41 protein-coding genes are annotated in these 49460 nt (G+C 51.7%); 13 read left to right on the top strand and 28 right to left on the bottom strand.

What is annotated here, in order from left to right:
- From NP596_RS05465 to NP596_RS05415, 11 genes are all read right to left on the bottom strand, one after another.
- A partial coding sequence (locus NP596_RS05465; RefSeq protein WP_256614265.1) for a glycosyltransferase family 2 protein occupies positions 1 to 389 on the bottom strand: 389 nt, incomplete at its 3' end.
- Between the two features lie 29 nt (positions 390 to 418).
- On the bottom strand, positions 419 to 1093 hold the full coding sequence (locus tag NP596_RS05460) for a pentapeptide repeat-containing protein (protein WP_256614264.1): 675 nt from the start codon (positions 1091 to 1093) through the stop codon (positions 419 to 421).
- Positions 1094 to 1114: 21 nt separating this feature from the next.
- Positions 1115 to 3133 (bottom strand): hypothetical protein, encoded by a 2019-nt coding sequence (locus NP596_RS05455; RefSeq protein ID WP_256614263.1) that lies wholly within the window; start codon positions 3131 to 3133, stop codon positions 1115 to 1117.
- A 272-nt stretch (positions 3134 to 3405) separates the two neighbouring features.
- The gene (locus NP596_RS05450) at positions 3406 to 4545 is read right to left on the bottom strand and encodes a radical SAM/SPASM domain-containing protein (protein WP_256614262.1); all 1140 of its coding nucleotides are present in this window, start codon (positions 4543 to 4545) and stop codon (positions 3406 to 3408) included.
- On the bottom strand, positions 4542 to 4883 hold the full coding sequence (locus tag NP596_RS05445) for a hypothetical protein (protein WP_256614261.1): 342 nt from the start codon (positions 4881 to 4883) through the stop codon (positions 4542 to 4544). Before NP596_RS05445 ends, NP596_RS05450 begins: the two co-directional genes overlap by 4 nt.
- Before the next feature lie 44 nt (positions 4884 to 4927).
- On the bottom strand, positions 4928 to 6085 hold the full coding sequence (locus NP596_RS05440; protein ID WP_256614260.1) for an alpha-ketoacid dehydrogenase subunit beta: 1158 nt from the start codon (positions 6083 to 6085) through the stop codon (positions 4928 to 4930).
- Positions 6009 to 6998: a thiamine pyrophosphate-dependent dehydrogenase E1 component subunit alpha gene (locus NP596_RS05435; RefSeq protein WP_256614259.1), complete on the bottom strand. Its 990-nt coding sequence runs from the start codon at positions 6996 to 6998 to the stop codon at positions 6009 to 6011. Before NP596_RS05435 ends, NP596_RS05440 begins: the two co-directional genes overlap by 77 nt.
- Before the next feature lie 63 nt (positions 6999 to 7061).
- Positions 7062 to 8051, bottom strand: a complete 990-nt coding sequence (locus NP596_RS05430) for an SDR family oxidoreductase (protein WP_256614258.1) — start codon at positions 8049 to 8051, stop codon at positions 7062 to 7064.
- A gap of 14 nt (positions 8052 to 8065) precedes the next feature.
- The gene (locus NP596_RS05425) at positions 8066 to 9163 is read right to left on the bottom strand and encodes a radical SAM protein (protein WP_256614257.1); all 1098 of its coding nucleotides are present in this window, start codon (positions 9161 to 9163) and stop codon (positions 8066 to 8068) included.
- A 20-nt stretch (positions 9164 to 9183) separates the two neighbouring features.
- Complete coding sequence (locus NP596_RS05420) at positions 9184 to 9756, bottom strand: SIS domain-containing protein (protein ID WP_256614256.1); 573 nt, start codon at positions 9754 to 9756, stop codon at positions 9184 to 9186.
- Between the two features lie 920 nt (positions 9757 to 10676).
- Positions 10677 to 11822 carry an alpha/beta hydrolase gene (locus NP596_RS05415; protein WP_256614254.1) on the bottom strand — a complete coding sequence of 382 codons (1146 nt, stop codon included), beginning with the start codon at positions 11820 to 11822 and terminating at the stop codon, positions 10677 to 10679.
- Positions 11823 to 11961: 139 nt separating this feature from the next.
- Here NP596_RS05415 and NP596_RS05410 point away from each other — a divergent pair, with 139 nt between their 5' ends.
- The 5 genes from NP596_RS05410 to NP596_RS05390 all read left to right on the top strand — a co-directional run bounded on the left by NP596_RS05410 (position 11962) and on the right by NP596_RS05390 (position 17973).
- Positions 11962 to 13131 (top strand): EAL domain-containing protein, encoded by a 1170-nt coding sequence (locus NP596_RS05410; RefSeq protein WP_256614253.1) that lies wholly within the window; start codon positions 11962 to 11964, stop codon positions 13129 to 13131.
- A 187-nt stretch (positions 13132 to 13318) separates the two neighbouring features.
- On the top strand, positions 13319 to 13984 hold the full coding sequence (locus tag NP596_RS05405) for a GTP-binding protein (RefSeq protein ID WP_256614252.1): 666 nt from the start codon (positions 13319 to 13321) through the stop codon (positions 13982 to 13984).
- Positions 13984 to 15216 (top strand): sensor histidine kinase, encoded by a 1233-nt coding sequence (locus NP596_RS05400; protein ID WP_256614251.1) that lies wholly within the window; start codon positions 13984 to 13986, stop codon positions 15214 to 15216. The genes NP596_RS05405 and NP596_RS05400 overlap by 1 nt, the downstream gene beginning before the upstream one ends.
- Before the next feature lie 3 nt (positions 15217 to 15219).
- Positions 15220 to 17445: an ATPase, T2SS/T4P/T4SS family gene (locus NP596_RS05395; protein WP_256614250.1), complete on the top strand. Its 2226-nt coding sequence runs from the start codon at positions 15220 to 15222 to the stop codon at positions 17443 to 17445.
- 69 nt (positions 17446 to 17514) lie between these two features.
- Complete coding sequence (locus tag NP596_RS05390) at positions 17515 to 17973, top strand: EVE domain-containing protein (protein ID WP_256614249.1); 459 nt, start codon at positions 17515 to 17517, stop codon at positions 17971 to 17973.
- Positions 17974 to 17978: 5 nt separating this feature from the next.
- On the opposite strand, the gene NP596_RS05385 is transcribed toward NP596_RS05390, so the two are convergent.
- From NP596_RS05385 to ilvA, 5 genes are all read right to left on the bottom strand, one after another.
- Positions 17979 to 21341 (bottom strand): EAL domain-containing protein, encoded by a 3363-nt coding sequence (locus NP596_RS05385; protein WP_256614248.1) that lies wholly within the window; start codon positions 21339 to 21341, stop codon positions 17979 to 17981.
- 84 nt (positions 21342 to 21425) lie between these two features.
- Positions 21426 to 21851, bottom strand: a complete 426-nt coding sequence (locus NP596_RS05380; RefSeq protein ID WP_256614247.1) for a response regulator — start codon at positions 21849 to 21851, stop codon at positions 21426 to 21428.
- A gap of 64 nt (positions 21852 to 21915) precedes the next feature.
- Positions 21916 to 24921: a PAS domain S-box protein gene (locus NP596_RS05375; protein WP_256614246.1), complete on the bottom strand. Its 3006-nt coding sequence runs from the start codon at positions 24919 to 24921 to the stop codon at positions 21916 to 21918.
- Complete coding sequence (locus tag NP596_RS05370; protein ID WP_256614245.1) at positions 24918 to 26609, bottom strand: PAS domain S-box protein; 1692 nt, start codon at positions 26607 to 26609, stop codon at positions 24918 to 24920. Before NP596_RS05370 ends, NP596_RS05375 begins: the two co-directional genes overlap by 4 nt.
- Before the next feature lie 577 nt (positions 26610 to 27186).
- Positions 27187 to 28710 carry a threonine ammonia-lyase, biosynthetic gene (gene ilvA, locus NP596_RS05365; RefSeq protein ID WP_256614244.1) on the bottom strand — a complete coding sequence of 508 codons (1524 nt, stop codon included), beginning with the start codon at positions 28708 to 28710 and terminating at the stop codon, positions 27187 to 27189.
- Between the two features lie 178 nt (positions 28711 to 28888).
- Between ilvA and rpiA the strand changes: the two genes are divergently transcribed.
- Positions 28889 to 29566 (top strand): ribose-5-phosphate isomerase RpiA, encoded by a 678-nt coding sequence (rpiA, locus tag NP596_RS05360; RefSeq protein WP_256614243.1) that lies wholly within the window; start codon positions 28889 to 28891, stop codon positions 29564 to 29566.
- Between the two features lie 170 nt (positions 29567 to 29736).
- Here rpiA and NP596_RS05355 read toward each other — a convergent pair whose 3' ends face one another.
- Positions 29737 to 30030 (bottom strand): hypothetical protein, encoded by a 294-nt coding sequence (locus NP596_RS05355; protein ID WP_256614242.1) that lies wholly within the window; start codon positions 30028 to 30030, stop codon positions 29737 to 29739.
- A 381-nt stretch (positions 30031 to 30411) separates the two neighbouring features.
- On the opposite strand from NP596_RS05355, the gene NP596_RS05350 reads away from it, so the two are divergent.
- The 3 genes from NP596_RS05350 to NP596_RS05340 all read left to right on the top strand — a co-directional run bounded on the left by NP596_RS05350 (position 30412) and on the right by NP596_RS05340 (position 32356).
- A complete protein-coding gene (locus NP596_RS05350; protein WP_256614241.1) occupies positions 30412 to 30846 on the top strand; it encodes a retroviral-like aspartic protease family protein in 435 nt (144 codons plus the stop codon).
- A 236-nt stretch (positions 30847 to 31082) separates the two neighbouring features.
- A complete protein-coding gene (locus NP596_RS05345; RefSeq protein WP_256614240.1) occupies positions 31083 to 31637 on the top strand; it encodes a cyclin-dependent kinase inhibitor 3 family protein in 555 nt (184 codons plus the stop codon).
- Between the two features lie 14 nt (positions 31638 to 31651).
- Complete coding sequence (locus NP596_RS05340) at positions 31652 to 32356, top strand: hypothetical protein (RefSeq protein ID WP_256614239.1); 705 nt, start codon at positions 31652 to 31654, stop codon at positions 32354 to 32356.
- 253 nt (positions 32357 to 32609) lie between these two features.
- Here the strand turns inward: NP596_RS05340 and NP596_RS05335 are convergent, their stop codons facing one another.
- From NP596_RS05335 to NP596_RS05315, 6 genes are all read right to left on the bottom strand, one after another.
- Positions 32610 to 33722, bottom strand: a complete 1113-nt coding sequence (locus NP596_RS05335; RefSeq protein WP_256614238.1) for a PIN domain-containing protein — start codon at positions 33720 to 33722, stop codon at positions 32610 to 32612.
- A 75-nt stretch (positions 33723 to 33797) separates the two neighbouring features.
- On the bottom strand, positions 33798 to 35417 hold the full coding sequence (locus NP596_RS05330; RefSeq protein WP_256614237.1) for a DUF2326 domain-containing protein: 1620 nt from the start codon (positions 35415 to 35417) through the stop codon (positions 33798 to 33800).
- A complete protein-coding gene (locus NP596_RS21980) occupies positions 35410 to 35580 on the bottom strand; it encodes an ABC-three component system middle component 7 (RefSeq protein WP_371927908.1) in 171 nt (56 codons plus the stop codon). The genes NP596_RS05330 and NP596_RS21980 overlap by 8 nt, the downstream gene beginning before the upstream one ends.
- 34 nt (positions 35581 to 35614) lie before the next feature.
- Positions 35615 to 36397, bottom strand: coding sequence for an ABC-three component system protein (locus tag NP596_RS05325; RefSeq protein WP_256614236.1), 783 nt, complete (start codon positions 36395 to 36397; stop codon positions 35615 to 35617).
- A 336-nt stretch (positions 36398 to 36733) separates the two neighbouring features.
- A complete protein-coding gene (locus NP596_RS05320; protein ID WP_256614235.1) occupies positions 36734 to 37696 on the bottom strand; it encodes a FecR family protein in 963 nt (320 codons plus the stop codon).
- Entirely contained in the window at positions 37693 to 38205 is a 513-nt protein-coding gene (locus NP596_RS05315) for an RNA polymerase sigma factor (RefSeq protein WP_256614234.1), read from the bottom strand. Before NP596_RS05315 ends, NP596_RS05320 begins: the two co-directional genes overlap by 4 nt.
- Before the next feature lie 256 nt (positions 38206 to 38461).
- Between NP596_RS05315 and NP596_RS05310 the strand changes: the two genes are divergently transcribed.
- Positions 38462 to 41932 (top strand): PPi-type phosphoenolpyruvate carboxykinase family protein, encoded by a 3471-nt coding sequence (locus NP596_RS05310; protein WP_256614233.1) that lies wholly within the window; start codon positions 38462 to 38464, stop codon positions 41930 to 41932.
- A gap of 286 nt (positions 41933 to 42218) precedes the next feature.
- The gene (locus NP596_RS05305) at positions 42219 to 42623 is read left to right on the top strand and encodes a bacteriohemerythrin (protein WP_256614232.1); all 405 of its coding nucleotides are present in this window, start codon (positions 42219 to 42221) and stop codon (positions 42621 to 42623) included.
- A gap of 5 nt (positions 42624 to 42628) precedes the next feature.
- Here NP596_RS05305 and NP596_RS05300 read toward each other — a convergent pair whose 3' ends face one another.
- Complete coding sequence (locus NP596_RS05300; protein WP_256614231.1) at positions 42629 to 42874, bottom strand: phospholipase D-like domain-containing protein; 246 nt, start codon at positions 42872 to 42874, stop codon at positions 42629 to 42631.
- Positions 42875 to 43008: 134 nt separating this feature from the next.
- On the opposite strand from NP596_RS05300, the gene NP596_RS05295 reads away from it, so the two are divergent.
- A complete protein-coding gene (locus NP596_RS05295; RefSeq protein ID WP_256614230.1) occupies positions 43009 to 43872 on the top strand; it encodes a TOBE domain-containing protein in 864 nt (287 codons plus the stop codon).
- Here NP596_RS05295 and NP596_RS05290 read toward each other — a convergent pair.
- Positions 43852 to 45444 (bottom strand): phospholipase D-like domain-containing protein, encoded by a 1593-nt coding sequence (locus NP596_RS05290; protein ID WP_256614229.1) that lies wholly within the window; start codon positions 45442 to 45444, stop codon positions 43852 to 43854. The two genes, NP596_RS05295 and NP596_RS05290, sit on opposite strands and share 21 nt — an antisense overlap.
- A 252-nt stretch (positions 45445 to 45696) precedes the next feature.
- Here NP596_RS05290 and NP596_RS05285 point away from each other — a divergent pair, with 252 nt between their 5' ends.
- On the top strand, positions 45697 to 45957 hold the full coding sequence (locus NP596_RS05285) for a hypothetical protein (protein WP_256614228.1): 261 nt from the start codon (positions 45697 to 45699) through the stop codon (positions 45955 to 45957).
- A 119-nt stretch (positions 45958 to 46076) separates the two neighbouring features.
- On the opposite strand, the gene NP596_RS05280 is transcribed toward NP596_RS05285, so the two are convergent.
- From NP596_RS05280 to NP596_RS05270, 3 genes are all read right to left on the bottom strand, one after another.
- Positions 46077 to 47546, bottom strand: a complete 1470-nt coding sequence (locus NP596_RS05280; RefSeq protein WP_256614227.1) for an endonuclease/exonuclease/phosphatase family protein — start codon at positions 47544 to 47546, stop codon at positions 46077 to 46079.
- Between the two features lie 3 nt (positions 47547 to 47549).
- On the bottom strand, positions 47550 to 49157 hold the full coding sequence (locus tag NP596_RS05275) for a glycoside hydrolase family 57 protein (RefSeq protein WP_256614226.1): 1608 nt from the start codon (positions 49155 to 49157) through the stop codon (positions 47550 to 47552).
- On the bottom strand, positions 49150 to 49460 hold a 311-nt coding region (locus NP596_RS05270), incomplete at its 5' end, for a hypothetical protein (RefSeq protein WP_256614225.1). The genes NP596_RS05275 and NP596_RS05270, both read right to left, overlap by 8 nt.

Genomic DNA, 49460 nt, shown 5'->3' with positions numbered 1-49460 from the left:
CTTCTTACAGGTATATTTTTTTTTGAAAACACCCTGGAGCCAATAATAAATTTTGAAGGACTTTCCAACAAGGCATCGGCCACTTTCTTTATGTCTGTAGATAAATGCTGCCCATCAGCATCGGCGGTCACAACCCCAACAGATTTTGGAAAATTTACATAACAGTAATTTAACCCCGTTTTTATCGCTCTTCCTTTACCTAGATTTATTGCATGATGAAGAACACAACAGGAAGGAAAACGTTTTAACTCATCAAATATCTCAAGCCCAACCTCGCTACCATCATCAACTACAATTACCGAAAAATTAGCCGCCAACACCTCTTCAACAATATGTAATAACTTTTCATCCGGATTATATGCTGGTATTAGTATATGAACTTGCTTCATTATGAACTCATTTATTTATTAAAATTTAATCATTTGTCAATATTAATGAAATTTGTGCCGCTTCTCGCGGCCTGTAAATTTGTGTTGGTGAATTCTGATTGCTTTATGAAACTGCCACTTAGATCTGCATCTTTAAAGTCCACATCTATGAAATGGGCTTTAACAATAAAAGTCCTTTTCATATTCGTATCATAAAAAAAAGAACCTCTAAAAGTAGAACCCGATAAGTTACTATCCGCAAGAAATGTATTTGTAAAAAATGAATTCTCTACATTCAAGTTCACCAGATCGGAAGAATCCAAATAGGCCCTGGAAAAGGAAATATTTTTACCTGTTACACCATTTAAATTTGCACCATACATCATTGCTCTATAGAAATTTGAGCCTGTAAGCATACAATTTTTAAAGTTTGCAACTTGAAGATAGGATTTAGTAAAATTTGTGTTTTGAAGATCAGAGCCAGTGAAATCGGCAAAAGGCAATTCTGAAAATGAAAAATCCGTATTAGAAAAATCAAAGCCCTTAAAATCTGCCTTATAATATTTTACTCCTACTAAGTTTGGCTTTATACCTGGATTATCCGATCTCCATTGATTCCATGCGACAACACCCTTTTCCAGTATTACCTTATGCTTTTTATCGTACTTATCGCACCCACTTAGCATAATAAGAGTAAATAATAGCACTATTTTAACGCTACCCATTTTACTTACCTAAACCTATAATCATCTAATCTTAATAAAATAATGCTGGTCATCACGCAAAAGCAACGTATACTCTTTATTTTCAATCCGCCTCATAATTAATGCTATAATATCTCCATCAAATTCATAACCATAAGCATTACCTACTTTTATTATGATATGCGTTATGTCGTCACGCTCCAAAATACTATTAAAATAATCATAGGTACCCAATAGTTTTAGAGGAAAATAATATTGCTTAGTCTGAGGGAAAATTCTTATCAACCCATATTGCGATGCAATCTTTCCTTTAATTTCATGCCTTGATACATAATCAACCAAAAACTCATTCAACTGCGGAGCTTCTCCCACCGTCATCAGTAAATTACTTTGTCTTAAAAGTAGTTTATCCGAACTAAACCAAGTAAAGTTCAAAATGATAATAGCGAATAAAACTGAAATAAACATGCCAAGAGCAAGACCAGGATGAACGTTTACTTTTAAAAGTAACCTCATAGGGTTGGCAAATTGATAACTAAAAGCACAACAGCCGACGAAAGGATTTATTTGCTTTAAATACAAACTTGAATATTCTATATCCCAAAAATCCCGGATTTTTTGGCAATTTTCATCCGAATTTACTCTATTCGATAGATCACTTTTTTGCGCAGACTGACTCAACTCTTTAATATTAAAAACCCGAAAAAAACACTTTTCAAAAAGCACATAAACACCAAACGCGGCAGAATATGCAACAAATGGCATAATGGGGGATATCGTTCTTATTTCATAACTATAATAGAAAACCCAAATAAACAAATAAGGGCAAATTATTAACAGAAACACCAAGCGGCTTTTTTCATGAAAGACCCCTAAAGTGCTTAGAAGAAAAATTATCGCACCAATAATTTTCCACGACTTAGCCATTGGAAATATCAAGTTCATCGCCCATAAAAAACGCTGATAATTATCCCTTCCTTCATGAATCCCCTTCGTAAGCCAAGCAGATGATGAGGAAGAACGGCCTTGGAATATCTGATATTCAATATATCCATACCAACTTAAGACCAGTACAGATACAACCACCATTGATAGTAGTAATATTATAAAATTTTCCTTAAACTTATAATTCGTCTTATTTTTACCATCAACAAATAAGAACCATACCAACCAAGCCATTATTACAATCAGTAAAAACAAACCTGCTTGTTTAATAAGCGCGGATACAGACGCAAACAGAATAACCAATATCAATCTCTTGCCATCTATTTTATTTGAGCTACGCGTAAAATAAACATCCAAAATCGCATAGAATGCCAAAAAGCCAATCGATGCAGCAGGAATATCAAGCGTCCCCGCCCCAAACAAATAGCCAGTATATAAAATTAAAATAATCGAATAGAATACCAATCCTAGCAAATATATTAAGCTCTTATTCTTTATCGATAAATCTATAAACAGCAACGAAACCACGAATGGAAATAGCGACAAAGTCATCTTATTAAAAAACTGAATATTTTCATTCTGCATAATAAGATATCCTAAAGACCAATTTGCCGGCATAAGGATAGGATAACTCATGGTATTTGCAGGATCAGGCAATCTATTTAATAGGAATTCCAATGTCCAGGGATTATAAGACCCCATCATGTCGGACTGTAAAAATATAGTTCCTAAGTTTTTATATAAAAGATAGCAAAATAGCAGCAGTGAAATAATGGAAATTAGAATAATACCGAAACCACTTAATGTGTTTTCGCAACTGACTCCCGCAACCAACCGCACATAATATCCGGAATTTTTTCCGCTTTTCCAATCTTTAAAAGAGATGCCACCGATAACAATAAATTCAATTGCTAGCAATAAGAATACCAACCATGAATAATATATATTAAGCGACGCCAAAGGCATCACAACAATATAATTTATCAACAGGCTTAATGTAAAAATATATACTGCGCGCTGTATTAAGCTAATGCCATCAAGCCTTAAAAACCTAATAGCAATATAGCCTGGAATAAAAGTAATTTGTAAGAACGATACTACCCCTAAAATAAACATCAAGTCCTCGAATAAAGTTTTCTTTAGCCCTTATGCTTCCGCACAGCTTCGACATCTCATGGTGCCAACCAGAAATGAATAACGTTCGGTTAATAACAATACTTTCGCTATTCCGCTTGATTTGAAAAATTATTATTATCTTGACATTTTGGCAATGAACCGCTTTACAAACTCACGCCAATTTCGAATGGCAATAATAAAATACACGTAAATATTCTCTCAAGTAGTCGATTAGGCTGGATTACCTAGAGCATAAAGTAGTAACGATATACTTACAAAAAGTTCACATGCAATGGTTTCGGTTCTTTACCAGGCTGAATGCGGCTTATGCCTTTGGCGTGATTGTCTAGCGCGACACTTACATAATGCTGAATAGGTAAAGTACCCATCATGGTCTGAGCATCGAAAGCCGGAGAAGCCAGATAATTCATGGCTCTCCAGTAGCGTTCGGACTTCCAGATATCGATAAAGCGTTCTTCGGTGAAATTTCCAATATGTAATTTTGAATAGCGCGCATTAAAAAACATGCCTGAAGGGGCCACCAGACCGCTGCCACTTATTTGCAGCAAAAACTGCGGGCCGTAAAAGCGCTTATAAGAGGGCTTATCACCATCTTTGATTTTGTCCCACTTTACTATGATTTTTGTCTGCTCGTTACTCATGGACTCAGCTTGAACCAGCAAATCGTGAAGGCTGTCGTATTGGCTGTAGTCAATCCCCAAAGTATGCTGTTCGTCATCCGAACAGTGCTTGATCACGGCGTAATCCACACCCAGATCCAACCCTAGCTGCGCAAACGGGATGATCTCGTCTTTCAAATGCGGCATCAACACCATTTGAATACCCAGCGTTACCGATAACCCATTCCGTCTTTTTAAATCGACCGCATATTGAATATGTTTTATCGCCCGATCAAATACTTCAGTATGCTCCGGACCTTTGTACATGATGCTGGCATAGCTTTCCGGCCGACCGGCCGCAACCGTAAATCGTATCCACGTTATGTGTGGCAATACCTGTTCGATTTTGTCCGGCTCCCATTCCCAAGCGTTGGTTGCATTTCCCACGTCTATGCCTAATTCCGCCGCATGCTGGATGAAGGGAACATAGGCCTTGGATAGTGTACTTTCGCCATCCGATACCAGCGATACGCTACGTATACCGATGGCGGAAAAATCGTCCAGTAAATTGAGCGCATCCACGGTTTTGATGCTGCTTCTGGCCTGCGATTCCTGCATCATCGCGTAGCAAAACGAACACATTGCACCGCAAGCGCGGGTCAAAGACATATCGACGCTAACCGGCGCTATCCGCTCCCCTGCTTCCCATGCCTCCACTCTGTCGGTGTGATACGAGAGCTTATGAGAATCGAGAATCAACGCCCCTTCGCGGGTTTGCACTGCTTCACTCATGATTTCACCTCAATGCCACGCAGATTTCTAAGCGAGTTCCGATCACCAAACGGCTCCAGCCAAACGACCACCCCCGGATCAATCGATTCCTTTAAAAAAAACTCCAGATCAAGCAATAAAGTTCCCCGCTTATCAGCCGAAACCGGTTCGAGCAACCTGATAATCACTTGACCGTCCTGCTTGGCCTCGATCGCTACCAGCACGGTATTTGGAAAAGCCGCATAGGCGGCCATGGTATTATTTACGCATGTAAGTCTCGCTGCATCGGACATTTCGCACCAAGCCTTACCGGGCGTGATTGTTTCCGCGCCGGCATAACAAAGATTACTCGTCATCATTGATTGACCACTATTTAGTTCTGTTTAAATCTTACAGATTAGAATTAGAAAGGACCTGTAAAGCCGGGGTTTGGTGTATCGTGCGGCCCTTCGCGTACCAGCAACCCCGTCAATTTAATATAGGCATCCGAATTTTTATCTATGCCGAGCATATCCGCCACCGCGGCAACAATAGTTTCCGGTCCGGGATAATAATGCTCCGCCATGAATGGCGAGGTAGGCATGGGATGATCAGGCAGGGCAATGCGGGCGGGCGGCAGTTTTAATGCGGAAAAGGCTTGCTCCACGACTTGTGTAATCAATTCGCCCGCGACACTGCCGGTGCGAAAAGCGGTATCCGCGACGATCAATCGGCCGGTTTTGCGAACCGACCTCAGGACACTGGCCACATCCAGCGGACTTACGCTGCGCATGTCCAAAACTTCAATGGCGATCCCCATAACGGACATCAACGCTTTCGCGGCGATGAGCGCTTCGACCGCCATGTGTGAAAATGCAGCGACCGTTACGGTATCACCTTCATGCAGCACTTTGGACTGCCCCAACGGAACGCGATAATACGTTTCCGGCACAGTGTCCTTTATCTGGTGTAACCAGCGGTGTTCAATAAACATAACCGGGTTGTTGTCTTCAATCGCCGAAATCAGCATACCCTTAGCGTCATGGGCGGTAGTCGGCATAATGACTTTCAATCCAGGCACCAGCGAAAACATGGCTTGCAAGCTTTGCGAGTGCTGGGGGCCCTGCCCCCAGCCACGACCGACGATTACCCGCACAACCAATGGCACGCTCGCCTTGCCATCGAACATGTAATGCCATTTGGCGGCATTATTAACCAACTGATCCATCGCCAACAAAGCAAAATCTATTCTCTGATGAATCATAACCGGCCGCATGCCGGACAACGCCGCCCCGATGCAAACACCCGTGACGCCGTTTTCGGAAAGCGGCATATCGAAAACACGCCGGGCACCGTATTTCTCGCGCAACTCAGCCGTTGTGTTAAAAATGGCTTTGGGGTCGGGCACCCCCTCACCGATCACAATGACATTGGCATCTTGCTCCATTGCCTGATCCAGACCTTCACGAATGGCTTGCGCATAGGTAATTTCCCGCATTCCCGATTCAGGCATAAACTCTCTCCCCCGCCTCTTTGCTGGATGGTTTGGCACTGGAAAGAGCAAACTCGAAAGCGTCGGCAATTTCTTCGCTAAACTCAGCCTCGAAGCTATCCATAACCGATTGCGTCAAAATATTGCTTAGCTCCAGCCGAGAAGCGAAATTGGCGATAGGACAATCCTTAAGGCCGCTCTCGATTTCCGACTCGGAACGATAGTTGAGATGGTCGTCGAAATTAGGGCCGCAATGTTCTCGCCAGCGATAAGTACTCAACTCGATGAATTGCGGGCCGCCTCCATTTCGAGCACGATCCATGGCCGCTTCGGCAATACTCAGAACCTCTTCCACATCATTGCCGTCACCATGATACGCTGCCATACCGTGCGCTTCCGCTATACGATAAATCGGCCGGTCAGGCTGTCTTTCCGACATTCGCGTATAAACGGAAAACTCATTATTCTCGCACACAAAAAGAATCGGTAGTTTATGCAAGGCGGCAAAGTTCAATGACTCATGGACAACACCCTCTTCAAAGCAACCATCCCCGAAAAACACTACGCTGACCCGTTTTTCATCCTTTAAAGACGCTGCCCACGCCGAGCCAACCGCTAACGGTACCGTTCCACCCACTATCGGGGTAGCCCCCATGAAACCCACATCCAAATCAATAAGATGCATGGACCCGCCCCGGCCGCCGCAGCAACCGGTAGAGCGTCCATACAACTCAGCAATCAAAGCCCTCACATTGCCACCCTTGGCTATATAATGACCATGCGCGCGATGGTTGCTAAAAACAACATCGTCCCGGGAAAGTACCGCCGATACGCCAACCGCAATGGCTTCCTGTCCGATACACAAATGCGTAGGACAACGCATTTCCTGCTCGGCGTAGCGCTCTGCAATAGCTTCTTCAATACGCCGAATTCGTAGCATTGACCGCAATAACGCAAGACGATCCCACTGCTGTTCGGTCAGTTTCAGCTCATCTTTCGACATAAAATAATCCTGACAAACGGCACTGAATAAAACTCGAAGCATAAATTTTAGAGCGCATTGTTTTCAATCTTTCCCCAAATAACGAAACCAGGTCGTAGTCGCCTTATCGATAGTAGCCGCATCCCAAACCGGCGCATCGTTCCAGTTTTGGATGCTATCCAGCATATTTTGCACTCCTTGTTCAAATGCAACCTTGGGCGCCCAATCGAGCAATTTAGCAATTTTGCCGGTATCGGCAAAAGTACAATCGGGCTCTCCCGGACGTTTAGGAATATGCACAACGGGGCCACCCAGCAATTCGACCAAGCGGTTAACGCTGTAATGGTTTCCGCTACCGACATTAATAGCCTCGCCACTGACATCCGATTGCGCCGCCTTGATAAACGCCGCGGCAACATCGGTAACATAAGTAAAGTCTCTGGTTTGGGTGCCGTCACCGACGACCGTAAAAGGACTGCCTTTCAGCTTCTGGGCCAGAAATACGCCAAAAACCGCGCCATAAGCTCCGGATGTTCGGGACCGGGGGCCGTATACATTAAAAAGTCTCAACGAAACCGCCGGCAATTTATAGGTTTTGGCCCAATGCAACACCAGTTCTTCGCCCATATACTTGGTCAGCGCGTAGGGATATTGAGGGTCAATCGGCGCCGTTTCCGGAGTGGGATAAACATCGGGTATACCGTAACTGGAAGACGATGCCGCATAGACCATACGCTTAACGCCTGAATCCAACGCGCACTGTAAAACATTCAGCGTACCGCTAACGTTGGTCTCAAAGTAGCTGTCGGGCTGTTCGATCGAGGGCACGATGTCCGCCAGGCCGGCCATATGAAACACCCAGTCGACGTTATCGAAGTAAGGCCTGATGGCATTACGATCACAAATGTCCGCTTGATGAAAAACAAGCTTGGGATGCGCTGCAAAGTTTTTAATATTTTCCTTACGTCCGCACGCCAAACTATCAATGATGACAACTTCATGTCCCGAAGCAAGCAACATTTCGGCAAGATGGCTTCCAATAAAGCCGCAACCGCCGGTAACAAGTGTTTTCATAACGAATAAATGATTTAAATAAAATTAACGTGAGGGATATTGTTTTCCGACATGGCATGAAGGTAACGGTTGACTTCATCCATGCGGCAATTGCGGCGACATTCCTTAATATCGAGTTCGTGACGAATAAATTCGAAACTTTGTTGGCGTTTTTCGCCCTCCCAGATGGCCTGAAAAGACTGTTCGTTGATATTGCCGTATTCAAAGCGTTTATCCAGTAAATAAGCGCTACAACCATAGACGGAGCCATCCGCCATGATGTAGCCCCATAAAAAAGGCGTGGCGTGGCATTTCTGATATCTGTCCGACTCAGTGTACTTCTTCATCGTATGTCCGCGAAACACCACGTTAAAGTCCTTGGTATTATACGACTCCATCTGCTTAGCCATCGCCAATTGCGGCGTATAGTCAATATTTTCGTATTGATGGGTTTCACTGAACAAATGTTGCGAATAGGGTTTAATGACCAAATAATCCAAACCGATCTCATCCCTGCATAACTCTGCCAGTTTCCCCATCTCATTTGAATTCTCAGGCAACAACAGAGATTGCGCACCCAAGACACAAGCGAGATTGTTTTCTCTCTTAGCAGCAACCGCCCGCTTTAAATTATCAATGACCTTTTGAAAATCTTTCTCTTTCGTCTGATGAATTTGCGCGTAGGTACCGGCGGTTCCAGCATTTATCGATACCTTGATCCATGAAACCAGCGGCAGGGCTTCATCGACAAATTGTTCGGTGATCACCGTGGCATTGGTTGTGAATGACACATCGATCCCTGCATCCTTGGTAGCCTTGACTATCTCATGAATACGCTTGTGTAACATAGGTTCGCCTTCGCCCGCGTACATTATGCTTTTAACTCCCAAGCGCCCCATTTCCTCTAACCGGCTTTTAAGAATTTCCACATCAAGCATGTTGGTTTTGTAACCGATATAGTCGACGGCACAGAACCGGCAGCGATGATTGCAAGCCCCGACCGGAGATATCTCAAGATAGATTGGGTAAACCGATTTAGCCTTATTCCAGTCGTCGCCCACATCCATTAACTGTGCGACCCGCTTGGGGTGGTAAATGAGTTTATGGCTATCAATTGAATATTTATCTTGCATCGTCGATCCTTATTTAACGTCTATTTGCTTGCGGCAAGGTCTTGATCACACAGCCACTGCATACATATATGGCCAACGATAAGCTGCAGATCTTCCGCGATTTGCATATCGTCAACCTCAAAATGAATTGGAAATTGCGCAATCTCCTTGCAGCGCCCCCCACTAAACCCCAGTATGGCGAAAGTTTTCATGCCTTTTTGATTAGCTACTTCAAGCGCCTTTACCACATTCGCCGAATTACCGCTACCGGAAAGCACTATCAGAATATCATCGGGGTTGCCTTTAATCCTGATCTGTTCAGCATATATGCTGTCGTACCCTAAATCATTACCAAGACAAGTCAAAACCGCGGCATTAGCGCTCAAAGCTTCTGCTCGCAAGCCACCTTCATTGTTTAAACCCGCGCCGTAGATAAAATCATTGGCGAGATGGATCGCGTTACCCGCACTCCCACCATTGCCGCACAAATATATGCAACGACCAGAAACCCAAGCCTCCAACAATGCGCTAGCAAGTACCTGAACATCTTGCATAGCCGCATGGCATAGCGAACGCGACAATTTATCGGTGTAATTTTTTATGTGTTGTTGCATATAAGTTCAATCCAAGGAAAACACTTAACTTCATGAATCGGTTAATCGAAAAGTTTCCGCGCTTTTAGCCCGATCGCTTGTCCCGAATAACGTCAGGATCATTAAGCTAATTATCTCCTGTTATGCCGGGGTTATACCGCATAAATCATAACCGGCACCAATAACCTCGGACGGACATTCGTAAAAACATTGTTATCGAATGCATATAGAATGGAAAAACTATTTGCGATAAACCCCAAAGAAACAACCCGACAACCACTAAAAAACGCACCTAATTTCTTTCCGAATGAAGAACCGGAACCGATGGAAAATGTTCCGATTATTCACTAATTCAGCGCTTGAGGATGCGATAGTTCCTAATGCCACAAATGAAGCCGAACCGCCCTAGACCACGCAGGGGCAGTCAATAAGCGAAGTTACAAAGGCAGATGAAAATCACGCTGGTATACGTAGATATTGAGGCCTGCTTCAGCGAAGAATAATAGCCGCAGCTAACCGGCATACTATTAAGCATGCGGCATTAGCGAAAACCCTCATCATGAAGAAAATAGGAAGCAGCAAGCATTGATACAACCTTGTTGTCATCCATGCAAAGCTCCGCATATCGTTAAAACATCCAAGAAGCAAGACAATCCGCCGGACTGCGCATCACCATAACCCGTGAGGATACAAAACTGCATAAACTAGCCGCAACCTTAATCTTGGCATTATACCCAAAAGCACAAAGGATTTAAACGATGGTTTCGCATTGTTTGCAGCAGTTGTAATCAGACCTGACCGTGATTAATGTTTAAAAAATATTGATCGGGCCTGATTAAAGTTATTTAGCACATACAGGAAAAACTAATAAACGCCCAACGGTCGAATCACGGGGATTTAAATATTTTTCCAACTCAATCGGCGCCTCCCTCCCCAACACACTATTTTTTCAACACCCAAACATTCTCCAAAGTGGCGCTACGCTGCCTCTCCCGGCGGCCGTCGCCCTGCTCCCGGCCATCGATACTGGCCCTGATGTCGGCAGCCACTTTTCCGGCCAGATAGTAACTATGCTCGACGATGCCGTGCACTACCTGCGTGCAATCGATTTGATGCACTTTGTTGTGCAGCAAAGCGGGATGCGCGGCTCCGGCACCTCCCAAGCACTCCGGATTACCCTTGCTATAGTCGGAGATCACCATCGCGGTATCCTGCCGGTTATGGTAAAGCGATACGTTACGGGCGATCTGGTCGATTTTTTCCAGCGGCTGGCCGGGTTCCAAGGCGTTGTCGTCCACATCGGGCGCGCATAAAAAGACGTGTTCGAAAATACGCGGCAAACTGTTGCCCGGGGTAAAGTCGGCGATTCTGGCCAGGGCGCTTTGCAACAGAAAATTCCCCATGGAATGGCACAACAGATGAATATCCTGCCCGCACAGCTGTGTACCGCCCTTTTTGGCCTTGTCGCGTAAATCGGCCAAAAAATCGCGTAACTTCAAAAATCCGCGCCCAACCGCCGCGCCGGAACCCGCGGCCTCGGAGCGATCCGATTTATAAGACACCCACGGCAACGCCAAGCCATCGGAAGGCCAGCTGAACAGCACCACTTGCAGTTTTTGCGAATCGTCCCGGGTTGGAGCATTCTGCAGCATCAATTGCAAAGCCAGGGCCGAGCCCACCGCATCGTTCCAAGTCACATTAAAGCCATGGATATAAATCAGTACATCGCTGCTGTTTTGCATGTCCTGCATCAAGTCGGCAAACATGGCTTTGGAACCCAACTTGGTATTGGCCTGGGCTTGTTCGGCGATGTCCGCTTTGATGGACTCTTCATAGGCGACGATTTTGGCTTTCTCCGCGCATCCCGCCAAGTAAGCGGCCAACTTTTCGCCATCGCCCGCGCCGCAATCCTTCAGCGGAGCATCCAGATATTTTTGCACCGTCTTGTCGTCCGCATTGACCGTTAATACGCCAAAGCGCAGGTTCTCCATGCCGTCGTCGCTAAACTTCTTCCCGTAACCTTCCGGCTGCCAACGCGAACCCTTATGTTTACGGTTTGTCGCATAATAGAGCTTATATTCGGACATAAAGCCTCCTTTTAGTTAATAATGAACCATACTTACGCACATGCGAAAAACGGATCGTTAAAGCGTAGACCGGAAATACGCGTTTCACCCAATTCCAGCGCAATAACCCACATGACAGTAGAGGCCAGTTAAATCTCATATGGAATCCACAATCAACCTATTCCCGCATTTTCAACCCATCGTCAGCGTGGCCAACGGCAAAATCATCGGCTACGAAGCCCTCGCCAGACAACTGGACGCCAACAACAAAATCGTCTCCGCGGGGTCGCTGTTTTCCTCGCCGAACCTGGACGAAAAACAACGCACCGAGCTGGACCGGCAAGTACGCTGGCAGGCCCTGCAAAAATTCGCCGAGCTGGACAGCAACACCTATTTGGCGATCAATATTTCCGCCGCCTGGATCAACAATCTCCGCCATCTGAATGCGCTGCCCACCTTAAAAATGCTGGAAGAACTCAATATCGACCGGCAGCGGATTATTATCGAAATCACCGAAGACCATGCCGACCTGAATAAATTGAAGGAAATCGTCAAACGTTACCGCAAGCAAGGCCTGCGGGTAGCGCTGGACGATTTCGGCGCCGGTTCGTCGCAATTACAACGGGTCATGGCGATACACCCGGACATCATCAAAATCGACATGCGTTTATTCAAACAAGCCACCAAGGGCGGTATCGCCAGCGAAGTGGTACATCTGATGACCCGCCTGGGCAAGCGCACCGGCTGCCAAATCATTTGCGAAGGCGTGGAAACCGACGAGGAGTTTTTGTTCGGGCTCAGCTGCGGCGCGCAGTTTATGCAGGGTTATCTGTTTTCGCCCGCCCAAGCCGAATTCAAACCACCGCAGCTTTACGAACAGCACATTATTTCGCTGCGTAACAAATTCCTGAAAAACACCGTGGCGAAATTACAAGTTAAAGTCGCCGCCATCAACACCACCAAGGATTTGATTTACCGCTTATCGCAGGTGTTACAGGGCGACTTTAACCTGAACGAACTGACCAGCTGGAATTTCGCCCAAAGCAATGTGATTCGTTTTTATCTGTGCGACAACCAAGGCAACCAGCTATCGCCGGATTTCAGTTTTTTGGAAAACCGATGGTTTACCGACCCGCGCAAGATAGGCTTCAATTGGTCCTGGAGGCCTTACTTTTTTCAATTGCTGGCCCTGGAAGCCGCCGGAGACAGCCACCGCATCGTCACCTCGGAGCGCTACCGCGACTTCGGCAGCGACTTTTTATGTAAAACCCTGTCCCTGCGTCTGGATCCGGATCGCATTTTGCTGGTCGACATCGTTGCCAACGAATAGCATGCCAAGCTATTCTAGGCGCGAATGCGCAATGACGCGCCGACCGAATTGCAATACACTGGCGGCCAAGCGCAAGTTCGGCCGCGAACGGCATTAAACCGCAAGCCGTGTTATAGCCAAACAAGCGGACTACTCATGAACGGTATATTATCTTCCCACCCATTCCGGCACGGGCCAATGAAATGTCATGGCGATTTTCGATGAAGAGAATAACCGGTTAAGCATCAAACTGGTGTACTACGGTCCCGCGCAGAGCGGCAAAACCACCAACCTGATGCGTTTGCACGATATTTTGCGCCCCGATCTGAAGGGCGACATCATGCTGATGGAAACCGCCAACGATCGCACCCTGTTCTTCGACTTACTGCCGCTGGGTTTTAAAGCCCCTTCCGGCCTGCTGATCAAGTTCAAGCTATACACGGTACCCGGCCAAGTGGTGCATGACAGCACCCGCAAAGCCGTGCTGTCGCGGGCCGACGGCGTGGTGTTCGTCGCCGACTCGCAGCGCACCCAAAGCACCAATAACGGCGAAGCCTTTGCCAATCTGGAAGACAATGCCGCCCGGGTCGGCATCGATTTCGACCGGCTGCCGTTAGTCGTGCAATTCAATAAGCGCGACTTGAGCGACATTCTGACCGAAGCGGAAGTGCTGCAACGCTGGCAAGCGGCACCCTGGCCGGTGCTGTTCAGCTCGGCCTTGACTGGCGAGGGCGTGGTGGAAACATTCCACGCCTTGTTAAACCGGGTTTACGACGGCCTGGACCGGGAGTTTGAATTTCAAAACCGACACCTCTTATCCCGCGAGGCCTTTGCCGCCCAGGCCAGCGGACAAATTGACCGGCAGGCATACTGATGGATACAGACACCGGCCACGATTTCGAGCGCGACCTGAACCTACAGGACTTGTTGCTAGGCATCGACAAACAACGCTTGGCGACCGCGTTACAAGCGTTGCTCGGCGCGCCGATCGCTATTTTCGACCCGCGCGGCGCATGCCTGCTGGGCGCATCCGAGCCAACGAACGACATACCCGGCCTCCCCCTATACGGCGAATTGGAGCCCATCGGCACCATTGCCGCCGCCGTCCCGCAAGATCGGTTAAAGGCCGCCGCCGACCTGCTCAAGCTATTGCTGCACACCAATGCCCGCTATCTAATGGCTTCGGATTTGCATCTGCAAACCCAACAGGACGATTTCGACGAATTGCAGCGCCGGCATAACGCCCTAGAACAATCCGAACAGCGCTATAAAGCGCTGGCGGAAAACCTGGAGCTGCGCGTCAAGCAACAAGTCCAAACCATCGAACAGACCCAACTCAAACTCTACGAAGCCGAAAAACTTGCATCCGTCGGCCGCCTGGCGGCCGGCATAGCGCACGAAATCAACAACCCCATCGGCTTTATCCGCAGCAATTTAACGACGGCCACATCTTATTTGGCGTCGCTGGACAAAATCGGCGCGCTGTTGCCGACCTGCCAGGACATAGCAGCCTTAAAAACCGCCTGGCAACGGGAAGACATGGATTTTATCCGGCAGGACATGCGGGACATCCTGGCCGAAAGCATCAGCGGCACCGAGCGGATCGCGGCCATCGTCAAAGACCTTAAAGGCTTTTCCCGCGTCGACGAAACCGAATGGGAAGAAGCCGACCTTAATGTGCTGATCCGGCAAGTCTGCAATGTGGCCGCCGCCGAATTGCGCGGCAAGGCCGAATTGCAGTTGGATTTGGGCGCATTGCCGCTGCTGCACTGCCATCCCGGCGAACTGGGACAGGTATTTTTAAGCATTTTGCTGAATGCGGCGGACGCCATGGGCGCTCAGGGCAGCATTCGATGGCGCACCGCCTTTCAAGACAATCGAATCGTTATCGAGGTGCGGGATACCGGCCGCGGCATTGCGGAGGCCGACATGCCGCATATTTTCGACCCGTTTTTTACCACCAAGGAAGTGGGCAAAGGCATGGGGCTGGGGTTGAGCGTGTCGCGCAATATCGTCCAGGCCCATGGCGGCGAACTGACCATCGCAAGCCGGCCCAATACCGGCACGCGAGTAACGATCAGCCTGCCTGTCAAACCCGGCTCATAAATCATGTCGAAATATAGCTCACTGTTTACCGGCGGAAATGCGGATAGCGAAGCAACGGGCAAGCACAATTACCGCCTGCTGTTCGTCGACGACGAACCCAATGTGCTGAGTTCCTTACGGCGGATTTTCCGGCGCGAGAACTACCACATCGACACCGCCATGTCGGGCCAGGAGGCCTTGCAACTGCTCAAGGACAACGACTACCAGCTGATCATCACCGACCACAAAATGCCGCACATGAACGGCGCGGAATTATTAAAGCGCATCAAAGCGCTGCATCCGGACACCATTCGCATCATGCTGACCGGCCACGCCGACACCGGCGCGGTATTGGGCGCCATCAACGAAGGCGCGGTGTATAAATTTATTTTAAAACCCTGGAACGACGACGATTTGCGCATCACGGTCGGTCTGGCGCTGGAACAATACGACCTGATCGCCAAAAACAAAAAACTCAAGATCGAAAACCAGGAAAAAACCAAGGAGATCGGCAAACTTAGAAAGGCGGTCGGCTCCGACGGCGGCCAAATCGCCATTCTACTGAACAAGAAAAACCTGTTGAGCAACGCCCAACTGCAGGAATTATTCAAGCTCAAGCAAAATGCCAACGATTCGGTGCTGAAATTGATTCTGCATCGGCAATGGGTAGACGAGGCCGTGATCCGCGACATCCTGCGCAAGGATTTACTGGTGGAAGAAATTGCCTTAGCCGAATTTCAAGTCGAGCCGGAAGTGCATAATCTGATCCCGCATTCGATTTGCCGGCAACACGCGGTCTTGCCGTTAAAAATCGAAAACGGCCAATTGCTGATTGCGGTGGCCGACCCGGTCAATCTGGATTTACAGGCGGAGCTGAGCTTCATGAGCGGCCTGCCGTTGAAAGTCGTGATGGCCAATGTCGCCGAGATTGAACGCAAAATGGAGGACATTTACGGCGGCACGCAATCGTTTAACGACTTTAATGCCATTATGGCCACCGAAGACCCCTTCGAAAGCATACAAGTCGTCATCGAGGAAGAAGACAGCCAACTATCGCTGGGGCAACTGTTAAAGCAAACCGAAGAGCCGCCGGCCATCCGTTTGGTCAACGCCGTTATCCTGGAAGCCATTCGCCTGGGCGCCAGCGATATACACATTCAACCCCGCGCCAAAAGCATTGCCGTACGCTACCGGATAGACGGCATCCTGGAAGATAAAATCTATATCCCGCATCATTTCCACGGCCCCTTGGTATCGCGCATCAAAGTCATGGCCGAAATGGACATCGCCGAACGCCGGCGCCCGCAAGACGGCCGGGTGACCGTTAAAACCCCCAACCGTATCATAGACCTGCGTATCTCGACGCTGCCGGTGTTAAACGGCGAAAAGGTGGTGATGCGGATTTTGGATCAAAACGCCTCCATCCATCCCATCGACCAATTGGGTTTTTCGAGCGGCGATTTAGTTAAACTGGAGCGCCTGATCGCTAAGCCCCAAGGCATCATTTTGGCCACCGGCCCCACCGGCAGCGGCAAAACCTCGACTCTGTATTCCCTGTTGCAGCACTCCGCCACCCCCACCAAAAATTTCGTCACCCTGGAAGAGCCGGTCGAATACTACCTGGACAGCGCCGGCCAGGTAAACATCAAAGGCAAAATCGACTTGACCTTCCCGGTAGTATTGCGCGCCATTCTCAGGCAAGATCCCGACGTGATTTTATTGGGGGAAATACGCGACCTGGAGACCGCAGAAGTGGCTTTTCAGGCAGCCTTGACCGGGCATATGGTGTTCTCCACCCTGCATACCAACTCGGCCATCGCCACCATCGCCCGCTTGTTCGATCTGGGCCTGAAACCCTACATCCTGGCCAGCAGCCTGGAAGGCATTATCTCCCAAAGGCTGGTACGAAAAATTTGTCCGCATTGCCGCGCACCGGATCAGGTCGATCCCACCTTGCTGGAACAATTGGGGCCGCTATTCCGCAACCTCGACCGGCCGCTCTTCAAGGGCCAAGGCTGCGACCACTGCGCCTCCAGCGGTTATCGCGGCCGGATTTGCCTGATCGAGCTGTTAATTCCCAACGAAGAACTGCGCGACATGATCGCCAGACAGGCCGGCCATCTGGAATTTAAAAACGCCGCCATTAAAAACGGCTATAAAACCATCGTCCAGGACGCGCTCGGCAAGGTGCTGGAAGGCCTGACCACCTGCGAGGAAGTGCTGCGCGTGCTGGGCCCGCAAGAAGTATAGCCCGTCGTGTCGCGCATTTTTGGCCATGCTATGCTATCCGCCCGACACAACCCTGATCTTGGAGCTTTTATGCAGTACTGGCTGATGAAATCCGAACCCGAGGCCTTCGGCATCGACGACCTGGCCGGGCGCCCCGAACAAACCGAACCCTGGGACGGCGTGCGTAATTACCAAGCCCGCAACATGATGCGCGACGAGATGAAAGTCGGCGACCCGGTGTTCTTTTACCATTCCAATTGCGACCTGCCGGGCATCGTCGGCATCGCCGAAGTCGCCCGGGCAAGCTATCCGGACTTCACCGCCTTCGATCCGGACGACAAACACTTCGATCCGAAAAGCAACCCGGACAAACCCACCTGGTTTATGGTCGACGTCAAATTCGTCCGCAAGCTGCAACGCACCATCGGCCTGCAAGAGCTGAAACAACAGCCGGAGCTGGCCGATCTGGCCTTGGTAAGGCGCGGCAACCGCTTGTCCATCATGCCGGTCAGCCGGCAACAGTGGGATTTTATCCTGGGGCTGGAATAAGCCGATTAGCGCGAAAATTTTTCGGCGAGGCGCTGTTCCACGCCTGCAGCGGACTCCGGCCTATGAAACCAATAACCCTGGTAATAATCGCAGCCGTTTTCCCGCAAAAAGGTCAATTGCTGCTCGGTCTCCACGCCCTCCGCCAAGACGTCCAGCTTTAAAATGCGCGACATGGCGATAATGGTAGCGGTAATTTCCCGGTCATTCAGGTCATCGTACAGGCCGCGCACAAAGCTTTGATCGATTTTCAGCTTATCGATCGGAAAACGCTTCAAATAAGCCAACGAGGAATAGCCGGTGCCGAAATCGTCTATCGAAAGCCTGACGCCGAGTTGTTTCAAAGCATTGAGCGTGACAATGGTTTGATTGGCGTCGTCCATCAACATACCTTCGGTCAGCTCCAACTCCAGACGCTCGGCCGGGAAACCGCTGTCCGCCAATGCCCGCCGCACCAATTCCACCACATCGACCGACTGAAACTGCCGCACCGACAAATTCACCGCCATTATCATGAGCGGCAAACCGGCATCGATCCAGGCCTTTCCCTGTTGACAGGCACTGCGCAGCACCCATTCGCCCAGCGGCACGATAAGACCGGTTTCCTCGGCAATGGGGATGAATTTCCCGGGCGCCACCATGGCTTCACCCGGCGGCTGCCAGCGCACCAGCGCTTCGACGCCAATCGCCGCCTCGTTCCGGGCATCGATCAACATTTGATAATGCAGCACAAACTCATTCTCCGCCAGCGCCCGCCGCAAACGGGTTTCCAGATCGAGCCGTTCGCTAGCGGCGCTACTCAGCGCCTGAGTATGAAAGCGATAGGTATTACGCCCCTCCTGTTTGGCCAGATACATGGCCATGTCGGCATGCTGAATCAATTCGGTGACATCGCCGGCATCGTCCGGATACAGGCTGATACCGATGCTGACGCCGAGATAAATCTCTTGTCCGCCGTACAAATGAAACGGCGGCAGCAACAAGTCGATCATGGATTGCGCCACCGTGGCGGCCGCTTCGGGCGTTTCGATGTGCTCCAGCACCAGCAAAAATTCATCGCCGCCCAGGCGGGCCAAGGTGTCCTCGTCGCGCAAGCGCTTGCTCAACCGCCCGGCCAACAACCCTAATAACTCATCCCCGCTCGGATGCCCCAAACTATCGTTGACCGTCTTGAACCTATCCAAGTCCAGATATAGCACCCCTACCCTATGCCCATGCCGTTCGGCATGCTCAAGCGCATGCCGCAGACGCGATTGCACCAGCAGGCGATTGGGCAAATCGGTCAACGGATCGAAATGCGCCAACCGCTCCAGCCGGGCCTCGGACTCCTTGATTTGCGAGATGTCGCTAAACACGCCGACATATTGCCGTGGCGCCCCCTGTTCGTCATAGACGGTATTGATCGTCAACCACTGCGGATAAAACTCGCCGTTTTTACGCCGGTTCCAGATTTCGCCCTGCCAATGTCCCGTGGCGGACAGTCTGTCCCATAACGCCCGGTAAAACGCCTTATCATGGCGGCCCGAGCCGATGAACTTGGGATTTTTACCTAACGACTCGGCTTCGCCATAGCCGGTAATGTCCGTATAGGCCCGGTTGATGGCGACGATGCGCGGTTTCAGATCGGTAATCAAAATACCTTCCCGGGTCGCGTCGAACACCGCCGCCGCCTGGCGTAATGTATCGGCGGCGCGTACCTTTTGCACCGCCAACGCCGTAATCCGGGTAAATTCGTCTATCAGTTCCATCTGGCCGGGGGAAGGCTCGCGTTTGCTATCGTGGTAAATCCCGAACGTGCCCAAGACCCGCCCCGCCTCGTCCTTGAAAGGCACCGACCAACAGGCGCCAAACCCCGCCCGCCGCGCCAACTCCAGGTAGTCTGCCCAATAAGGGTGCTGCTCGATATCGGTAACGATAACCGGTTCGCCCAGTTTGGCGGCCGTTCCGCAAGAACCGCGGCCTATTTCGGGCTCCAACTGTTCCACGGCCCGGTTGTAGAAGTCCGGCAGACTCGGCGCGGCACCCTGGGTCAGCCGGCCGGTGAACGCGTCGATCAGCAAAATAGAAACCCGCATGTCCGGGTAAATGGCCTCGACGCGGCGGGCGATGTCGTCCAAAATCACCGGCAAAGCCTGATTGGCGACAATTCTGTCCAGTGCCGATTGGCGGGCGAACCGAAGGGCCTCCGTGCGCTTTTGCTCGCTGATATCCAGCCAGGCGCCGACAATTTCAAACGGCCGGCCGCCGCTGTCGCGGATCAGCCTCAGTTCGTCTCTAACCCATACCCAATGGCCATCCGCATGGCTAAACCGGTATTCGTGCAGCAAATGATCGTCCGCCATCAGCATGGGTTGGGCGTCCATCACCCGCTGTCTATCCTCGGGATGCACATGCGCCTGCCACCAACCCGGCCGCATGGCTTCTTCAGTGGTATAGCCCAGCTGGCGCAGGATATTGTCGCTGACCCAGGTCGTCAGCCAGTTTTGCTTGGAAAAGCGCAGATTATATAGAATGCTCGGACTGGCCGCTAAAACCCGCGACAAGCGTTTGGCGGTCTGCTTCAGCACCACCCTCTCGCGGTTCAACTCGACTTGATGCGCCACTTTTTCCAGCGTCGCCGGCAATTCGTAAAGATAGCCCTCGTGTTTGGCCAGATAATCGTCCACGCCCAAATGCAAGGCGCGCGCGGCCACATCTTCGCTACCTTGCCCGGACACCAGCACGATGGCCACATCCAAACCGCGCTCCTCGCGCAGGATTTTAGTCAACTCCAGGCCGTCCATGCCCGGCAGGCGGTAATCGGCCAAGATGACGTCGAAATTAAGCCCTGCATCGCCGGTGTCGCCGATCAGTTGCAGCGCCTCCGGGGCAGTCGCCGCCCTAGTCAGGCGAATGTGCGGGGCGTGATGCGACAAATGCCGGCGGGTCAAGTCGGCATCGAAAGCATTATGCTCGACTTGCAAGACCCTGAGTATGCGGAGGTTACGGTCGGCATGCTGCCGAAAACGCGTTTCGGCCAAAGCCAGCGCGGCGGGCAAATTATTTAGATAGCCGTCCCGCTTGACCAGATAGTCGTCGGCGCCGGCCTTAAGGGCCGCAATGGCCGCGTCCTGGTCTCCGGAACCGGTCAGGATGACGACAGCCACGGGCAATTGCCGTTCGCGCACGCACGTCAATGCGTCCAGCCCGCTACCGTCCGGGAGCGTCAAATCGGACAACAGCAAATCGTAATGTTTAGGCCCGGCCAGCTTGCTCAAACCTTCCGCCAAGCTGGCGGCAATGTCCAACTCTATTTCGGGGGCCGTTTTAGCGAGTGTCCGCCGGGTGAGGTCCGCATCAGCGGCGGAATCTTCGATATACAATACTTTCATTCCGGACAATTTCAGATCCTATCGATGCGCGGGTACCGGCGGCGGTTGCGGAGGCATGACATATCATGGAAGCTACCGATACGGTTACAGGCGAGGTTTTTCATTTAACACACACCAATACAGTTCGATCTGTTGGGCGACATCCATGAATTTATCGAACTCTACCGGCTTGACGATGTAGGAATTGGCCCCTAACTCGTACGCTGTTGTAACATCCTTGTCTTCCTTGGAAGTGGTCAATATCACCACAGGGATGCAGCGCAGCAGCGGATGGGCTTTTAATGCGCGCAAAACGCTCAGCCCGTCCACGCGCGGCATTTTCAAATCCAGCAGGATAACGGCCGGCCTCTCCTCGCCGGCTTCCCAGCGCGGCACCCAGGCCAACGCTTCCTCGCCGTCGCGCGCCACCAATACTTCATTGGCCAGTTTACGGCGCTTGAATGCCCTTAAGGTTAAATCGACATCGACGGGGTTATCTTCGACCAGCAGAATAGGCGGATAGGCAGTCATATTGCGGGACCTTGTTAAAAAATGGGATATTTATCGCTTACTGTATCTAACCGAAGTTACGAAATCATTTATCCGGCTTGGCTACCGGCAATTGCACATAAAAGCGGGCTCCCTGCCCCGGCGCGCTTTCCGCCCAGACATCGCCTCCCATCCGTTGCACGGCTTTTTTGACCAAGGCCAGCCCGATACCGGTACCGGGATAATCCTCCAGCCGATGCAGCCTTTGAAAAATCTCGAATATCCGCTCATGGTACAGCATATCGAACCCTATGCCATTGTCGGCAATTCGCACCACCACGCGTTCCTCCTCCAGCCGGAAACCGATGTCAATCCGCGGCCGCTCGGCCTTGGCGCTGAACTTAAGCGCGTTTTCCAGCAAATTGCGCATCACCAGGCTCAAACCGTTGGCATCCGCCCGCACTCGGACGGACGGCAAATCGGTGACGATTTCCGCGCCGCTAGCGGCGATGGCATCGGCTTTTTCCTTTATGGCTTGATCGACCAAAACGGCCAAATCCAGCGTCAGGCTATCCAACTTACGCCGCTCCATCCTGGAATAGGCCAATAGGTCGTCGATCAGCTCGCCCATCCGTTCCACGCCGGTGCGGATATTGGCAATGAAAAAACGGCCGTCGTCGTCCAAGGCTTGACCGTAATCTTCCCTGAGCAACTGGCTGTAACCTTCTATGCCCCGCAACGGCGCTTTCAAATCGTGTGAAACGGAATAGACGAAACTTTCCAGCGACTGGTTGAGCGCTTCAAGCTCGGCGGTCCGCTCGGCCACCCGGACTTCCAAATTCGCATTGATGGCGCGCAAATTCTCTTCCGCTTGGCGCAATAATGTGATGTCACGAGCGATGGCAAGTATACCAATAACCTGCCCATCCGCATCGGAAACCGGCGTTTTCACGGTTTGGAATAAGCCGCGATAACCGTCCCCGGCGAACGTCAGCCATTCCTCATTGATAACCGGCGCGGCGGCTTCGAGCGCGAGACGGTCGTTGCCGCGGAAAAAATCGGCCTGTTCGGTATCGAAAAGATCGTAATCAGTATGGCCGATAATATCGGCCTCTTTCATGCCGACCAACCGTTCCAAGACCGGATTGCATAATAAATAAACGCCGCTCAAATCCTTAAGGCAAATCAAATCCGGAATCGTGCCGATCAAGGCGCGCATGCGGGCTTCGCTGTTGCGCAACGCCTGTTTGGCCGCAAGCCGCGCGGTAATGTCCTCGGAGAATATGACGATACCGCCAACTTCGCCCCCGTCCAGATACCAAGGCCGTACTTCCCAGCGCAGCCATTGCTCCCGGCCGTCTTCCCGGACGAAGCGGTCTTCGTCGGCGCGGACGATTTCGCCCGCCATGCCGCGCCGGTGGATGGCTTTCCAGCTTTCGCCGATGTCGGGGAATACATCGTAATGGCACAGTCCGAATAGTTCGCGGTCGCCCAACCGGTAGTCGTCCAGCCAGCGGCGGCTAAAGGCCAAATACCGCATGCCGCGGTCGAACATCGCCAACGAAGCCGGGGCATAATCGATAAACAGCTTGATCCGCGACTCGCTCTCCTTCAGCGCGGCCAAGGCGGCTTCGGCGCGCAAGCGCGCGGCGTTGGCATCCTGCATCTGGTTAAGAATAGCCAGCCTGGCCCTGGCTTGCTGAAGGTTGGAATGAGCCTGCACCGCCGCCAAAGCCTGTTCCGCCCGTTTGCGTTCGGTCAAATCGATTACAAAGGCAACCCGGTTGAGCGGGCTCTGTTGCGGGTCTCGAAGCACCGAAACATCGATTAACACCGGGAAACGACTGCCGTCCTTGCGGACATGTTCGGTTTCGAATACCACATGCGGTTTTTCGGTTAAGGTTTGCAGCAGGTGCCGAATATCGTCCTGGCGCTCCGGGGGGAAAAGCCGGGCGACAGGCAGGCCTGTCATTTCAGCGCAGCCGTATCCCCGCTGTTGGGCAAAGGCGGGATTGACCGCACTGACGGTATTGTTCCGCGCATCGGAAATGACCAGCCCCACTTGCGCCCGTTCGAACGATTCCGTCCATAATCTAAGCCGCTGTTCGGCCCTGTGGGACTCGGTGATATCCAAAAAGGTAAACAACACGCCGTCGAGCAAGGAAATGCTATAAATCCGCACCAGCCTTTCGGAACCGTCCTTACAGGTAACACGGTACTCTCTACCCTGCGCGTTAACCGCGTTATTGGCCGGCCTTCTCAGCGCGACGCCCCAGTCCGCTTTCACTTGTTCGCGATACGCGGGATCCGGATAAGCCCGAGGCCACCAGTCCGCCAAACTGTTCAGTTCGGCGCGGGAATAACCGAATAAGGATTCGAAACGGGCGTTTTGGGCCGGAATCCCCCCCGCTCTGTCCACTAAAGCCATGGCGACCGGCGCTTCCTGAAATAAACGCCGGAATTGCGCTTCGCTGGCGCCCAGTTCCAGCGAGGTTTCTTCCAGCTGCCGCCTGCGCCCGACCTCCTGCAGACGGGCCAAGTGCATGGCTTCGCCGATTAAACTGACCGTGAGGCCGTTAACGATCAGCAGACACCAATGAAAAACGTTGAACACGCTTCCGATCGCAAAGTAACCCGCCGGCTGCATGTTGTAAGCAGTGACCCCGGCGGCCGCGAAAGTGGCCGTCAAGCCGGGACCCAACCCGCCCAGCAGCGCGGACAGAATCACCGGTAACATAAACAGAACCAGCAGGGGGGCATGGTCGAAGACATCCATGATCCGGACATAGATTATCTGCACCGTGACGATTAATACCAGTGCCAGCGCATACGCCAGCCAACCCGGCAAACGCTGGCCGGCCAGAATATGGGATAAGGAAAAATAGCCGGTTTTTTCCCCGCTAGCGGCAGGCACCCCCTGCAAGACAAAGTAAAACCCTAAACCGCTCACCAGCACAAAAAATACCCCCTTGGCGGAGGACAACCAAACCACGTCGGTCAAATCCATGATGGCGGCCAGCCATTGATCGGAAAGGAATATCCAGGCCAGCGCCAGACAGACATAGGCCAGACAGGCCAGTACGATATAACGCTGACGGCTGTCGAAGCTCACGCGCTTTTCCCGCTCGCGGGCGGCATGGGCGCATCGCCGGCAAAGCTCAGGTCGTAAGGCGGCGGTTGCCCCAATTGAGCGGATAAGGCGTTGATTTGCCGTTTTAAATCGATCATCGCCAACTCCCGCTCGGTGGAGGCTACATTAAAGCACTCCAGCTCCTCGTTGCGTTGCTGCAAAATCAATTCCCCCCGTTTTCGTTCGGTAATATCGACGATCACCATGACCCTGCAGGCTTGATCGGCGTAAATCAAACCGTGGGAATGGGCCACGACATCCATGAATTCTCCATTCCGTTTCCGGTGGTGCCATTCTCCGGCAAGAGCATGATCGTGCCACTCTTCCGCCAAACCCATGATGGCCGCTTTTTCGGATTCCGGGTATAAATCGGGCAGTTCCAGAGACAGCGCTTGCTCCCGGCTATAACCGTAGTGTTCCTGAAAAGCTTGGTTAACCGACAGCAGCCGCAAGCCTGCCCGCGCAAAAATCAACATCGGCGCCGGGTTATGTTCGAATAAATGGCGGTAATAGGCCTCGCTGGCGGCGAGCCGCTCGTTCAGCTGCTTTTGCTCGGTAATATCCAGGCAGGAACCGATATAGCCCAGAAAGTACCCATCGGCATCGTAACGCGGCATGCCGTGATTGAGCAGCCAACGGTATTGGCCGTCCCGGCGGCGCAAGCGCCATTGGACGGCAAACGGCTGGCGCCGGTCGAACGCACCGGCATACGCCGCCCAAAAGCGTTCGACATCGTCGGGGTGGATATTCTCCAACCAGCCGATGCCCCGTTCTTGTTCCATGCCGCGCCCGGTAAAATCCAGCCAGCGCTGATTGAACCATTTGCATTCCTTATCCGGCCGGGATGACCAAAACAACACCGGCGAAGCATTGGCGATGGTCTCCAATTTACGCAGGAGCTGGCGCAATTCCGCCTGATACCGTTGTTGATTGACGGCCAGATTATCCAACGCCGCGCCTATGGCCGCCAACTCGTCGCCGCCCTCCATTTGGGTGCGCAACTCGAAATCGCCCTTGCCCATGGCAATGGCGGTAGCGGTAAGATGCGCCGCGCGGCGAAACCATAAAAAATGCAATAAACCGCCCAGCAGTATCGTCAACACAACAATCACACCGGCTTGGCGAATTAAATACCGGCCTCCCAACACCGACTGCTCGGCCAGGGCGGGCCGCAAATCCAGCCGCGCCAACAACAGCAAATTCGGCCGAACGCCAACCGCGCCCAGCAAGGCTTGTTCGCCTTGGATGGAATAAATGCGTATCTCCGGATGCCACGCCGTTTTTTCAACCTGAAGGGTATTGCGCAAGCCTTCGGATTGTTTAGCCAAGACCGTTGCCATCGATTGCCCAAGCTCGGCCTCCGATAAGGCGGCCACAACGCGCCCGGCTTCGTCGATCAACCAGGCATGCGCGATCCCGCTCAGTAACGGCAAACCCGCCACCAGCCGGCGCACCTGCGCTACATTATTCAGCTCCCATTCCCGCTCCAGCCGGGTCCGTTCGATACCTAAATGCTCCCGCAGGCGTTTTTGCTCGCTAAACCGAATCGCTTCCGCGTATTGTTTGACCTGTAACCGATAGTTGACGCCGATCGCCAGCAACGCCGCGGCGGCAAACAGCATGGGCACTAAAAACCTTGCCGATACTGCAAACAATGCTTTCCAGCTCATGGCTGCTCCAATAGCGGCCGGGCGGCCCGGTTACCCCAAAACGCACACCCAAACGAGGTATCGGCGCCGACGCGCAAGGGCGGCTGGGACCCACTACATCCCGTCGTCAGTACACACCGCAAAATAGGCCGATACCGAACTGCCATACGCAATAGACCGCCATTACTTTAAGTAAAGAGACGCACGCACCGCTAAAACGCGATATGAATAATCCTCGTTAAAATTTTCCGGCCTCCCGTTCGAACAGCCGGTGGAAAAATTTTAAACGGCAGGCCCCATTAAGGAGGCTCCGATTAAGTCCTTCGACAGGCTCGGGACTAACGGCAAGTTGTTGATTCCGTTCGCGCTCGACTGCAAGAATGCTAAGTTAGAGCAACGCAGGCGCGGTTACCGAGAGATTGTCGAACCATGAGCGGAATCGGCTTATTCGGAGCTTGCAAACGTCATCCCCAGCTACGTTCGCAGTTTATCCAGCCGGAACCGGAAAGGCACGTAGAATTTCATTACGTTTATTGGGTTTGCTACCTTCATCGCAAACGCATTGGCGGACGCTTTGCAAAAACGCCCGCCAGCCCATTTATTCGGCGCTACCGCCGGCAAACAAACGATAGGCGGGATTGCCGGTTTCCTGCTGAAACGCCAAGCCCAAGCCATGTAGACATTGTTCGAAAGCCGCGCATTCCGCGGCAGCCATTTGCAAGCCGATCAACACCTTACCGAACGCGGCGCCGTGGTTGCGGTAATGAAACAAACTGATATTCCATTGGCTGCCCAGCGACAGCAAAAATTTCAGCAATGCGCCGGGCCGTTCCGGAAACTCCACGCTATAGACGCTTTCGTTCAACTCGCTGGGGCCATGCCCCCCCACCATATGGCGGATATGGTCCTTGGCCAGTTCGTTGACGGTCATATCCGTTACCAAAAAGCCATCTTCCTCCAGATGCGCGATCAATTGCTCGCGGTCGCCTTCCAGACCGCTACTGCTGATGCCGACAAACACCTGCGCCAGCCGCCGGTCGAAATAACGGTAATTGAATTCGGTAATGCTGCGTTTGCCGATTTTTTTGCAGAATTTCAAAAAACTGCCGGGCTGCTCCGGTATCGCCACCGCCAGCAATATTTCCCGATGTTCGCCCACCAAGGTACGCTCCGCCACATAACGTAAGCGGTCGAAATTGATATTGGCGCCGCTGTCTATCGCTACCAAGGTTTGTTGACGCAAACCGGATTGTTCGACATATTTTTTCAAGCCGGCCACCGCCAGCGCGCCGGCCGGTTCCGCCACCGAGCGAGTATCGTCGAAAATGTCCTTGATGGCGGCGCAAATCTCGTCGGTGCTGACGGTAATCACTGCATCCACATGTTGCCGGGCGATGCGGAAGGGCTCGGCGCCGATTTGTTTTACCGCCACGCCGTCGGCAAACAAGCCGACTTGCGGTAGCACCACCCGCCGGCCGGCTTTCAAGGCTTGATTCAAACAATCGGCATCGTCGGGTTCCACGGCAATAATCTTGATCTCCGGCCGCACGAATTTCACATAGGCGGCAATCCCGGCCACCAGCCCGCCGCCGCCCACCGGCACGAAAATGGCGTGAATATCGCCGTTGTGCTGGCGCAGGATTTCCATCCCCACCGTGCCCTGGCCGGCAATCACCTCCGGGTCGTCGTAAGGGTGAATAAACACCAGCCCCTTCTCGCCAGCCAACTCCTGGGCGTGACTGTAAGCATCGTCGTAAGAATCGCCGTGCAGGACGATTTTGGCGCCGCGGGCCTTGACGGATTTTACTTTGATTTCCGGAGTGGTTTTCGGCATTACGATCAAGGCCTTGATGCCGAGTTTTTTCGCCGCCAATGCCACGCCCTGGGCATGGTTGCCGGCCGATGCGGCGATCACGCCCCGCTCGGCCTGCTCCGGAGTCAGCGCGGCCATTTTGTTATAGGCCCCGCGCAATTTGAAGGAAAATACCGGCTGTAAATCCTCCCGCTTCAAATAAACCCGGTTTTCCAGCCGGTCGGACAAGCCGGAGGCAAAATCCAGCGGCGTTTCCTCCGCCACGTCGTACACCTTGGCGCGTAATATTTTTTCGATATATTGATGCATTCTGATCCTCGGTACCGGCTGCAGCCATTGCCCCGTGTAGCCTGAACGGTATAGCCCCCACATCCCCGCCGGCGTAAAAACTGCTGAGAGATTGGCGTTAATCGGTTATTATCCCACACCCACGCGGCAACATCGCCGCGGCCGATTTTCACACCACCTCTCATCAGGAATAACAACAATGACCCAAGATGAATTAAAAAAACAAGTAGCGGCGGCGGCTCTGCAATACCTGAAAAACGTACCTGTGATCGGCATGGGTACCGGCTCCACCGTCACCCATTTGATCAACCAACTGGCCGACTGCGATTTTAAACACGACATCGAAGCGGCGGTTTCCAGCTCCATCAAAACCACCGAGCATCTGCAATCCATCGGCATCAAGGTTTTGGAATTAAACCAAAGCGGCGATCTGGAAGTGTACGTGGACGGCGCGGACGAAGTCACTCCACACCGAAAAATGCTGAAAGGCGGCGGCGGCGCCTTGACCCGCGAGAAAATCATCGCCGGCGCCAGCAAAAAATTCGTCTGTATCGTCGACGAAAGCAAATGCGTGGACGTAATGGGCAAATTTCCGTTGCCTGTCGAAGTGCTGCCCTTGTCGCGCAGCTTCGTGGCCAGACAATTGGCCAAACTGGGCGGTACCCCCGAATTGCGCATGAATAAGGACACCGGCCAACCGTACATCACCGATAACGGCTGCGAAATTCTGGATGTTTACAATCTGAGCATTGTCGACCCGGTCGGTATGGAACAAGCCATCAATAATATCCCCGGCGTCATCACCAACGGCCTGTTTGCAATGCGCGACGCCGATGTCGTATTGGTGGGCAAAGGTTCGGAAGTGATTACTTACTGATCGGCCACGCGGCCGAACAAAAAACCGCCCAGCTGGGCGGTTTTTTTTGCGTACTGCCTATCGGTGTAGGGCTAATTCAAGCTGACGGTTCGTTTGCCGCCGTATGATTTTACGCAACATCCGGCAAGAGCTGAAAGCCGAATTGTAACGTCCAAAGCGACTACACAATATCAATTCGCGATTTCTGTTGAATGGGATCGTAATTTTCTTGCAGTATCGCGTGACACGGAGCGGAGGGGATGCTGTACATGACCAGCCGAAGCTTTAGCCACACTCGCACCCGTTTCAAAAGCAGAAAAATCCGCACGTTCCAAGGGAAGACTCTTGATTCTTACTAATTCGCAATTGTAAGGAACCTTTGGATAGAAGGCATTGCAGTTGCTGGCGTCCGCAAAAATGCTTGTTGAGAATAAAGCCGTTATCAAAGCAACTAACAAACTTGCAATTTGAGTAGGTTTTTTCATTTTAGTAGTCCCACTATTGATTTAGTTATAAGAAGGTAACCCCACGTACCATTCCCTGTGTCGTATAGGATGATTGATTATATCGATTCGAAATTATGCGAGCAACATTATTTTACTGAATTCTATCGGATCGAAAGTGATCGTGCGCTATTTTGGTGCGCATCAAAACCCATTATGCTCCGATTTGGTGCCAACAAGTCCGGATTAGTTTAGTCTTATGCTATTAACTATCTGTAAATAAAGGAAATCTACTTATGGCATACGATATGCGCTGTAAACAATAAGTGCGAGGTAATTAAATTTCCGAGGTCATTTATGTTTATGCATGCCGTAGCGCTACTATTCGTTAGTTTGTGCTTTTTGGTTCCACCCGCTCAAGCTGTGCAAGTCGTTCAATTCGGTACCACGGTTCCCATGAGCAAGAAAGGGACGGCGACATATTATGTTCCCGTTGAATTTGACGGGGTAGCAAAGAACGAGCTTATGGTTGATACGGGTTCTGACTATGTCACTATCAACGAAGCTACTCTCGAATTGTTGAAGGAGCGCGGAAAGCTTGACTACGTCAAGCAAGTTGGAGGCATGATGGCTGACGGTACGGATGTCATTGTGCCGATTTATCGCATCGCGAACCTAAACATCGGCTGCTGCTGCATCATTCATGACGTGGAAGCCGCCGTATTTAAGGGAACCGAACGCCAGATACTCGGGTTAAGCGCTTTGAAGAAAGTGGCCCCGTTCGCTCTCTCGGTGGATCCAGCTCACTTGATTCTCAGTGATTGTAAAGCGCGTTCGCTAGATCTGGCCAAAAATTAGCCCGCCGGGTTGATCGGTAGCAATAGCCGGAATTAACTCTTTCCTACTTGGTTCATTGCCGCGATTACGCTTCGCTAATCGCGGCTACGCGGGCTTACTGATTGACCGAGCGCCCTAACCCAAAACCGCCCATACGGCGGTTTTTTTGCGCGCTGCTTGCCGCTTGAGCAGATTAGCAGTCGATTGTTCGTGCTAAACTCCCGCGCCGATATTCGGTCTTTGGTAAGGTTGGCAATATGGCAGGGGCGCGGACAAGCCACACACACCCTCTTCAGATCGCGGAAGTACGCGCGAGCCCGTCGCATGGACGGATCGGGATCACTTTCTGCCCCGGCAAACATGATCATTTTGCGCACACGGGCGCCTGGGAGCGCGACCTCGGCATCGATTTGGACGCCATCGCGGCGTGGGGGGCAAAGCGGGTGCTGACTTTGGTCGAACCCGCGGAGCTCAACGCTCTCAAAGTGCCGCAACTTGGGCATGAAATTCGCCGACGCGGCATCGAATGGCATCATCTACCCATTGCCGACTTTTCCGTTCCTACTCAGGCTTTCGAACAGCAGTGGGTCACGCAAGGCCGCGAAATTCGCGAGATGTTGCGCAATGGGGATGATGTGCTGGTGCATTGCAAGGGCGGCCTGGGCCGGGCGGGCATGATCGCGGCGCGGCTATTGGCGGAATTGGGTATGAACCCCGACGAAGCGATCCATGCCGTTCGCCGCGCGCGCAAGGGCGCCATCGAAACGCCCGGGCAACTGGCGCTGGTGCGCCGAACCAAGCCCATTCCCTGAGCCAGCGTACAGCGATGAACGCAAACAGACTTCCGATCGATACCGCCACCATGCGGCGGGTTGGCGAGCAATTGGGCAGCAACCCCGCGGGTATTTTTCAGGACGATGACGGACGGCGCTACTACGTGAAGACGCTGGAATCTCCGGCCCACGCCCGCAATGAGACGATTGCGGCCAAGCTCTACCAACTGGCCGGCGCGCCGACGTTGAGCTATGTAAACACAAAATCGCCCGACCAAATCGCGACCGAATGGGTCTCACTCGACAAGAAGTGTGTTGCCCATCTCAGCGATAGCGAACGCAAACAGGCCCAACGCTGGTTCGGCGTGCATGCCTGGACGGCGAACTGGGACGCCGCCGGCTTCAATGGCGACAACCAGGGCGTCGTCAACGGTAAAGTGCTGACGCTCGATGTGGGCGGAGCGCTGGCATTTCGAGCGCAAGGGGATCCCAAAGGCCGGGCATTCGGCGCCCGCGTGGACGAACTCGATGTACTGCGAACCGACGCGGACAACCCGCACGCAATCAAGCTGTTCGCCGACATGACTGCCGACGACATCCAGCAGGCCATTAGCGTGGTAGTGCGGATTCCCGACGAACGGATTCGCGAAGCCGTTATTGACAACGGCGGCAGCCGGACATTAGCCGAGAAGATGATTGCGCGCAAAGCCGATATGGCTAGACGCTTACTTGTTTATTTTCAAATCGAAATGAATTGACAGTATTAACGCTTGTCAACGAACAAGCGATTTAACTTCTAACAGGCCTAAGGGTCGGTTTCGTCGTTTCACTACTGATAGGGTAGGTTCGGCCACAAGCGGACTGCGGCGCATCTGCTTTAGTGACCGCGTTGGAATGGATAGCTGCCTGATAGCGTTTATGATTGCATGACTAGGGCAGGCCTTTCATAGCCTTGATGCAGCGTTGGCGAAATCGAGGGTATTTGCCTTCGAATTTTCGATTCCATTGAGGCTATTTACTTAGGTCAATGCTCTGAACTTCATCAATAGCGATTGATTCTTGATCAATGCATTCAGAAAATTCATCCATATTTATTTTGTCCCGATCAATAGTGATTGATACCGTTCCGGTTACCATAACTTCAAACTCATCCTCCGCTTCAAAGTAGTGATCATTATGATCCGTTACCGAAGGCCCATCATCCATACAATAGTAATCAGCCTTAAATATGTAATAAGTAGCACTGACCATTATTTTCAAACTAAATGGAAATCCAAACTGACCATTTCCATAATATGCCAGATCAGTAAAGTCAAGCTCTATTTCATCTGCACTATAGTACCCATCAATGGTTGCTTCATTATTATCATCTGGTATAGAAGCATCACTAATCGTCTTGCCTACTATTACTTCGCCCACATCACTGGATATTCTAGTGGAAATCTCACTGTATTCATCTTCATAGGCTTGGAGAGCGAGTTTAATTGTTTCTATATTATCAAGTAAATCAATGTCTTTAAGTTCATTTTGAATTATTTCTGATTCAATGAAATCCGATAAATCTTTATATACGGTAACAGATTTTCTTTCAGAAAAGGCATCTCTTACTTTCTTGTCACCAGCAACTAAATGTATGTCACCATTTTCAAGACATAATTTGTTAATGGCTTGTACGACAAAGCTGTCTGGTATGTCGTCACGAATTTTGGGTGCCTTGAATGGCGGGAAACCATGAAAATATGCTTCAAGAGCAGTATGCGCCTGATATAAGCATAAAGGATACCGGTTTGCATCTATACTTTCAGCCCAGTCCGTAAGCTGTTTCTCGGCGTCTAATAGAATATTTTCCGATTCAGCTTCAAGTTGAGCTTTTAATAAATTTACTATCTCTAGCACTTCTGGCGACAACTGTTTTCTTGATAGACCAGATAGACCGGATTGCGCTTTTTCTAAGTCTTTTGAGTAGATTTCGCGTTGTTGAGTTTGGAACTCGCGCTCAACCACATATGGTATATGCAGTTTTAGCCACCCAGCGTTTGCTAATTTTTCAATAGCCTGGAAATTTAGATTATTCCTGCTCGGATTACTTCTATATATATTGGTATCCAATACTACATGAATCAAAACAATATCTCCAAAGAGCTTAACCTTACCCTTGGCTGGGCCTCATTTGTAAACACCGGCTAAACAGCACGCGCGCTAATTCTTATCACGCCAGTCTTTATTGTAAAGAAGATCGTTGTGACTCAGCTTCAAGACCGTAAATTTCTTGATTAACCCTTCTGTTTGAAGGCCAAATTTCTTTGCCTCATCAAAAGATAAGAAAATTTGCTTTGACTTTGTGGAGGCCATAATTCTGAGTATTTTTTGTATAGCGGCTATTTCAATGTTCTTGTAGACTACCGAGTCATGAATAACGAAAGGTAAGCGGGTTAAAGAGAGCATAGCCCTATCAAAGCCAATCAATCCAGCATAGGACTTTCCTGTTCCTGTATCACCTGGGGAAGTGAAGCTATAAGAACTAGAACTTTTAATCCTTAACTCTGAGCTGTTTCTAGTCGGGCCGTAAACAACCTTGTTAAATCCCTTTAGCTTCAAATTAAGTCTCCCTTCAATATCAAGAAATATTTGAGAAAAAATATCATCCAGTCGACTACCTGAAATTTTTATAGCTTCCTCAATCTGTGCCTTTTTCTCAAAAAATTTATTTTCTTCACTTGCCTTATCGGTGATCTCCTTCAATTCAAATACTCGCTTAAACAAGTCATCGGGCATTCCTTTTGATTTTAATGCTGTTTGGATTTGTTGCTCCAAGGACATAATCTCGTTCGTAAGAATAGATTCTTTCAATTGAGCTGTTGCAAGTTCGTCCCTGAGTTCCTTCTTAACGATACGCCCAATATTCTGATGAAAAGCCTCTACTTGCTCTAGTCTATCTACGTTTACGGAGGGAAAAAACTCAGTTACAAGTTTAATATTTTCTGCAACTCGTGGCGTTATACCGGAAATTTCCCTTTGCAATCTTTTTACTTTGCTCTGAAGCTCGCTTTTAAACTTTGTAAGCTCGTTCTTTTGCTGATTCAAACTTTGTAAGTTTTTATCAAACAGAGCCTCATAAGCATTAAGTGTCCCACTAAAACCCTGTTTGAGTTGCTCAATTTGTACAGCGTTTTCTGCAATAATATTTTTGTTGGCTTTGTACTTGGTTTTGTTTATATTTGGGATAATATTCTCAGTCATTGAGCCAGATATTAACTTCTTACGCTCTCTATATTTATCAATTACCTTCTTCTCAGCTGCAATTTCCCCTCTACGCTCAAAGAGATCAATCAATCGGCTAATTGCAGTTCCAGATGGCTCTTTAAGGGCGGATATGAATGGTTGGTCAGGTTCCAAACATCCTTTCTTCCATATTCGAGCGAAAGGGCTAACAATAGAGCGAAAAGAACTTTCAATTTTTGCTAATCCATAAAGTTCTTTAAGTGTTCTGCAATAATCTTCAACAGATACTTCATCATGCCTAACATAGCTTTCGTCACAGACGTAAACCAAATCTGAGGGATCGGTAGAGCGCGAGAAGTAATACGATTTTCCTGAAAACTCGAAGGAAAAATTATAGTGGTGATGACCAAGTGCATTAATAGCTCCAGCTTCATCTTTAAGGAAGCTACTTCCTCCGTATATGAAGTCTATAACCATCAAAGCCGTAGACTTTCCAATTGAATTCTTTGCATCATCATCACCTAATATTATGTTGAATCCTTGGTGAAAAGTAATGCTGGAATGATTAAAAAAAGGGCAGTGAATCTCTTTAAGCATACTCAACTAAGCCAGTCATATTATTTATATTCAGCAAACCCAGGACATACAAAACATCAAGAGCATGAATAAATTCGGAAACATCGTAAAATGAATCCTTAGTTCTAATATATACATCAAGAACTGTTTCGACTTCATTTTTATCTGCCAGAATGCACTTCATCTTGAAAATAGTAGATTCTTCAAGTCTTGTAAATTTACTCGGTACCAGCATCAAAAACCTCACAATTCTGGACAAAAAAAGAAGTTAATACCTTTGCGGCCAAAATGGGTTTATTGGATTTTGAGCTGATCCATTGAGCAACATAATTGAATACAAAATCTTTGTTTTCTGGGTTTTGCTTATTCATAGCAAGATAGTATGAGTTGATTTGATTCTGAAGAATTCTTACTGATGCTTGGTCTTGCTGTTCTAGTGTACGGATATGATCCCGTATTCGCACATAGAAACTAATTGCATACATCTTGATTTCACTTTTTTGCAGTGGGCTCATACCCGTCCTTAGTTTTTTGTCGACTGTTGAAACATCGAAATTAGTAGAGCTAAGTGACGTTTCATCAAAATCAAACGAGGCAATTGCATCTAATATTTCGTAGACTTCCTCTTGAATTGTATGCTGCGATGCCGTTTGCTTTGCCTTCGCTTCACTCAAATATCCATCCTTAATTTTCCTGAGTTTTATAAGCTCATCAAGCTTGAAATCTTTGTCATATTTGGTATGGCATGTTGGACATAATGCAATAACGTTCTCAAGAGCATTTATATCAATAGGAGTAGGATACCCGATAAGAGCAGTAGCTTGAGACGGCGTAGGATTCAATGGATAGATGTGGGCAACTTCATAGCCCTTATTTGGTTTTGTTGAACCCTGCTTTTTAAAAAGAATTGGCAGCGTGCAGAGAGGACAGCATCCGCCAGTTTCCGCATAAAGCATACTATGCTCGTTGTCACTGTAGCTATCTCTCTTTTTTGCTGCCATATTAAAGATCTTTGACTTTATTTAAATTCACTGCTGCCAAATTTTAGGGTTGTAGGCTGGGTGGAGTGGCAGCGATACCCCGCTTTAATGATTTTTAGCTGGGTTTCATTATCATTTAACCGAGCCTACTTCCACAAACGCAGGTTCAGCTTATTATCCCTTAGAAGTCATTTGAAAGCTCAAACGACTGTCGCTATTGGGTCGAACCTTGCCGTCCAGACTCCATTAATCGCGATATCTTTTTCAAATCCCGAGGTTTCATGACTCCTGCAGCCCATGGAAAATTATCGACGCCCGCTGTACAGTCATTGTCAAGGCCCGCGGATGGAACCCGAACTACCGCCTTCCGGATATGACGATAGTCTGCTTTTTACGCACCGCGCGAACCGGCAACATCGTCTCCACGGCCCGCAAAAAGGGTTGCAAATCCGCGATGTCGAAACTGCCGCTCAAGGTCTGCCTTGCCAGCGCCGGGTCGGCGAATACGAAGCGAACCGGGTGATGGCGTTCCAGTTCGGCGACCACTTCGGCCAACGGCGTATGTTCGAACGCCAGCCGTCCGTCCACCCAGCCGGCCTCGTTATCCGCGTCGCTGGTTTCGATTGCCTGCAATTGCTTGTTGCCGTCCAGTTGCCGGCTATGGCCGGCTGTTAAGGGCTGTCCCAGCCAATCATGCTCCGGCTTCAAGGAGACCTCGCCTTCCAGCACGGCCACCCGCACGGCATCCGCACGGCTGCGTACCGTAAAACGGGTGCCTATGTCCCGAATTTGCAGGCCGTTGGCTTGCACGGTAAACGGCCGCAGCGTTTCATGCGCCGCATTGAACAACGCCTCGCCTTCCAGCAAGGTGATTTCCCGCCGGCACCAACTGAGCTTAACGGATAAGCGGCTGACGGCATTCAATTCAATCGACGAACCGTCGGCCAAGCTTATCGATTGGCGTTGTCCCACGCTGGTGATATAGCCGACCGGCGCGGCCCGGTAATCCAGCCACCACCCGGCGGCGAGCGCCGCCGCCAGCAATACGCTCAAACCGGTTCTGACACTCACTTTTTGCGGCCCGGCCCGTCGTGCCGCCTGTAAATCGGGTAGCTCGCCGCTCTTTAACGGATCGAGATTGGCCCACAACTTTTCCGCTTCGGTATAAGCCAAGGGATGCGAGGCGTGTTTATCCAGCCAGCGTTGAAATTCGGCCCGCCTGGCGGCGTCGCAATCCTGGCTTTGCAGGGCCACAAACCAGGTCACCGCCTGTTCGAAACTACGCTGGCTGAAACGGGCTTGCCGGGCATTCGAGCTCATACCGCCGATTCCAGCCGGCGATGGCAATGCAACATGGCTTTCACCAAATGCCGTTGCACGGTTTTTTCGGAAATACCCAGTTGCCGGGCGATGTCGGCGTAACTCAATTCGTCGATTTTGCGCAATAAAAATACGTGCCGGCATTGGCTGGGCAGCGCGGCAATGGCGTCAAGCAGCATCTCGCACTGTTGCCGCACGATGGCCAAGGCCTCAGGCTGCACCCGAGGGCATTCCAAACTGTCGTCCAGTTCTTCGGTACGGCTGTTTACCCGCAGGTCGTAGCGCAAAAAATCGATCGCCAGCCGCTCGGCGGTTTTATACAGGTAGCCGGTCAGATTATCGGCGTGCGGCAAGGCGTCCTGGCGCAACAGCCTTAAATAGGTTTCCTGGCTTAAGTCCTGCGCGGTGTCGGGACAACGCACTCTTTGCAGCAGGTAACGAATAATGGCTTCACGATGATCGCGAAACAATACGGTTACTTGCGCATGGTCGATAACGGCGAGAGGCATTGGTTGGAATCCGGAATCAAAATCGGTGGATAAATCCCCGGTTTCAAGCAATTCGGATACCAGCCGCACAAAACCCTGCCGTGGCAACCGCTTAAGGGCGCGGCGCCCCATCCGTTACGGGCAATAATAGGCCATATCACACAGCAGCCGAGACATTTAACGCATTCTTCAATGCGAAAATCGGCCAATGGGTTATGCCGGAACCGGCAAGATTGCTATATCATGCCGCTATCAATTAACCAACCATGGGGGCATTATGGATAAGCTACGGGCGCTGGGTCTTGGATCGGATCATCAGGACCGGCAAAGTATCAGTCAGCAACTGCATCTTTATATCAATTTAAAGCTGGCATCCTGCGGACAACCCACCTGTAACGATGCCGAGTCCGCCGTTTTCATGGATACCGCCCAGGATTTGCTGAACAGTTATCTGGAAAAAAACCGCCAGCTGGCCGGTTCGTCGCTGTATCCCGCCGACCGCCGCATCCAGAACTTCCTGGAGCGTTATCTGGCCGACTTGGGTCTGGATAAAATCCCCACCCTGCCCACCATGACCTTCGAATTGGACCGGCACGGGGTGGCCCGCGAACTGTCGCTGCCGCTGGGCGCCGACGAATTCAAATCGGAAATCGTCTCCAGTTACCGGGTCAAGCAAGGCGTATTGCATAATCCCGCCAGCGACCGCCGCACCACCGAAGGTTCCTTTCATATCGCGGAAGGCGGCCTGCCGGTGCCGGGCGATAAAAAACAAGTGCCCAAACTGACCTTCGCCAGAATGCTGGAACAGGCCCTGAAGCCGCCGGCGGACATGCTGATCGTACCGTTTACCGCCAATCAGCCGCAGCCGGCGCGCATGTTCGCCTCGTTGCTGCTGCGTCCGGTGATTTGCCCGGAAATCCCAGGCATGGAGGCGGAAAAATCCATGGAAATCCGCTTTTTCGCTCCCGGCAATCTGGTCAGCAATCTGGATTTCGTGGAAAGCATTTTCGGCAACGGCGGCAACCCGGCCCTGCCCGAATGCGACGCGGCGCTGGATATCGAACATTGGAGCGGCCATAGCGGCTGCGTGATTTTGGCCCCGCATTTGGCCAAACTGCGCAAAATCGATGTCGGCCTGCCGCATTGGGACGACGCCAGCGAGCGGCAACGCGCCGACGGCATGTGCTGGGAACGGGAAGACGAACTGTACAACAACGGCCAAGCGTTTAAACTTTGCGCCCGCGACGCCTCCGGGGTCATCGTCACCCTGCTGGCCGACAACTATTACGGTTATTGCAAAAAAGAAGTCAAAACCCAAATCAGCTATGCCGCCAATCTGTTCGGTTCCGCCGAAGAGGAACACGCCGGCGGCGCCTTGGCCTTCCGCCGCTTCAACCACGGCGACGAATTCGGCGTCGGCAGCCTGACCCGCGAACCCGGTTACGATTTCGATGAAATGGCCTACCACTACGGCGCCGTCATGACCGTGCAGCCGGAAGGCTACGCCATAGACAACCGCTTTCCCGACGTCGTTTATGTGCCGCAGGATTTGCGGATGAACCTGAATACCCAGAAAATCACTTGGGTCAAAAACGGCAAAAGCCACGCCATTCGGCTGCAGCCGGGCAAAATCTATATCCAGCCCAACGGCTACAAAATCGAAATGTGCAAACACCCCGGCGCCCCCTCCTGGCGCTTGGTGGGCACGGTGGCGGAAGGCACCTTTTGCCATAAACCGTGCACGGTGTCCGGCGGCGGCAAGTCGGAAATTTCCAAATCCATAGAAGACGCCGTGATTTACGGCCCGCTGTTCGTCGACGACCTGCAGCGCGACCTGGACCGGGTGCAGGCCATTTTCGACAAGGATTACACCGGACGCTTCAAGCCCGGCTTCGAACACGAAGACCACACCCCCACCCGCGCCATACTCAGCGACGAACGCAGCCTGGGTTCGGTGATCAAATTATTGACGCCCTCGCCGCACCACACCGCCGAATTCAACGCTTGGCTAAAAGCCATCCCGCCCAGCATCATGGCCCTGGTATTTTTGATCAAACGTTTTTACCGCAGCGAATGGGGCGATAACTGGCGCGACCATTTATCGGTCGACATTATCGACGGCGCTCCCGGCCATGAATTGAAGCTGGACCACCGCAAGATTGTGGCCACTTACCTTAGGGTGGGTTTCGATCTGGAAGGCGGCTGGCGCACCTTTAAAGTACGCCAGGATTATCTGGCCTGCGAAAAAGTGCAGATGGAAGACGACATCAGCGCCTCGGTGGTGGTGCCTGTAGCGGCGATACGGCCCTGGATCGCCCAGGACGTTCGCGGACAAAGCGTTAAATTGGTCGGCAACTGCGAATACCGGCTATTCCAGCGCCCGGACGACGCCATCATCCCCGGTTACGACAAGCAAACCGAATTCAATATGTCCGCCCCCGGCAATTTCATGGCCAATTTCGAACCGCTGGACCATGATAAGCTGGCCGAGGTAGTGGAAGACGTGCTGACCTTTTCCAAATTCACCCCGCCCATGCACGATTTGTTGAGCGAGGCTTATCGACAAAATCAGCCTTACGCGGTATCGTCGGCGCACCCGCGCCTGGTGGACGGCAAACCCTCGAAAAATCCGCGCTATCTGGAAACCCGGGTGGATTTGATCAAACCCATGCGCAAATACGTGGCGGAAATGGGCGCCCGCCTGCATCGCAAAATCCCTCTCAATCAACCGCTGTGCCACCCGGTGGACGCGGTACTCACCGGCCGCCGCAACAATCCGCCCGACGGCAAGATCAGGGCTCTGGCGGTCTACAACCCGATTCATTATCAGGACTTGCCGGAACTGTTCATGGACTTTGTCTGCTCGTTGACCGGCAAGTCGCCCTCCACGACAGGCGCCGGCAGCGAAGGCGCGCTGACCAAGGGCCCGTTCAACGCCTTGCGGCCGACAGCCGACCTGAACAATGCCCTGGTGTCGTTTATTCTAACCGGCTACCCCGGCTTTTCCAGCTCGGCGGGCTATATCGGCCCGGACATTCGCGTCGATCACGACATCAGCCTGCTGATTCCGGAAATCTGGTCGCGCCTGTCCAAGGATGAGCGGCAACCGGAGTATCTGCTGAAACACGGCTATCTGGAACCGCTCAACGACTTCGAGCATAACGGCAATATCGTGCTGGCCAGCCGGCTGGGCTACCGCATCACCAGCCACTTCGTACACGGTTTGATGGGCAAGATTTTCGATAACCCGTATGCGGTGTTTACCGACGACATCCTGCAACCCGAGCGGCAAAATCTGGACGTATTCGTCGACGGCGTCAACAACATCGTCGAAACCCAGCAACAAGTGGCCCAACAGTATCTGGACGACGGCAGCGTGGAAGATGCCTGCCCGCCGTTGCGCGCCCTGCTGCATATCATGGCCTTGGGGCATTACCGGGGCATGGACGCGCATCATCCGGAGATACGCGCCATGTTCAGCCGGGAATATCTGCTCGATTCCGCCTGGTACCGGGAAAGGCTGGCGATCAAACAGCAACGCGATGTGGCTTTGTGGCAGCGGCATGTGGCGTATCTGGACAAACACATACAAGACGGCCGCCGCCACGGCCAAACCGCGGACGGCTATTGGCAAACGCGCCACCGGCAGGCCGCGGAAAAACTGGAAAAGCTGAAAGCGCCGGACTACTTGCAAACCTTGATAGGCACGCTGGGCGCCGATCCGCTACAGCCCTATCAAGCGGATTAACCCATGATTGACCCGGATTCGTTTTTCCGCCGTCCGGCTCGGGCCGGGCGGCATATTTATCAAGCGGTTATAAAAAATAACGGTAACTATTCAGTGAATGCCAGCCGATGCGGATCAATTGCGTAGGTTGCTCGATAGAGCGTAACCCAACAATTGAAGCCATTGCACCGCCATAAGCCGATGCGTTGGGTTACGGCTGGCATTCGCTGAATAATTACAAAATAATATTGTCGAATCGATTGAATAGCTTATTCTAAACATCCATCCCCTATACCGAGGCACGCTCATGGCAATCGACATCCGCTGGGACAAACGCTTTGAGGTTGGTCACCTGCGCATCGACCACGAACATCAGGTGTTTCTGGATTTGATCCGTAGCGTATCCCAAGCCTCGGAAACCGGAGAACCCAAGGCTTGGTGCATGCGTTTATTGAACGAGGTTAAAAAATACGCCGATTTTCATTTTTTCAGCGAAGAAAACATCATGCTGAGAACCGGCTACCCGGATTACCCCGAGCACCAACAAAAACACGCGGAATTATTGGCGCTGCTGGACGAACGGATACACGCCTACGCCACCGACCGCATCTCCCTTGAAGCGGTAGTTGTGTATATGTTCGACTGGTTCGCCATGCATACGACCAAAATGGATAAAAAGCTGGGCAAATACATCGATGGGCTGAAGGAATGACCGGCCTAATAAAATACCCGGAACGAACGCTGAATCTGGTCGAATTCGTATAAATAGGGTTTGGCCGCATCGTGGTTGGCGGCCACCACGATCAAGTCGTGGGAGAACACTGAGGTGTTATACCCGTTGAAACTGCCTTCTATGACGATGTAATTGTCTATCACGCAATACTTGGAAAGTATCGGCGAATACGGCACCGGATGATCCTCCTGGCCGTACACCAAGCCTACCCGAATCCTGACGGTAAACAAATTTCTACTTTGTATGCATCCTGCAGTAAGATTCCGTCAAGTCAAAAAATGATGGGCGGGAAACTGACTTTAGAGCCGAAATTAACAGGCTTCCGACATCTTTTCGCAACGCACTTGATTACATTTAACAAAAAATGGCCAAAAATCCGACTCAGCACAAAGCAACATATCCCGATTACCGCTGGGTCACCGGCAAATTGCGCTTGGCCGGCATGCTGGATACCCGCATGCTGAACTTGCTGAGAGCGATAGAAGAAACCGGATCGATCAACCAAGCGGCTAAATTGGCCGGCTTGAGTTACAAGGGAGCCTGGCAGATCATAGAGCGTGCCAATAACATGGCTCCCAAAGTTCTGATATCGACGGCTACCGGTGGCAGCAAAGGCGGCGGCACTCGATTGACGGCAGCCGGCCAAGCGTTATTGAACCTGTTCACGACGTTGGAACAGCAACACCAGGTATTCTTAGCGGAACTCAACGGCAAGCTCACGAACGATCCCGACATAATGCTGCTGTTAAAACCCTTGGCCGTTAAAACCAGCGCTACAAACCAGCTATTCGGCACGGTTACCGAAATCGTTACCGGCGCTGTAACCGCTGAAGTACACGTGGCGCTGAAAGGCGGCGATCGCGTCGTCGCCTCCGTAACCATGGACGAATGGCAAACGTTGGCTCTTAGCACCGGTTGCGAGGTGCTGGTACTGGTCAATGCTTCGGAAATCATGCTGGCGGTGGCGACGCTACCGCCGTTCTCGGCCCGCAACTGCTTAACCGGACAGGTGATACGTATTCTGCAAGACGGGGTGGACACCGAAGTAATTCTGCGCCTGCCGGGCGGGGACACCCTGTCGGCCTCGATTACCTTGACCAGTTTGCGCAACCTGAACTTGAAGAAAAACAGCGCTTGCCACGCATTATTCAAAAGTAACGCGCTACTCCTGGCGGCGTTACAACCGACGGAGGGTCAGGGATCCGTTTCAGAAATAGACTCTGAATAAGCGCTGGATTTGATCGAACTCGTATAAGTAGGGTTTGGCCACATCGTGGTTGGCGGCCACCACGATCAAGTCGTGGGAGAACACCGAGGTGTTATACCAGTTGAAACTGCCTTCTATGACGATGTAATTGTCTATCACGCAATACTTGGAATGTATCGGCGAATAAGGCACCGGATGGTCGTCCTGCCCATACACCAAGCCTACCCGAATCCCACCCCACTTTAAACGCTGCACGGCGGGCAGCAGCGGCCGGTTCAATTCCTCGTGCATCGGCCGCTCCACGCCGATACGGCCCTGGCGGGCCAGATGGCCGTTGAACAAAATCTGCACGTCCACCCCGCGTTCCTTGGCCTGAATCAGGGCATTGACGACGCTATCGTGATGATCGCCCAACAGATCGCCGATCAAAAACAGGCAAATCTTGATCGAATGCCTGGCCCGGTGAATTTCCGCCAGAATGGCATGATGCGGACGATAGACCTGGCTGTTGGCCATGGTATGCCGGCCGAAGGTATACAGCAGGTTGAACGGGCTGAGCGGGTCGATGCCGTATTTTTGAATCACGCCGCCGCGCTGGCTTTGGAAAATATTGTCCAGCAAACGGCAGACACCCTTGGAATGAAAGGTCATGCCCGATTCCCAGTTGGCCCACCAGCGGTCGAAGGTGATATTGAACGACCCCAAAATACAGTCTTCATCATTGAATATGACGAACTTGGTATGCATGTCCGGCTCGACTTCGATCAAATGGTGCTTGGGCGTGCAGAACACCCCGATCAACTCGATGCCGGAGCGTTTCAGGTTGGCGTAAGTCTGGCTGTTGGTCAAGGTCATCTTGCGCCAATCCACCACGCATTGCACCCACACCCCCTGATGGCTGGCGTGGATCAGATGATTCACAAAGTCGTTGTCGTCTATGCAGTCCACGCTGACTTTAATGGTACACAGCCGGTTGGGATTATCCCGCTTGGCCATGATCACCTTGTCGATATGGTCGTGAATAAAGCGCTTGGGGTGGTAGGGATGATATTGCTGACCCTTGGTGAATTTGGGGATCAGATTCAGCGAATGAAAGTGGTGGTTGTACCAATCCGCATCGGCTTGCAATTCGCCGGGATTCAGTTCGTAGGTGCGGTAATAATTGGCCGTGGCATGTTCGTCGGTAATAGTACGCTGCTGATGATTGCCGTCCTGCAGCTGGTACCAATCCATAAAGATGTATTCGTTCCGGGAAGCGATGGAATGCTCGCCCAGATGCACGATAAAGGAAAACTTGATGCAGTTGATTTTGCCGAAATGCACCGAACTGGGCAGAATGAAAAAATCCCGGGTGGCGCGTTTATGCCGGTCCCATTGAATATCGTAGGCATCGGTATCGACGATATATTTCTCGCAGACGTTATCCCGGTATACCCATAGAACCACCTTCAGGTTGGCCGACATGCCGTGGTACATGTCGAACTCTATCCTGCCCCAGCGCAAATTAAAGGTATCCTTGAAATCGTTAACGCGTTGGAAATACCCCCCCAGCTTGCCAAACACGGGTCTTGCATAATGTTCTGCGACTTGCATATCGTTGTCCGGAATAAATCAGATGGGGAATTATGCACCAAATAGCCGGGGGATTCAGAATTGCCATTCCAGGGATCAACGATTTTCCCGCTGTCAAGCCTATCCATCAAAACCGCCCTAAAAAATTCGATTGCTTTTTAGGCGGAAATTGCTATTTTAATCACGTTATTTTTTCTAAATAACAGGTCGGGAGTTCGACCTTTTCCTGGTATAGGAATTACCCAACGCTCCGCAAGGAGACTGGAGAATGCCATGAATAAAATCACCCCCCATCTACTAAGAGACTTGGACACGACGCTGCCTTCGGGCACGGAATGCTATCTGCGCCCCTCCGCGCGCAAAGCCCTGACCAAACACCGCAAGGGCAGGCAACCCGCCACTTTCGTCAGCAAAGAAAGAGCCGTTACGCTTTTGGCGCAACGCTTGGGCCGCGGCCTGAAACGTTTTCTGATTCAGGAACTGCGCGCGGCATTGCCCGCGGAGCAAGCCTGCCCGCCTGAAAAAATGGCTTAATACGGACCATCATCGCCCGGTATTTTTAGCGCCTCGACCTTGAGGCGCGGATAACATCCACCCTCCCCCTGAAACAAGGGGGATTTTCTTACCGGCTAATCGCCGAAAGCGCCTGAAAACTATTTCGGTTCGAATGTCATCAAATAGCCGACATGGTCGGACACTTGCCCGTAGTCCCAATCGGTAAAGATTACCCGCGCGGAAGTGACTCTCAAATCGCTGGACTTATTCATAAAGATGTAATCGATACGGTAATCGTCCGCCAGCAGATTGCCCCAGTGGGGGTCGTTGACGCGGAAGATTTTTTCGAACAAACCCCGATGGTTGGCGGCCAAATATTGGTCTTCGTATTGATTGCCGTTCACCACCTGCCGATAGCCGATAGAGCCGGCGGCAATGTTGAAGTCGCCGCACAACAAGGTGGCTTTGACGGCATCGTCCTGCAAGCCGCCGGCCCATTCGCCCAAGCGCTGGAACTGTTGCTGAAAGCCGTCTTCCCACCAGCTCAAATGGGCGGAAAACACATTGACGGCCCCCATGTAAGGCACATGTACCTGTGCCATCACCACTTTGCGGGAATGGATGCTGTAGGCGTCGTGGCTATCGGAAACGTAGCGCGAATGGGCATGGTGCAAGGGGTAACGGCTTAAAATCGCCACGCCCTCGCGGTATTTGTCGAAGCCCAGATGCGACCAGTCCGTGTAAAGATGCATGGCCGGTTTCAGACGCTGGTTGATGATGTTGGCGGCATTGGACGCCCAGTCGCCATGGCCGTTGTTCCAGTGCTCGGCTACCTCCTGCAGGCAAACGATATCCACCGCCTGTTCGTTGATGGCCTTGGCGATTTGCGACAGCTTGTCGTCCTGCCTGTCCTCCTGATAACAATGCAGGTTTAAAATCATCACCTTGAGCGGATCGCGGCCGGTCTGATAGTTTTTGCCGCCGTTATTGTCCCAAATCTCTTGCCGCGCGGTTCGGCAGCAAATGCTGTACTGTAGGGCAAACGCGTCTTCCGCCTTCAAACGGGCCGTCCATATCTGGGCGCCGCGTTGTTTCAGGCGTTTGCTACGGTGGCATGGGGTTTGCCGGCTGTGCCGCCAATTGTCGTCGGTCCAATGCAATAACACCGCCTCGGCGCGCATGTCCGGATCGACCGCCACCTTGATTTGCACATAGCGCTGCCCGTCTTCCAACTTCGGTTTAATGTGGAGGTTTTGTAGCCGCAAACCGCGCGCCAACGCAACGCCGCTGCCCTGCTTGCTTTGAAAATTCCAACCGCCGTTGTTATCCCAAAACTCGCCGTCCCGGCAGCGCAAACGCAAGGCGAAACTGACAATTGCGGCCGGTTCGCGGCCGGATTTACCGTTCAATACCAGCCGTGCCTGCCAATATTCCTGTTGCTCGCCGCGCGGCCCCAAATACCGGGCGGCCAGCATATGCCATTCGCCATCCGGCCCAGCCCAGGCCACATCGACCTGTTTATCGAAACTCAGATTCTCCACCGCCAGCAAAAACACCAGCACCTGCTGGCTACCGGCTTTTTTGCGGACAATGGTGTTTTCCACCGCTAAACATTGAATGGCGGCCATGGCTTACTCCTGAGGCTGGCGAGCATGGTAGTCGCGAAAATCGATTTCCGGAAAAATATCGTCCATCACTTCCAGCGCGGTCAAATAGCGCTCGTCGATACGATTTTTGCGTATGCAATCGTGCAGATAATTAAAGCGCGCCAAATGGTCGGTGAGGCGCTTCTTGGCGTAGTCGGCCGTGGTGCCGGATTTCAGGATAAACGGCCAATCGGACGCTTGCGCCAACAGCAGCGATCTCAAGGCCTGATTCAAGGCCCGTTGCTGCAGTTCGCTGACCTTGAAGGGTTTCAGATCGCTGACCAGTTTTTCCATTTCGTTGCTGGCTTGGTGCAGCAAGGGATAAATCCAGTCGTTGGTTTCGTTCAGCCAAAAATCGGCATAGCCCTGGTCGCCCCAGGTCGACATGGCCGGCACGGCTTGCTGCTGCAGCGGCTGGCGTTGCAGATAATCGCCGCAGCCGACGGTTTCCACCCCGTTTTCTTCCAAGCTGGCCAAGCGTAACACCTGTTCCAGCCACAACGGCCCTTCATGCCACCAATGCCCGAACAATTCCGCATCGTAAGGGGCGACGATAATGGGCGGCCTGTCCATCTCCGGACCGATGGCCCGAATTTGCCGCCGGCGCTTGCCGATAAAATCCTCGGCATGGCGGCCGAGCGTTTCCAAGGCCTTGTCAGGCTGGTAAACCGCCTTGACCGGCGCATCCCGTCCGGTAATGCGATGGTATTTGATACCGGTATTGATACGGGTAACGCCGTCCAGAATATAAGGCGCAATATAATCCAAGGGTAAATCGAAACCGATGTCGCGGTAATACTCCCGGTAGGCCGGGTCGCCGGGATAGCCTTGTTCGGCGCTCCACACCTGTTGCGAACAACTCGGATCGCGGCCGAAAGCCATCACGCCGTTACCGCAGTCCAGCGGCGCATAAACGCCATGCCGGGGCGCTTGGCCGGCATCCATGATGCCGTGGGTATCGACAAAAAAATACCCCACCCCGGCATCCCGCAACACTGCTTCCAGGCCTGGATAAAAGCCGCATTCCGGCAACCAGAATCCGCTAGGCGCAAAACCGAAGCAGGCCTTGAAGCTATCGATGCCGACCTTGATCTGGGTTCGCACCGCCGCTTCGCTGACATTCAGCAAGGGCAAAAAGCCGTGCGTGGCCGCCGTGGTGATCAACTCCAGCCGGCCGCCGCGGTGATGCTTGGCAAATGCCGCCAGCAAATCGCCCTGGTAATGGTTTTGGTAAGCATGCAGCGCATCCAGATACCCGCGCCTATAACGCTTTGCCAGGTCGTTAAACGGCGGTTGGCCTTCGGTGCGGATCACCTCCTTGCCGGCCAATTCCAGCAATTTCCGCAGGTGCCGTAAATAGCGGCCTCGCAGCAATTCATCCTGCAACATGGTAATCAAGGTCGGCGACAGCGACAGCGTCAACCGGCAAGGGATATTGTCCTGCTGCAGCCTGTCCAGCATGGCAATTAAAGGCAGATAACATTCGGTGATGGCCTCGAACAACCAGTTTTCTTCGAAAAAACTGTCGTGTTCCGGGTGATGCACATAGGGAAGATGGGCATGCAGAACGATGCAGAGATAGCCTTTATTCATCGTGAAGGTTCTTTCCTTGGCCTGAGGCGGTTTTACCGGGGGACGCCGCGGTATTCAAGGCCGGCATTATAAACGGAAGCATCGCATTCGGCAGTTCCCCGCGCGCTTCGGGCGCCACGGTTACGGGCGTCGGGGCTGCATTCGAATACACTCGCGGGGTAAATACCTGCTCGCCGGTCATTTCGCCCAAGGCCGCCCGGTAGCGGGCGGCGGATGCATCGACCAGCGCTTCCGGCAGCCATACGTCCCGCTGCCCGTCCAAACCGTCCACGCTCACATCGAACCAAGGCTGGCCGGCGGCCT

Origin of the sequence: Methylomonas rivi, from assembly GCF_024505165.1 — a bacterium.
GTDB classification, from domain to species: Bacteria; Pseudomonadota; Gammaproteobacteria; order Methylococcales; family Methylomonadaceae; genus Methylomonas; species Methylomonas rivi.
This window is presented reverse-complemented; position numbering and strand designations above follow the sequence as displayed.

Bases quoted from the DNA above. Each gene is read 5' to 3' on its own strand.
- NP596_RS05460 (WP_256614264.1), bottom strand. From the start codon at position 1,093: ATGGGTAGCGTTAAAATAGTGCTATTATTTACTCTTATTATGCTAAGT.
- NP596_RS05455 (WP_256614263.1), bottom strand. From the start codon at position 3,133: ATGTTTATTTTAGGGGTAGTATCGTTCTTACAAATTACTTTTATTCCA.
- NP596_RS05450 (WP_256614262.1), bottom strand. From the start codon at position 4,545: ATGAGTGAAGCAGTGCAAACCCGCGAAGGGGCGTTGATTCTCGATTCT.
- NP596_RS05445 (WP_256614261.1), bottom strand. From the start codon at position 4,883: ATGATGACGAGTAATCTTTGTTATGCCGGCGCGGAAACAATCACGCCC.
- NP596_RS05435 (WP_256614259.1), bottom strand. From the start codon at position 6,998: ATGTCGAAAGATGAGCTGAAACTGACCGAACAGCAGTGGGATCGTCTT.
- NP596_RS05430 (WP_256614258.1), bottom strand. From the start codon at position 8,051: ATGAAAACACTTGTTACCGGCGGTTGCGGCTTTATTGGAAGCCATCTT.
- NP596_RS05425 (WP_256614257.1), bottom strand. From the start codon at position 9,163: ATGCAAGATAAATATTCAATTGATAGCCATAAACTCATTTACCACCCC.
- NP596_RS05420 (WP_256614256.1), bottom strand. From the start codon at position 9,756: ATGCAACAACACATAAAAAATTACACCGATAAATTGTCGCGTTCGCTA.
- NP596_RS05415 (WP_256614254.1), bottom strand. From the start codon at position 11,822: ATGTCCGAATATAAGCTCTATTATGCGACAAACCGTAAACATAAGGGT.
- NP596_RS05410 (WP_256614253.1), top strand. From the start codon at position 11,962: ATGGAATCCACAATCAACCTATTCCCGCATTTTCAACCCATCGTCAGC.
- NP596_RS05405 (WP_256614252.1), top strand. From the start codon at position 13,319: ATGGCGATTTTCGATGAAGAGAATAACCGGTTAAGCATCAAACTGGTG.
- NP596_RS05400 (WP_256614251.1), top strand. From the start codon at position 13,984: ATGGATACAGACACCGGCCACGATTTCGAGCGCGACCTGAACCTACAG.
- NP596_RS05395 (WP_256614250.1), top strand. From the start codon at position 15,220: ATGTCGAAATATAGCTCACTGTTTACCGGCGGAAATGCGGATAGCGAA.
- NP596_RS05390 (WP_256614249.1), top strand. From the start codon at position 17,515: ATGCAGTACTGGCTGATGAAATCCGAACCCGAGGCCTTCGGCATCGAC.
- NP596_RS05385 (WP_256614248.1), bottom strand. From the start codon at position 21,341: ATGAAAGTATTGTATATCGAAGATTCCGCCGCTGATGCGGACCTCACC.
- NP596_RS05380 (WP_256614247.1), bottom strand. From the start codon at position 21,851: ATGACTGCCTATCCGCCTATTCTGCTGGTCGAAGATAACCCCGTCGAT.
- NP596_RS05370 (WP_256614245.1), bottom strand. From the start codon at position 26,609: ATGAGCTGGAAAGCATTGTTTGCAGTATCGGCAAGGTTTTTAGTGCCC.
- ilvA (WP_256614244.1), bottom strand. From the start codon at position 28,710: ATGCATCAATATATCGAAAAAATATTACGCGCCAAGGTGTACGACGTG.
- rpiA (WP_256614243.1), top strand. From the start codon at position 28,889: ATGACCCAAGATGAATTAAAAAAACAAGTAGCGGCGGCGGCTCTGCAA.
- NP596_RS05355 (WP_256614242.1), bottom strand. From the start codon at position 30,030: ATGAAAAAACCTACTCAAATTGCAAGTTTGTTAGTTGCTTTGATAACG.
- NP596_RS05345 (WP_256614240.1), top strand. From the start codon at position 31,083: ATGGCAGGGGCGCGGACAAGCCACACACACCCTCTTCAGATCGCGGAA.
- NP596_RS05340 (WP_256614239.1), top strand. From the start codon at position 31,652: ATGAACGCAAACAGACTTCCGATCGATACCGCCACCATGCGGCGGGTT.
- NP596_RS05330 (WP_256614237.1), bottom strand. From the start codon at position 35,417: ATGCTTAAAGAGATTCACTGCCCTTTTTTTAATCATTCCAGCATTACT.
- NP596_RS21980 (WP_371927908.1), bottom strand. From the start codon at position 35,580: ATGAAGTGCATTCTGGCAGATAAAAATGAAGTCGAAACAGTTCTTGAT.
- NP596_RS05325 (WP_256614236.1), bottom strand. From the start codon at position 36,397: ATGGCAGCAAAAAAGAGAGATAGCTACAGTGACAACGAGCATAGTATG.
- NP596_RS05320 (WP_256614235.1), bottom strand. From the start codon at position 37,696: ATGAGCTCGAATGCCCGGCAAGCCCGTTTCAGCCAGCGTAGTTTCGAA.
- NP596_RS05315 (WP_256614234.1), bottom strand. From the start codon at position 38,205: ATGCCTCTCGCCGTTATCGACCATGCGCAAGTAACCGTATTGTTTCGC.
- NP596_RS05310 (WP_256614233.1), top strand. From the start codon at position 38,462: ATGGATAAGCTACGGGCGCTGGGTCTTGGATCGGATCATCAGGACCGG.
- NP596_RS05305 (WP_256614232.1), top strand. From the start codon at position 42,219: ATGGCAATCGACATCCGCTGGGACAAACGCTTTGAGGTTGGTCACCTG.
- NP596_RS05295 (WP_256614230.1), top strand. From the start codon at position 43,009: ATGGCCAAAAATCCGACTCAGCACAAAGCAACATATCCCGATTACCGC.
- NP596_RS05290 (WP_256614229.1), bottom strand. From the start codon at position 45,444: ATGCAAGTCGCAGAACATTATGCAAGACCCGTGTTTGGCAAGCTGGGG.
- NP596_RS05285 (WP_256614228.1), top strand. From the start codon at position 45,697: ATGAATAAAATCACCCCCCATCTACTAAGAGACTTGGACACGACGCTG.
- NP596_RS05280 (WP_256614227.1), bottom strand. From the start codon at position 47,546: ATGGCCGCCATTCAATGTTTAGCGGTGGAAAACACCATTGTCCGCAAA.
- NP596_RS05275 (WP_256614226.1), bottom strand. From the start codon at position 49,157: ATGAATAAAGGCTATCTCTGCATCGTTCTGCATGCCCATCTTCCCTAT.